Genomic DNA, 57,671 nt, shown 5'->3' with positions numbered 1-57,671 from the left:
CCATAAGAATAGCATCTAATGATAGAACATCGGCACATCGACTAGCAGCTAAAATGGCAGCAAACCATAATAAATGATGGTAGTGATCTACCTTTCCATAAAACTGGGGGATACCAAGAACGTAGAAACAGAGGATTACGGTTAGCCATGCAGAGGTACGGGTAAAAAGTCCTATCATGGCTGTAAATGAACAGATTTTTAATAGTAAACTAGCTATCTGAGCTATTGTTGCATTTATTGGAATAAAATTAATTAGCCATTCTAAGCCAGCGGGCGGAAATAGAAGCTCTTTAGGTAATTGGCTAAACCATACAACTTGTGAAATATCGGAACTAAATATTATTTCAAAATGAATAATCCGAAATATAGCTAGGTTAATGGGATATGTTGCTCCTGCAAAAAACTCCCTAATTGTTTTGAGTGCGTAATCGCGTTTTTGAACTGCCAGCACAAGGAGTTGGATGCAAATGCCGCTGAAGATGGCTCTTGAAAGCAGTATTCTAATTTTCAGTTCATTGGGTAAAAGGACGTACGTCAACCAAATGGCTATGGCCCACAGAATAGCAAGTGATGAATGAATCACTAAAAGAGTTTTATGCTGTTTATAAAATCTCTCTATTTTTAATTTTAAAGATACGTCATATATCATAAAGTTCCTACCTTAATGGTTTAACAAGCAAGAATTCAGGAGTCATATTATATCCGGCTAATTTATAATTCCCGAATCATGCAGAAAGCCCAAAAACCCTTCCCTTCCCCTCTGCCCTGTGCGGTTTTGATGCTAAGTCTTTAAGCAGAAACAATATCAGTTGCCAGAATTCGGAATTGAATTCTTGCCAAAACTAATTGATCGTAGTTTAATAACTGCCCTGTTTGCAATCGTAACTGACGATTGTCGAGATCAACTTGCTCTACTGCACCTCGACAAAACCGAATATGAGTACCTGCCAGTAACTTGAGATAGGGAGGTGCGATTTCCCACTGCTGGAGTTCTTGCGTAACAAATTCATAAAGAAAGGGTGTAAATAGAAAACGGTCGTTTTTATCAATCAGAATAATCTGAGATTTTAGCGATGTCTTCCAGGAGAATCTATCTAACTGTAAAGCAGTATATAGTCCACCAAATCCACCACCCAGAATATAAATTTGAGCAGGGGTAACATTCATGAAATTGATAAATGTAAATTACGATTTACCGCTAGATATGAAGTAGCAGTTAGCCCAAATAATTACAGATTTTGATTTTTCAGTTTTTAACTAGTTTTTCATTTTTTAAAAGTTAAACCTGTATCGGTTAACAACAGTAATATTACCATACTTACTAGAATGACACTGATAAAAGGTAAAACTTTTGTCTAGATTAGTACCGCAGGAGGGAATTCGTAATTCGTAATGGGCTGCGCTCTAAGCGGAACTATGCTGTAGGCTTTATGTAATTTGTAATTTTTATATCGCGAGGCTTTCATTGATTTGAAATGGGTGGTTCATTTCCGCCGTGCTGGACTAGTTGTAGGGGGTATAATTGCAGGTTTGGGAAGAATTGCGATTTGATTTTTGAAAATATCCTGAAGCTGAGAAGCCCGTGTGATCAGGATTTTAGATAAAATCCTGATCACAAATTAGACAGAATTACTGTATAGCGTTTCTTAATCAAATGATGTACATTATATAGCGGTTATCGATTGGATGAGAACACCAAAGTCCTTGCTGTCAAATCATTTCAGCAAACTTTTTGTATCCCACTGAATGTACACCGCTATAGTCCCCTCATTGCTTACTCTTAGCTGGGTAATTTTATACAAAAAAAGAAAAAGATATAAGTCTTGATTTCTCTTTTTGTGGCATGGCTTTTTCCCGCTCTTCAAACCTCTCGCCCACGGTGAGAGAGATTTTGAAACCCGGTTTTAGTTTCTCTCTGCCTGTATAGAATCACCCCTGCTCATCGCTTGCTCTTATGGGGTTGGGGTTCTTGTACCTTACTCAGCTGATAACCGCCATATTATATTGTTATGGCAACTCAATCTTAATTATTTTGGAAGTTTTACTATGACACATTTATTTGCTAAAACAGCTATTGGTATGGTGACGACTACTGCTTTAGCGTTAGCGATCGCCATACCTACTAACGACCTAGCTAATGCTGCTGAGTTCAACTTTAGCTGGGAAGGAGACACTGGTTATTCAGCTAAAGGTTCATTTAACTACGATACAACAACTGCTCCCAGCGTTATTTCTGAAGCAGGTTTGGGAGCTACGAAGAACTTGCAATCTCTATCAGTTTCCTTCTTTGATCCCTTGAGTAATCTCATAAATAGTTTCACTCCAGTGCTTAGTGGTGTATCCAACTACGGCTATTTGAGATTCAACTTTGATAACACGACTGAGAAAATCTTTGGCCCTTTTGATGTTGGCAAGGATGATGAGCTACCTGGCGACACATGGCTTAATAATAATCTTGCACTCATAGATGAAGGTTTTAGTGATGAGGTTCTAACTAAAGAATTTGGTTTTAACAATAGAGATGTAGCAGGCACAAAGCAAATACTAGATTTAAGCAACAATTCGGTTCGGGTATCCAAAGTCCCCGAAGGAAGCATAATTGTAGGTTTACTAGCAATGTGTAGTTTGGGATTTACTCTCAAGCAGAAATTCAATCCAAAATTTAAAATCTAAAATCTAAAATTGGTCAGTGTTACTTTACAGGGAATAAAGGTAAAAAGTCAGAGGCGATCGCTATGTTATCAGTCAGCGATGCAGAAGCAATTATTTTAAATTTGGTGCAGCCGTTAGATCATCAGCGGGATACTGAAGTTGTAGATTTATTTGCAGCCGATAGTCGGATTTTGGCAACACCTGTCACCAGTCCGTTAGATTTTCCCCATTGGGATAATTCGGCAATGGATGGCTACGCAGTTCGCTACGAAGATGTACAGCACTCTAACGCTGAACAACCAGCCGTTTTAGAAATTGTTGAAGATATTCCGGCTGGGTATCAGCCCAAGTGTACGATTCAAACAGGGCAAGCCGCGCGAATTTTTACAGGTGCGGTGATCCCAGCAGGTGCAGATACTATAGTTATCCAAGAGAAGACGCGTCGGGAGGAAAACCGCGTATTCATCCTGGATGCACCAAAACCACAAGAATTTGTCAGACACAAAGCATCTTTTTACCAAGCTGGAACACGACTATTACCAGCAGGAATTAGGTTAAATGCCCCAGAAATTGCCGTATTGGCAGCAGCACAATGTCCGCAATTAAGTGTTTACCGCCGTCCACGTGTAGCAATATTTTCCACTGGTGATGAGTTGGTGACAGTTGATCAACCGCTGCAATCAGGGCAAATTGTGGATTCTAATCAATATGCACTGGCAGCTTTGGTGAGACAAAGTGGCGCAGAACCGTTAATTTTAGGCATTGTGAAAGATGATCCAGTTGCTCTGGAGAAAGTCATTACCCACGCAGTTGCGATCGCTGATATAGTTCTCTCTTCTGGTGGCGTCTCAGTGGGAGATTATGACTATGTTGACAAAATTCTCGAATCGCTAGGAGCAAAAATTCACATTCGGGCTGTGGCAATGAGGCCAGGTAAACCCCTCACTGTCGCCACTTTCCTTAGTAGAGACACGATTAATCTTACAGACGCGATGAATCGCGTCTCTACAAACTCCCCTTCGGCTTCGCTCACGGCAAGCCCACTTTATTTTGGTTTACCAGGAAACCCTGCGGCTGTGCTGGTGACATTTTGGCGGTTTGTGCTACCAGCAATTAAGAAAATTTCGGGAATTACTGAAAATTGGAAACCAGTGTTTTTAAAAGTGCGATCGCATGATGAATTGCGATCGGATGGCAAGCGTGAAACTTACCTTTGGGGTAAATTGCATTTAATTGATGGAGTTTACGAATTTCACAAAGCTGTTGGTAGCCATAGTTCTGGCAATTTAATTAATTTAGCTCAAACCAATGCTTTAGCTGTTCTTCCGGTGGGTAAAACACTAATTTACCCACAAGAAGAGGTACAAGTTTTGCAGCTTAGTAGTGGGGAGTGAGGGAGCAAGAGAGGTAGGGAAAGAAAAACTCATTGATTATTGCCAATGCCCAATGCCCAATGCCCAATGCCCAATGCCCAATGCCCAATCTTAAAATATCTGCTCAAAAGCCTCAATCAAGCTGTTAACTTCCTCCAGGGTGTTGTAATGTACCATACTCACCCGGACTATTCCACCTTGGGATGCTAACCCCAAGTATTCGATGAGCCGTTTAGCATAAAAGTCTCCGTAGCGAATCCCGATGTAATGTTGGTCAATTTTTGCTGGAATGGTTGAGCTATGCATTCCATCTACCACAAAAGATATAGTTGGCACACGAAATTCACGATCAGCCTTCGATTGACCAATCACTCGCACATTAGACTTGCTGTTGAGGTAATTTAGGAGGCGATCGCTAATCTTTTCTTCATGTAGGCTAATTAAATCAAACGCCTGTACCATTTGATTTCTCAAATCAGGTGCAGTTTCATGACCATAGTGTAATTGTGCTAATTCAGTTAAGTAATCACATAAACCTAACATTCCATAACATAGTTCAAAATTGACATTACCTAACTGAAATTTATAAGGTATATCTGTCTGTTCAATAAAATAATGGTTAAGACCAGGCAATCTTAATAAATGTTCTTCTTTGCCATAAAGTAAGGCATGATGTGGCCCATAGACTTTATAACAACTCAAAGCATAGAAATCGACATCCAAATCTTGAACATCAACTAATCTATGGGGTGCATAAGCTACACCATCCACACAAATCATCGCGTTGCGATCGTGTACAAATGCAGCAATTTCTTTAATTGGGTTGATGGTTCCCAGAACATTAGAAGCATGAGTCAAGGCTACTAGTTTGGTACGCTGACTCATCAATGGTTCTAAATCTGCTAAATGAAGTTCCAAGGTATCTGGGCGAATTTGCCACACTTTCACCTTCATTCCTTGTTTTTCAAGAGCAACCCAAGCACCAATATTAGCCTCATGGTCACAATTAGTAACAATAATCTCATCGCCAGGTGTGAAGGTTTGACCCAAACAAATTGAGAGAACTCTCAACATCATTGTAGTAGATGGGCCCATGACCACTTCTTTAGAAGAATTGGCATTAATGAAAGTCGCCATTCCCCTAGTTGCTAGAGCCAATCGTTCTCCTGCAAGTTGAGAAACCCCATACGAAGCTCCCAACTGGACATCAGAACTTAAGAGAAATTCGCTAATTCTATCTACTACTTTTTTCAGAGTTTGTGACCCGCCAGCATTATCAAAAAAAGTCCATTCACCAGCTAGAGCAGGAAAATATTGACGGACTTTATCAAGATTCAGGAGCATAGTATTATAAGTCCTCTAGAGAATGTTCTTTACCCTAGCCTAGCTTTTGACAAGTTGCCTAGATGTGCCAGCCTTCTTGCTCTGTAACAATCTATCTAGAGAGGGTATACTTGGAACCCCAAAGAGTATATTACTTACATATCTAACTTCCAGCAAGGATTAATGTCTTGATTCTTCACAATTCTCGCCAATTTTATTTGATAAGTTTAAGGGAGAGTCAAAGCAGCTATTGTTTTGATTCTTAATTCCTTGATTGAAAACAAAGGAACGACCTATGAACACTACCGTTACATACGACATCGAGGTTATCAAGGAAGAAGCACTTCAACTTGTCAAAAAGGGACTTATTAACCGTCAGCAGCCAATTTATACCCTCTGTAAATATCTTCCTCATCGTGACTGGGTTAATTTTGAACTTGAGTTAGAAAAAAACGAATTTCTACTCAGAGATAGAATTATCGACCTCCTGAATCACGAATCGTGGGAAGACGATTATGGCTGCATTTAGAGGCTGAATCCCCATTAGCAGCATCCCAATAAAATCAAAATTACAAATCAATGTTTCAGCATTAACAACCCTCGCATTAAGTCGAGGGTTATAAATAAGAGATTATTAAAGTAAGCAATAATTGTCTATTAGGGATTACAGTGTACACAAGTCTTTTAGAGGATGTTTTAAAAGTCTTCTAGTCGGTAGCAAAACGTTTTAGATCCCCCTAAATCCCCCTTTCTAAGGGGGATTTTTAGAGATTTTTTCCCCTTTTTAAGGGCTACGGTGTACACACAAGTCTGAAATAGTGGATTAACCAAGTTTTTACCCCACCCTAACCCTCCCCTTGCAAAGGGGAGGGAACTGGATTTTCTATTTCCCCCCAATGCATCGGGGGGATTAAGGGGGGTAATTAGACTTGTATGTACACCGTAGCCTTTTTAAGGGGGGTTGGGGGATCTAAAAGTGTCTAAAATTACAGCCAACCACTTTTAAAACATCCTTTTAGAAGTAAACCCAGAATCCGGTCGCGTAGTTCTAACTGCTGGGAATACGACGGGTTATTTTATACTAGTAGTGTTAATATTTTCTCCATCCGCGCAACTTTAGTATTGGTGTAGCCTCTCCTAGAGAAGTTTGCCACAGACATCGCTTCGTTTTCTGGCGCTGGCATCTTTCTATCCCGCTTGTGGTCTATATTACATGCAATTTTGTACCGCTATATATTTAATAGCGTTACAAAATTGTACTTGACGTACCTTTTTTTGTGCTGGATATTTTTAATATTCATAAGAGTAGCTTATTTAATATTAGGGATTTTTGCTATTTGTACTTATAGTAGTATTTCTGCTTACTTCAACTAAAATATCAGCATTATTATGTGTCATATCAAACTTCAGATATGAACAATTATCCGGAATGCTGCTAGTTTAGTTAGTAGTTTGATTGAAATGTACTTAAATTAAGAGATAAATTCCCTAAAATCAATATATTTATTCAGCAGATTTTGTCATCCCTATTCCTGAGTGAACTAGATTAGTTATGCTCTTAGATTTAGAAAGATTTTATCAGGCTTGCAATCCGAGCAGACCTCTAATCATAGGAAACCCTAGCGATCGCCGATACTATATTGATTTTGCTGCGGTGCGGGGTGGTAAAATCATCGAAGCTTTGCAGCGGACGATCGCTAGAATTTCGCCGGATATACCAACCTGTCAGCTATTTACAGGACATCTCGGCTGCGGTAAATCAACGGAGTTGTTGCGCCTCAAAGCTGAATTAGAAGTGCAGCAATTTCATGTAGTTTACTTTGAGTCTACCCATGTCTTAGAAATGGCCGATGTGGATGTGACTGATATTTTATTGGCGATCGCAGGACAGGTGAGTGAAAGCCTAGAAGCCATGAGAATCAGTCTCAAACCTACCTACTTTACCAAGTTGTTTGGTGAACTCGTCGATTTTCTGCAAACACCAATTGACTTTGGGGTAGAAGCAGAGTTGTCTGTGGGGATTGCCAAAATTACCGCTAAAACGAAAGAAAGTCCCCAATTGCGGCGACGGTTAAGAGATTATCTAGAACCCCGAACAGCAAATATTTTACAGGCAATTAATCAAGAATTGCTAGAACGTGCCATCAAGGAACTGAAAGCCAGAGGGAAAAAAGGATTGGTGGTAATTGTTGATAACTTGGATAGAGTTGCAATTCGACCTTTACCATCGGGGCGATCGCTACCAGAATACCTATTTATTCAGCGCGGTGAACAGCTACGCAAATTAAATTGTCATGTAGTCTACACTATTCCCCTAGCCCTAACTTTCTCCAACGATAGCGCCGAACTTCAGCATCGTTTAGGGGGAGGAGTCGCACCAAAAGTATTACCGATGATACCCGTGCGTCTACGCTCTGGCGAGATTTTTCCGCAAGGGCTAGCAATGTTGCGGCAAATGGTTCTAGCTAGAGCTTTTCCAGACATTTTGCCTAGCGATCGGTTAGGCTTAATTACAGAAGTGTTTGATAGTCTAGAAACCTTAGATCGGTTATGCCTGATTAGTGGTGGTCATGTCCGCGACTTACTGGGGTTATTGTTTGACTGTCTGCGAGAACAAGATCCACCATTTGAACGGGAATGTGTCGATTTGGTGATTCAAAGACAGCGAGATTACCGAGCCAACGCCATCGACCCCCATGAATGGGAATTAATCTTTCAAGTGGTGCAACAGCAAAGAGTTAGAGGTGATATAGAATACCACACTCTACTGCGAAGTTTATTTGTATTTGAATACCGGGATCATCAGGGAGCTTGGTTTGCCGTCAACCCAGTTTTAGCAGAGACGGAAAAATTTAAATCATGGTTGAACGACACCCACAAGTAGATGTAAGAGCAGCTAACGAGCGTGCTTTGCGAAGTTTGGGGAGAGCAATTGCCCTTTCTAGCGGTCAATTCTCCCTGGTTTTGGTGTGCTGCAATTATCGAGTTTTGCAAGAACTTATGCTGCAACGACTCGAAGAACTTTCTTCAGGAGTACACCGAATTCAAAAGGTAGTTCTGCCGCATAATGCTAGAAGCCTTTACACAAGTATTCATTTACAACTGGTAACTGAAGCTAATCCGCCATCGGCGTTGATGATTTTGGGTTTAGAGTCAGTAGATGGAATCGATGATTTACTGAGGTCTATCAATCATATTCGGGATGAATTTCGCAAACGTCACCCATTTCCAATGATTTTGTGGGTGAATGAAGAAGTGTTGCAAAAGGTAGTCCGTTTAGCACCAGATTTTGCTAGTTGGGCGGCTACACCGATTCGGTTTGAGATGACAACTCAATCATTGCGGCAATTTCTGCAACAGGAAACTGACTCTTTATTTGCTACGGTATTACCAACCGATGCTGCACAACATCAACCTCCTCAAGTTGCAAAGCATTATTCCACTGTGGAGCAAGTCTGGAAACATAGTTATGAACTCCACTTTGCCATTAAAGAGTTGCACAATCGTGGTATTACCTTAGAGCCAGAATTATACGCTAGTTTAGAATTTGTTTTTGGTCTAGATAATTATATTAGCGATCGCATCAATACAGCTTTAAGCCATTTTCAGCAAAGCTTGCAAGTTTGGCAAAAGTTGGCGGAGATAGGGGAAATCAATTCAAAATTCAAAATTCAAAATTCAAAATTGAATAAAAAGACTGGAGAAGATGAGGGGGATGAGGAAGACTTTACTTTCTCTACTACCTCATCTCCCCCTGCTCCCTTTACTTCCCCATCTCCCCCATCGCCTCCATCTCCCCTACTTCTGCGACAGGGAATTTTGCTATTTTATATTGGGCTGTGTTATTGCCGTTTTGCAGAGCAAAATCAAACAGAAAATCGCCGCCATTGGTACACAGCAAAATCTTATTTTCAGCAATGCTTGAATATCTTGCAGATGGCTGGGCGTTTAGATATAGTTGCTGGATTTATTAATCAACTTGCAGAGGTTTTGCAATATCTGCAAGAGTGGGAAGAGTTGCAGACGGTTGCTCAAAAGTCTTTGGAGTTACATCAAACTTATGGTAGTCAAATCCAATTAGCTTGTGACTACGGTTTTCTGGCGCAAGTGGCTGTGCAGCAGTCGCGGTGGGTACAGGCAAGTATATTAGCACACGTATCACTGCTGAAATTAGGTGAAGCGCAAAAGCACAACGACCCTTATAACTGCTTATTTCCCTTACTGCTGGGGCAAATTTCTTATTTAGTATTGGCGAAAGCACAGCGAAATTTAGGTGAGCTAGAAGTCGCTCGTGAATACTTAGACAAGGCAACAAAAGAACTGTCATCAGCATTAGAAAGTAGTGCCCATCAATACGATGCCCATCGTTATATTCGCTTATTGCGGACACTGCGATCGCTATACTTTGAAGAAGGGCGCTATTTGGAAGCCTATTACATTCGACAGAAACGCCGTTCTGTTGAGCAGCAGTACGGGTTTCGGGCTTTTATCGGTGCAGGCCGCTTGCAACCCCAAAGACAGGCGACAAACCCAGCATTGATGTCACATTCTGGAAGTAGCAGCGTCGCTTTAGAAATTGCGGCTTCTGGTCGGGAGCGTGATATTAATAACTTAATTGGCAGAATTAGCCGCGCTGATCAAAAGTTGACGGTGATTCATGGTCAATCAGGGGTGGGTAAGAGTTCCACTGTAACAGCGGGTTTAGTTCCAGCACTACAAAACCGAGCCATTGGCGATCAAATAGCTGTGCCTGTGGTACTACAAGTTTATACCGATTGGGCACGGGAATTAGGCAAATCTTTGAGTGAGGCGATGTCTAGTGACGCATCCCTTGCCGTTTACGCTGATATCAAGCCAGAAGCAGCCATTGAAGCGGAGGCTTTGCCCTACTTTGAAACACCTATTGCCATTATCAGAATTTTACAGCAACTCAAAGAAAATGCTGATAACCATCTGATCACAGTTTTAATTTTTGACCAGTTTGAAGAATTTTTCTTTGGTTATAGCGATCGCAATCAGAAGCAAGAGTTTGATAAATTTATTAGCGATTGTCTCAAAATACCATTTGTCAAAGTCATTCTTTCCTTGCGAGAAGATTATTTACATCGGTTATTAGACTTTAAACATCTTTCGGCACTAGAAGCGATTAATAACAATATTCTCGATAAGCATATTCGTTACCAGTTAAATAACTTTTCGCCAGAATATGCTAAAGCAATTATCCGAAAATTGACCGAGCGATCGCAGTTTAATTTAGAACCTGCTTTAATTGATGCTTTAATTGAAGATTTATCTACAGAATTTGGTGAAGTTCGCCCCATTGAATTACAAGTTGTCGGAGCGCAAATTCAAGATGAACGCATTACTACACTAGAAGAATATCAGCCATATCGACCCAACAAACTCATCGAGCGATATCTGAAGGAGCTGATTAAAGACTGTGGCCCAGAAAATGAACGAGCCGCGTTACTCGTCTTATACTTATTAACAGATGAAAGTAACAACCGACCTTTTAAAACTCGTGCTGAATTAGCGGCACAGCTAGCAGAGTTAGAAGATGCTGGCAAATTAGAGTTAGTATTAGACATTTTAGTGCGCTCTGGTTTAGTGGTTTTATTTCCCGATGTACCAGAACGCTATCAATTGATTCATGATTATTTAGTAGACTTGATTCGTTACCTGCAACAACAAGAATCTAGCTTACAAGTACAACTAAATCAGTTGCGTTATAAAGTAGAACAAAGTAAAGCTGAGATTGAGAGACTTAAAAGCGAACTTAGCCAAAATAAGCAGCGATCCAAATTGGTAGATTCTCATCCCCAACAGGGATTAGATTTATTAACAGAATTGCGGGAATTACATAAACGGGAAGAATTGAGTCAGTTAGAAATTGAGCAATTACGAGCTGAACTCAAAGAAAAAGAATTAACAGCAAAATTAGCAGAAAGTCAAAAGAAACAAAGACTTAGCGAAGCTCAATTAAATCGTTCACTAAAAATCGCCCTAACTGCTTCCTTTCTCGCCATATTCGGATTGAGTGTTTCCATCGTAACAGCAGTAGATAGCGAAATTAAAACCCTTAGTGCATCCAGTGAAGCCCTCTTTGCATCCCAAAAAGGTATTGATGCTTTAAAGGAAGGTTTAAAAGCGGGGAGAAAATTACAACAAACAGTCTGGGTAGATTCCTATACAAGAGAGCAAGTACAGACGGCGCTTTATCAAGCAGTTTCCGGGTTGAGAGAATATAATCGTTTCGACGGGCATATCTCTGGGGTAAATAATGCTACATTTAGCAGCGTTCCCCCTTGGGGTTGGCAAAGCCATCGCTCTTTAATTGCCTCGGCTAGTGCAGACACTACAATCAATCTCTGGCGTCCCGATGGCAGCTTGGTCAAAACCTTGTCGGGGCATCAAGATGTAGTTAATAGCGTCAGTTTCAGCCCTGATAGTCAAATCATTGCTTCCGCTAGCCAAGATAAGACAGTAAAACTTTGGAGTCGAGAAGGTCAACTGCTTGCTACTCTTTTAGGGCATCAGGGTGTAGTGAATAGTGTTAGTTTCAGTAAAGATGGTCAACTCATTGCTTCAGCGAGTACAGACAAGACAGTAAAAATTTGGAGTCAGGACGGTAAATTACTCAAAACCTTGCAAGGACATAATGGTGCAGTTTTGAGTGTTGCTTGGTCAACTGATGGTCAAACTATTGCTTCTGGGAGTGCTGACAACACCATCAAGCTTTGGAGTCGGAATGGTGAGTTGCTTAAAACCTTCTCAGGGCATAATGATGCAGTCTTGAGTTTAGCTTGGTCGCCCGATGGTCAAACTATTGCTTCTGCTAGTTTAGACCAGACAATTAAACTGTGGAATCTGGAGGGAAAGCTACTGCGAACCTTATCGGGGCATAGTGCTGGAGTTACCAGCGTCAGTTTTAGCCGTTATGGTAACACGATCGCATCCGCAAGTACCGACGAGACAATCAGACTTTGGAGTTCTCAAGGTATCTTGCTGGGAACCCTGAAGGGACATAATAACTGGGTTAACAGTGTCAGTTTCAGCCCAGATGGTCGTACCTTGGCTTCTGCCAGTCGGGATAAAACAGTAAAACTTTGGCGTTGGGACGATGTGTTACTGCGAAAGCCCAAAGCTAATGATGACTGGGTGACTAGCATCAGTTTTAGCCCTGGAGGTCGCACCTTAGCCGCAGCCAGTCGAGACAAAACTGTAAAACTTTTCAATCGAGAGGGTAAACTTCTCCGTAGTTTTACGGGGCATCAAGGTCAAGTTTGGGGAGTTAGTTTTAGTCCTGATGGTAAAGCGATCGCTTCGGCTAGTAAAGATAAAACAGTAAAACTTTGGAGTCGCAACGGTAAACTGCTCAACACCTTACAGAGTCATAATGATACCGTCTTGGGTGTAGCTTGGTCGCCGAATGGTCAAGTAATTGCCTCAGCTAGTAAAGATAAAACGGTAAAACTTTGGAGTCGAGACGGTATACTACTCAACACTTTGCAAGGACATCAAGATGCAGTGAATTGGGTAAGTTTTAGCCCCGATGGGAAATTCTTAGCCTCAGCCAGTGATGATAAAACCGTGAAACTCTGGAGTGTAGAGGGTAAATTACTATACACATTAACTGGTCATAGCCGCCGAGTAAATGGGGTTGCTTGGTCGCCTGATGGTCAAAGCATTGCCTCAGTTAGTATTGATAGCACGGTGAAGATTTGGAATCGAGACGGGAAACTGTTAAATAATCTCGTGGGCGATGGCGATAGTTTCATCAGTGTCAGTTTTAGCCCCGACGGCAAGACACTAGCAGCTAGCAGTGATGATAAAGTGAGAATTTGGAACCGAGAAGGGACATTACTGATTGCTTTGAAAGGTGATAAGCAAGAGTTAACCAGCGTTAGTTTCAGTCCTGACGGTAAGACTCTGGCTGCGGGTAGTGGCAATGGTACAGTGATTTTCCAGAATTTAGCAGATATCCAACTGGAAAAATTACTAGTACGGGGTTGCGATTTGCTGCATGATTATTTGCAGACTAACCAGAAGCTAATGAAAAGCGATCGCGCCTTGTGTTCTAGTAGGTGATGGAGAAGAATGTTGAAAGGACTTATATATTAAATTAATCATCTATCCAAATAATCCTAATTCATGCAAAAAATTGTATCCGATCCAAAAATAATGATGGGTAAACCTGTCATTTCAGGAACTCGTATTACAGTTGAATTAATTCTCGAAAAGCTTGCTGCTGGTGATCGCTAAACTTTTATCACAAAAAAGTAGTATCCCTCCAATTGCTATGTAGTGGATATAGTAATCCGGGGCGAGAATTTTGGATAAACAGCAGAAACTAAATCCAAAATTTTGTCTATAAGTTCACACGTATCTGGAATAACATCTGGTTGAGGACGCGGGTATTTTCTTGGAATTCTGTGAAGACGATGGAGAGGATTACCACAAGTATCGAATACTATGTCGCGTACACCTCCCCAGTGACCGTGTAAAAAAGTAGAAGTCCAGGAGTAGAAGCGATCATAGATATCCTTAACTCCAGCTGTTTCACTCATTTGTCTCAGATTGCTTTTTTCCCAATGACCAATATTAACAGGGAGATATTCTTGCCACATATCCTCATTTGCTAGGCGTTCCAGCCCTTCAATATCAACATAACTAGATTGAGTTCCAGATTCATCAAGTTTCAAAAAAGCTAGTTTTGCTTGACCAGCTCCAAAAACTCTATATGATTTCCACAGTTCTACATCATTTGTATGAATTAAATAAGCTAAAGTTATGTAACACTCTACAATTGTACGTAGAGCAGTACGACCCATGATGGAGTGGCTATTGCCAATTCTTAATAACTCCTCAATCAAAGCAAAACAGTAAAAAGCTAATCCGAAGACTGTATCATGACGTGCATCAATAGCGCTTGTATTTGTTGTAAGGTAACAATGCTCAACTAGTAGCTCGTATACTTGCCGCACTTGCTCTACTGAAGTTCCAATTGTAAGCTTCTCATGCGTCTTGGAGAAATGAAGGGGAAAGCAAGGCGTTGCAATTAGGCATTGTTTCCAGAATTCTTGAGACCAATTCAAATGAGATTCTGTATCTAAAGAAATTGGAGGTTTACTCATATCAAGAGAAATCTCCGCCGCTCGAATCGTTGGACGAACCTTTCTCATGTCACCATAATTTGGGTAATAAGCAATCTCTTTAGCTGTTTCTTCCAAAGATGACGGAAAAAGCAATTTACCAGCAGTCATTGTACATACCAAACGAAGCCAACGACAATCTGTCGCTGCTTGCGATTGGTGATCTAATGTGTTTGCAACAGCATTCATTAAAGGTTCCCAAGTTGGCTGAGTCAATATATCGCTTAAGGATTGTGCCCAAGATTGATACCCCGGTAGCGACTGGAGTAGAAGTAAAGGATGTAATACTTCTTTGCATATTGGGTCTGAGATTGTAGAATCTAAAAAATGTTTTAATTTATCTGAAGACAAGTTCGCCAATCCAGAATGAGTAATGTCATGAAATTTCTCTTCTTCTGGTAGCTTGAAGATGTAGTCTGCAACTCTCCGAAATATTTTAAGAGCGTACTCACGAGGTAGATGTGTAATCAACAGAGCAGCCCATAACATCTCTGGGAGACGTTCAGATAACCATGAGCTAAATTCAGTATTAGGAAATTGTGCTAAGGGTGGCAGTAGATTTTTCCCCTGCATTTTGTGTTGGGCAATGGTGGAATAGTTACGATGAGTAGACTGTTTAGACTGTTGTTTACTCTTTTGTTTTTTCTTAGTCATCTTAGTAGTTAGCCTAAAATGGATTAATAACTTGTTTTGAGGTTTTGGTTTAGCAAAACAGGTATAAAGGATGAGACTTTACCTTTCCACATTGAAAATTATAGTCTTAATGTAGTATAAATATAATACATTAAGACTAGTATGCTAAGACATTGATATAGTCTAATATTATTTGTATATATTAAAACTTAGATATTGGTAATTTTTACGTAAAATCAGAAAAATTGCCTTTATGAGTCAGCCTGATACAAAAGCGATCGCTCCTGACACCAACCAAAGGTGCGATCGCCTTCCATTACCCAACCTCAAGCCGTTATTTCAGAACTACGGCAGAAAAATCAGCTAGGACTCATAGACAAAGCTGTACATCTTAGTAGCATTGAGTAAAGTACCCGTCAGCAAGAGAGCGAGGGCGATGTACGCAACCGTCACACAACCACTGACTTTTGAAGAGTTTCTTGCCTGGGACGATGCTTCAGGCAGAGAGTTTGAGCTATTGGATGGGATTCCCGTGCCATTATCAGAACCAAATGCAAATCATGAGGATTTGATCGAGCGACTGTGTGCTTACTTAGAAAATCACTGCCAAGAAAATGACCTGCCTTACGTATCGCGCCAGTCCAAGCAGGTTCGGCTCAAAACAGCACCAGGCGAAAAGGAAAAAAGCCGGAAAGCAGATATTGTCATATTTGCAAGAGTTGAATGGCAGAGGATGAAAACGATCTCTAGTTCTGCTGCTGCATATATTCCACCACCCGGAATCATTGAGGTTGTTAGCAACAACTGGAAAGACGACTATCTGACAAAACTTGCTGAATATGAAGACTTGGGCGTTTTCGAGTACATCATTGTGGACTATGCTGCTTTTGGTGGCATTCGGTTCATTGGCTCTCCCAAACAGCCAACCATTACAATCTACCAACTTGAAGGTGCAGAGTATTTACCCCCAAAGGTGTTTCGAGGGCAGGATCGAATTGATTCTAGATTGTTTCCGAACATTCCCTTAACGGCTGAACAGATTTTTGCAATGAGTCGCTGATTAGCAATGAAGAAATTTATCAAACAGAATTCAGGAGTGCTGGGTACTGGTAGGGAGTTATTAATCTCCCCCAGGCCCTCTCCTCCTTTCTACCGTCAAACAGCAAAATCACTGCGTCGGTAGTTTCGGGTGTGTAGTCGAATATTTTGCTACGATGCCAGAAATCTCAGGGTTGTAAAGCCTCAGATAATTCCAGTAGTTGCCAAATACTTGACGCACATAATTTTTGGTTTCATCAAAGGGAATTTCTTCCACAAACTCATCTGGATCTTGTGTAGTTAGAGTTTGCAGCCATTTGGAGACATTACCGGGGCCAGCATTGTAACTAGCGATCGCGAGCAAGGAATTATTGTTATATTGCTCATGGGTATGATCCAAATACCATGTACCCATCATGATGTTATCGTTGGGATTTTCTAGACTTATTGTTTTGAAATCCACTTTGATTTGTGGGGCGATCCATTTAGCTGTACTCGGCAACACCTGCATTAAGCCAGTAGCATCAGCCACAGATTTGATTTTTGGTTCAAACCGTGACTCTTGACGCATCAGAGCAGTTACTAGCAGAGGATTGAGTTGACGCTCAGTAGACCACTTTTGAATCTCTCGAAAATAAGGAAATGGATAACGGGCTTGCCAGTAGATGATTTGTTTGCTCAGAGTCTCATATTGCGTTTGTTCAGCTGGTATTTCTCGGTCTTCCAATTTAGAAATTTTGTCAATTCCGATGAGATTTTCTCCCCTTGCCAGCCGCATCAACCCTTCAGTAAATTGCTCTGCTACCGTTGGCTGAACTTTGTTTTGAAATTCTGTTTGCCATTGTAACCAGGCATCACGGTCTTGACCCAGCAGATACAATTCTTTGAAAGTTTCAGAACCAGCAGGTGGTAATGGACGCTGGGGTGTGATTACTTCTGGGTTCATGACGCGCACGTTGTCAAAGTTGCCGACATTCAACCCCAGCATCGTCGCCGATCGCCATGCATAGTAAGAGTAAGGAAACTGACTAATCACATACTCATAAGCAGTTTTAGACTCCTGCTGTTTGCCTAATGAAGCTGCCCATTTCCCTACCCAAAAGCCGGCTCTTGGAGCCAAAATACTATTGGGGTTGTTGGTGACAATTGGTTCTGCCCATTGCCAAGCCCCGACGTAATCTTTGGCTTTGGCTTTATCTGTGGCTATTTTCCAGCGGTATTCTGCGGCTTCATCAGAATTGCCGTATTTGGCTATGAGTAATTGCCACGCCGCGCTAGCTGATTTTTGGTCTTTGAGAGTTTGGAGAGTTTTAGCTTTTTGTACCAGTGCAGTACCAGCTTGTTTCGGAAATTTACTAATTACCTGGTCAAGATAAGGTAAGCCTTCTTTACCGGTTTTTGCGGTTTCTGCTAACCGCAGTAGGGCAGTTCCAGCTTCTTCGGTATTTGGAAATTGTTGGACTAATTGTTTATAAGTAGCGATCGCTTTTTCTCGATCTTTGCCTCCTACTTGTAACCCCCGTGCAGTACGGTAGAGGTTGCGCGGTGTTTTAGGTGCTTTGGCATAAGCATTACCTGCTTTGAGAAATTGACTATTTTCCCAATAGCTTGTACCAATGATTTCCCAGTCTTCGGGTTTGAGATTCGGCTGTTTTACTAGCTGATCTAAAACGCCTACTATGCCTGGTTGATCGTAGGCATATTTAGCCAAAATTAATTGTAATTGTGGCTGATTGGGATTTTCTTGTAAGCGTTTGCGGATAATTTCCCAAGTTAGAGGATTGGAAGGAAATTGAGCGATCGCCGTTTCTTGTTGCTTTGGCTGGGCAATCAGATATAGCGCTTTTACTGTAGCCGCTTCTTTGGGATACAGTCTCAGCACACTTTGCCTCAGATCCGAAGCTTTGCCATCCTCGCCCAGCATATCCTCTGCCTGGGCTTGTTTGAGCAAAATATAAGGCGCGAGAACAGGATAGTCTTTCTCTAATCCTTGGAGTAAAGCTAAGGCTTTTTGCGCTTGGGTTCTTTCAATGTAATCACTCGCCAAAAGATAACGAGCGCGATTCCGGTCTGGCGATCGCGATTCTTGGGCGATCGCTGCTAGTTTTGCCGCCCGTTCTGGCAGCGATTGTGATATCAGTGGAAAGACCGCTGATTGGGCAATGCTAGCCTCTGATGTTGACTCTGCTTGATTCTGACTCAGTTTGAGCCATTGTCCAAGGGATTTGCCAATCTCTGGTGCTGATACCATTGCCCCGGCTAAAAAGGCAAACAGTGCCGCACCCGCAATTATCGAAATCTGCTTTTTTTGTAGTTTCTTCAGCATGAATACCCGCTGAAAAGTTCCGGTGAATTTCCTGAAACTCTAACACTCCTAACCATCAGTGTGTCCAATTTTTAATTTTAGATTTTTCATTTTATGTAGAAAAATACTAATTTTCAATCCTACGGTTGGCAGTATTGAGTTACTAGCACATATTAAATACTATTACATCTATCTTGGGTTAAAAAACCCGCCTCTCCGTAATTCAGCTAGGGCGAAGAATTGTTCCAGCTAATGTTTTGTATGAAGATAAAATGGGTTCTGTACGTCACAATCTCCAGAAACTAGCACAAGTGTTATTGCGGTGGTACGGTAGAGGCCATCACGGAAAATGAAAATTAGTTAAATGACCAATGACTAATGACTAATGACCAATGACCAATGACCAATGACTAATTATGAAAACTTTTCTTGCAGATACAGAGGCGACGCTACGCTTAGGTATTACTCTTGGTGAATCCCTGACCCCTGGCACTGTAATTCTACTAGAAGGTGATTTAGGCGCTGGTAAAACTACCCTAGTTCAAGGCATTGGCAAAGGTTTGGGAATTGCTGAACCCATTGTTAGTCCAACTTTCACGCTAATTAATGAGTACACAGAAGGACGCCTCCCCCTTTACCACCTAGATTTATATCGCTTAGAACCACAAGAAGTTGCAGCCCTGAATTTAGAAATTTACTGGGAAGGTGTTGAAGTCATACCAGGAATTGTGGCAGTTGAATGGGCGGAACGATTGCCCTACAAGCCAGATAGTTATCTAAGCGTAAGTTTGACTTATGAGCATGGGGGCACTCGTCAAGTCGAACTAATACCATTCAATTGTGCCATTAGCAAAGTCATAGCCGCGATTTAATTTTTTGATCGCAACACTAAAAAATTTCTGCAAATAGTTGAGGGAGAATTCCACACTCGTCCTATCTGCCACTACCACGCTCACCACTATAAGTCACTAACATTGTTATCTCAACCCAAAAATCTCAAATCAGTTTTTCTTCAATCTAAAATTGGCAGTCAGCAAAGCCGACGCCGGTTACTATAAATTTGGGAAAGTTTGCAACGCCCTGGCTCTCTTTAAAAAGGGAGTCAATCCAGGGGGGAATCTTATCCGAATAGTATTGAACCTACAGTAATTCTTAACTAAGCGGGATATATATTCAGGATTAGCATCTAGTAGCTTTATTGCTGTAATAAGCAGTTAAAAACTGATTTAGATGGTTTGTGTACGAATCAAGCAAGTGTCAATAAACTGTTGTTGGGTTAAATGAGAGTTTTTACAGAATTTAGTCAGTTTGGTTAAACAGATTATTTCCCTACTGTCATTTGGAGAAGCAATCTGAATTATTTAGCAGCGAAAGCTAGCAGAGAAAAGTTAAACAATAATCAATTCTGTATAAGTCCTCTAACTTCCCTTACACTTAGTATTCCCAACTTAGGTTAGTAATCTATACAAAAAAGAAACTAGTTTATAAATCTGTAAAACTAATTTTAATAATTTTAACTAGCAACAAATTCTTGTATTCACATCTGTAATTAGCACTGATGTGAAGAAAATATTAACTAAAACATCTCGTATTTTTACAGAAATTATCGTAAAAATACGAGATGTTTTCTCCTAAATTAATTAACGTTAATATGCCTACGTGGATGCACTAGTTATCTCTAATGAAAGAGGCGATCGCTTTTTTGATCGGAGAACCGGAGTTGTCTCTGGTATAGTACGTAAGACCTTGATCAATAAATGCAGAGGTAGTATCTATTAACTGCTGAAGAATCTCGGAATTAGTGTTATCTATTTCTTCACTGACTTTTTCTCCTGTAAATCGATTTTTTCGATCTTCTGGAGGTAATACAATGCGAGGATCTTTATAAGTCTCTTTTGGCTTGGGTTTAAATGTCTCATTTAAGTCAAACTGAAGACGTAAATAACGTTTAGAATCGTATCCACCCATGATTTGTCGGCAAATCGTACTATCAATCTCAGATGTAGGTTCCATAAAGATGTTAGTCAGATTTTTTACCCAGTCGAAGCCTCTCCATTTGCTTATTTGGTTATATTGATATGGTTCACCAGTTTGACCTGTACCAATAGAAAGGATAGAAATATCTTCCAATCGGAGATTATCTAGCTTATATTTTTGCTTGATTGTTGGAAGGACTGAAGACTGACTAATCCTCATAACTAGACTCAAAGCTGCGAGAGCCGGGTTATTAGCAGAAATTCCTCCATCAATATGTGGGAATTCCCAATTACCAAATTTTTGTTTATCTACAGGTTCTAATTTATATGGTGGAAAAAAAGTGGGCGCTGAGGCAGAAGCGGTACATATTTCCCATAAAAAACAGTCATCGTACCATCTGTCTCCTAAATCGGGATGACAATTTGTAAAAAAGGTTGTATTTCGATATAGCGTATCGTAAGCAAGAATCAAAATAATGGGGTTTTCAATATCCTTTATTCTTGTGGATTTATAGGCATCTTTGAGGACATTAGTAATTCCATCATGAGAATATTTAGATTCGGAAAATACATCAATAATTGATTTGATAATGGACGGAAAGTTTTTGTAGCGATCTTTTCTATCCGGTGGGAATATATCTTTACCCCGATCTCTATACAGTTTAATTAGCTCATCACTCCCTTTTCCTACAGCAATCCCTCCTGCTAATATTGAACCGGTAGAAGTGCCAGCAATCAGGTCAAAGTATTCGTGTAAGAAGTTTCCTTTACCCTGATTTCTAATTTCTTGTTCTACTTGTTGAAGTATTCGTGCTGCAACGACTCCACGAATACCGCCACCGTCTAAAGCCAAAATTTTGAAGGACATAGCAATTCTCCTTGATTATTTCTATGCTTATCGAACAGAATTCAGGAGTCAGGAGTCAGAATTCAGGCGGGTATTCTGTATGACTAGCGGATAGCGCAGCGTAAAGCCTTCTCTTCTCCTGTCGCAATACGCTTGGGTTAAGCGCTACTTATACAAAATCGTGGGTTTTGAGACGCGATAAATCGCCGTCTCTACAAGTGTTTTGGTCTGGAGACGCTAACGCGTTTGTAGAGAGCGTCTTGATTCTGACCGGAGCTAACGGAAACGTCTCCGGCTTTACTCCTGAATTCTGGCTTTTGAATTCTTCTTCAATGAATGAAGATTTGACTTGAGACACTGAATAAATTCAGGGTTTCAAGTTGCAATTTTTGATACAGCAATAAGTCAATACCCTTTGGTTAAAAGAGTAAAGCAGGAAAAACAAGGATTTTCGTCTTTTAGCTTGAACCAAACCCATTGGTCTAGTCTTAACTTTGGATAGATGAAAATCTTGCCAGTTCAAGTATGGCTTTGACGTATATTTATTTGTCTACTACGTAAGCTTAAATAAATATTTACTACAAGAAAGTTAAAGCTTGACCCCGCACTTGCGTATTTACCTCGCCTTTGTCATAAACAATCTCACCGCCGACTATGGTGGTTTTAGCCCAGCCGGTAAGGTTCCAGCCTTCAAAGGGACTCCAACGGCATTTGGTTAAAAGTTCTTCACGCCGGACTGGGCGGTATGTGTTTAAATCTACAAGCACTAAATCGGCATCGTAACCAGGTGCGATCGCTCCTTTATTGGGAATACCATAAGCTACAGCCACATTCTTAGACATCCAGTTCACAACTTGAGCAACAGTACATTTTCCCTCCATTGCCGCAGTTAACATCAACGCGAGGGAAGTTTCCACCCCAGGCATTCCCGAAGGAGTATTGGGGTATTCTTGAGCTTTTTCTTCTAAGGTGTGGGGTGCATGATCTGTAGCGATGAAATCAATCACGCCATCGCGCAAAGCTTGCCAGAGAACTTCGTTATCGTGGGGCGATCGCAAAGGTGGATTCATCTGTGCTAAAGTGCCAATTGTTTTATATGCACTGGTATTCAACAACAAATGCTGTGGCGTTACCTCTGCTGTCACCCAACTCGGTTTTTCCTGACGCAGTAAATCTGCTTCCAGCGCTGTTGACAGATGCAGAATATGCAGACGACGTTGATATTTTTGAGAAAGTTTTAATGCTAGTTGAGTTGCCAGTAAAGCCGCTTGATCATCTTGAATTTGGGAGTGAACGGCTGGATCGTGAATGTTGGCAAATTCTTGGCGACGTTGGTTAATTCTAGCTTGGTCTTCGGCATGAACGGCAATCAAGCGATCGCCTTTGGCAAATATCGCAGAGAGGGCTGTTTCACCATCAACTAGCAATTGACCATGCATCGACCCCATGAAAATCTTAATTCCTGGTGTTGGTTTTGCTAACAGCAAATCTGGTAAATTCTCTGGTGTTGCCCCAATAAAAAACCCATAATTAACCAAGCACTTTTGTGAGGCACGTTCTAGCTTGTCATCTAAAGCCTGCTGTGTCGTTGTCAGGGGACGTGTATTGGGCATTTCCAAAAAGGAAGTGACTCCCCCTTTAGCACAAGCACAACTGGCGGTGAATAAATCTTCCTTGTATTCTAGTCCAGGTTCCCGGAAATGTACCTGCGGATCAATAACTCCTGGCAACAAAGTTAACCCTTCTGCGTCAACTTCAGTGGCTAGTGATATTTCGGAGATTTCTGGCGCAACTTCGACTATTTGGCGATCGCGCGTCAACACATCCCCAATCATCAGTTCACCATTGGGTAAGATTATGCGAGCGCGGCGAATCAGTATACTTTTTGGAGATGACATAGGGTTAATAAAGTTTAGACAGGGAGCTATGTATTACAGAGAACTATGCTTTTAGGTTAAACTTATTCGCGATCGGAGTAACCAAAATTTTGCCGCACGTTAAAAAAAAGTTTATTTTTAATTTATGAAGAACCCCGTCAATCAATTTTGGATTTTGGATTTTGGATTGACCGTATCCTGGAAAGGATGAGGCTTGAGTATTTTACATTGGTTTCGCCCACCAGAAGCGAGTCATGACCTAGAAAAAACACTCTAATCCCAAATCTAAAATCCACAATCTAAAATTGGTAGTCAAGATGCAAACATGAATAGGAAATTAAAATTTTCCCGTTAAGATTAACAGATAAAGTTTCACTAGGCGAGTTAATTACCTACATTTTTCGTTCAGTTCAGTAATTTCATGCAAAATCAAGTGTCTGATAACAACTCTAGTCAACAACCCGATAATTCCTGGATCGCAGAGCTAGGTAGAACAATTGTCTTGAGCATTGTTCTAGCTCTGGGAATTCGTACCTTTGTTGCGGAAGCACGCTGGATTCCTTCTGGATCGATGGAACCAACTCTGCATGGTACGCCAAACCAGTGGGAGGCAGACAAAATCATTGTCGATAAGTTGAAGTATAAATTTGCTGACCCACAACGGGGGGATATCGTAGTATTTTCACCTACGGCAGAACTCCAAAAAGAACAATATCACGATGCTTTTATTAAACGTATAATCGCCTTACCTGGAGAAAAAATCCAACTTAGGAATGGCAAAGTCTATATCAACGACAAACCCCTCTCAGAAGCAAATTACCTCAGTTCTGGCCAAAGCACAGTCATTGATGTTTGCCAATCAGGGCCGCAGCCACCTTTTTTATCAAAACCCCAAACCATACCAGCAGATTCATATTTAGTACTAGGTGATAATCGTAACAGTAGTTACGATAGCCGCTGCTGGGGTGTTGTCCCCCGCCAGAATATTATTGGACGTGCTGTAGTTCGCTTCTGGCCTCTAAATCATGTTGGAGGGATAGATAAATCGCCAGTATATCCATAATTAGCAAATGGATATAGTGGTTCTCATTCGCATAAGATACACAAAAACTCTTATCTAGTAATAGCTTTCGTTCCTGAGCAGGAAACGCTATAAGTAACAAAAAAATTTTAGATTTTAGATTGGGGACTACTAAATCACCAATCTTTAATCCAAAATCTAATTTGCGCTTACGACCCAAAATCCCAAATTGCTATGACGCCTTACCTAGCAAAGATTTTACTGTATCCAGTTAAGTCACTGGATGGTGTTGAAGTTGAGAACGCTAGAGTTCTTGCTAGTGGCGCATTACAGCATGACCGCGAGTTTGCCATTTTTGACGAACAGGGTAGATTTGTCAATGGCAAGCGTCATGCTAAAATCCATTTACTAAGGGCGCAATTTGCACTCTTAAATAGAACCATCTCGTTGCAAATCCCAGGCGGCGACTCACAACAAAATTTTCATCTGGATGAGGAACGGCAAGCATTAGAAGCAACTTTGAGTGATTTTTTTGAGTTTTCTGTCATCTTGAGACAAAACTCTCTGATGGGTTTTCCTGACGATACACACTCATTAGGCCCAACGGTAATTAGTACAGCAACTTTGGCAGAAGTAGCTTCTTGGTTTCCCGGTTTAAGTATAGATGAAATGCGCCGTCGAATGCGTGCCAATATCGAGATTGGTGGTGTACCAGCATTTTGGGAAGATCAGCTATTTGGTGAACAAGGTAATGTTGTCTCCTTTCGAGTGGGAGATGTTCACCTTCTTGGGATTAACCCATGTCAGCGTTGTATAGTCCCAACACGCGATTCTTACTTAGGAGAAGCTTACCCAAACTTTCAAAAAATCTTTGCAACCCAGCGACAAGCAACTCTGCCAAATTGGGTTGCTTCATCGCCTTTTAATCATTTTTACAGATTGAGTGTTAATACCCAATTATCCCCATCCTCAACTGGAAAAATTTTACAAATCGGCGATGAGATTGACATACTTCCATAACAAAGTTAACATTTCTTCATAATAAAAAATACAAAGTAAATTTTCTTGGATTTTTTTTGTTTATAGTGTGCGTTTGCATGAAAATTTTAAAATTGTTGTAGTTAAATATAAGTTTTTGTACTAGTCCAGAGGTTTTAAGACCGGGAAATCAAAACATCAGCAATTAAAAATTAAATTTAGGATTGAGTGCTAATGGCGACCTGAGTTTTAGAATGGCATACTGTAGCTTATCGGTTAAATTTCAGTTAATCCGAAAAAATCTGTTGACACATTGCCAGATAAAACTGAGCAAATTCAGGTGCGATGGCGTATCCGCCCAACTTAGTCGATGTCTACGATGGGCTATGCCTACGCAAAGTTTAAAAATTAAGCGTTGGAGGTACTTAGCCAGTAAAATAAGTATAGACTAGGGCTTTAGTGCTTTATTATACTATAAAATGCAAATATATGTCATCGCTAAAGCGAAGATATGGCGTAATTATGCTGAGTTGAAAATGTAGCTGATATGGCAAAAATGCCCCTAGTATATGTTGGGGAAGAATTAAACAACAATGTTATCCAAACTTCAGCCAGTCAAATCTATTAATCGCTTAGTTGGCAAAGTTTATGCCAAGATGCCTCTGAGGTATGTTCTAATTGTGCCCTTTATATTGCAAATTTTTGGGGCGGTAGGACTTGTGGGCTATCTTTCGTATCAAAACGGTCAAAAAGCGGTAAAGGAGCTTGCTACTCAATTAGAAAATGAAATCTGCGATCGCATTGAACAACATCTTGATAGTTATTTAACAACTCCGAAACAAATAAATCAAATTAACTTAGATGCGGTTGAGCTAGGTTTGCTCAACCTTTCTGATTTTGAAACCACCGGAAATTACTTTTGGAAACAAATGCAGGTTTTTAATGTTGGCTATAACAACTTTGCCAACCCCAAAGGTGAATTTATCGGTATTGAACGTTTAGATAATGGCACGCTCTTAATTAATGAAGTTACCGAAAAGCGTGGTATCGGGAAACTTTATATTTACAATTCAGACCGGAAAGGGAATCGCCGCCAGCTTCAGCAAGTCAAAAATTATGATCCTCGTGTAGAAGCGTGGTATGCAGATGCAGTCAAGAGTGGCAAACCCGTCTGGAGTAAAATTTATCAATGGGAAGATAAACCAGAAGTTTTATCAATATCTTCCAGCTATCCTATTTACGATAAAACTAACCAACTTGTTGGGGTGATTGGTGTCGATTTGATATTGTCACAAATCGGTACTTTTTTAGCTAAATTAAATGCCAATCGGTCAGGTAGGACTTTTATTTTAGAGCGTTCCGGGTATATAGTGGCTTCTTCTACTCGTGAGCCACCATATACCATTATTAATGGTGAAGTAAAACGTCGATCAGCATTAGATAGTCAAAATTCTTTAATTAGACTCACAACACAATCTTTGATCAAACGCTTTGACAGCCTTGGATTCGTTGTGGGAAAACAACAGTTAACCTTTAGCGCCGATGGAATACATTATTTTGTTCAGGTAAAAAGCTGGAAGGACGAACTGGGTTTAGATTGGCTAATCGTGGCGGTGATTCCTGAAGGCGAATTTATGGAACAAATTAACGCCAACACCCGAATCACTATTTTGCTGTGCATAATTGCTTTTGTAGTAGCTACAAGAATTGGAATTTTGACTGCTCGCTGGGTAATTAAACCGATTTTACAATTAAACACATCAGCGAAGAAAATTGCTAAAGGTGAATGGGAGCAAACCCCAGTAATTCAGCGTTCCGATGAACTTGGGGAACTAGCCAAGTCATTTGAAACTATGGCAAAGCAACTCCAAGCATCCTTTAGTGCTTTGGAAGCCAAGAATGCTCAGATGCAAGTTTTAAATGAGGCGCTATCTCACAGTCAAAGCCGGCTGACTCAATTTTTAGAAGCCATGCCGGTCGGTGTATTTATCATAGATGCTGAAGGGGAACCTTATTATACAAATCAAATTGGGCAGCAAATTCTTGGTCAAGGAGCGATCGCAGAAGTTAGCACCGGAGAATTATCAGAGGTATATCAAGCTTACCTTACCGGGACAGATCAACTTTACCCCAGCGATCAAATGCCGATTTTGAGAGCATTGCTTGGGGAAAGCACCAGGGTTGATGATATGGAAATTCGCTGTTGTGACAAGATTATTCCCATTGAAGTTTTGGGAAAACCCATCTATGATGAATCGGGAAATCTGGCTTTTGCGATGGCTACATTTTTTGATATCACCCAACGCAAACAAACAGAAAAGTTATTAGCAGAATACAATCGCACCTTAGAGGCTCAAGTAAAAAAACGTACTGAAGAGTTTCAGCAAGTTATTGAGCAACTGCAAACTACCCAAGAAGAACTGATTCAATCGCAAGAAATTGCCGCACAGGAACAACAAGCAGCCATTCGGGAAGCGGCTCGCAGCGCTGCTGCTAACCTCGCCAAAAGCGAATTTCTGGCTAACATGAGCCACGAACTGCGTACCCCACTCAACGCCATTCTTGGTTTCACCCAATTCATGAGCCGGGATTATTCGCTATCTGGTGAACATCAAGAAAACTTGGCAATTATTAATCGTGCTGGCGAACACCTACTCAACTTAATTAACGACATTCTAGAAATGTCCAAAATCGAAGCTGGCAGAATCACATTAAATTGCAGCAGCTTTGACTTAATTCATCTGTTGAAGAACTTAGAAGAGTTGTTTCACTTGCGTGCTGCGTCTAAAAATTTAGAATTACGGTTTGAATATACACAAGACATTCCTAAATATATAGAAACTGACGAAAATAAACTGTGTCAAGTTTTGATCAACCTCTTGGGAAATGCCATCAAATTTACTGATATAGGGATGGTGATACTACGGGTGAAACTGGGGGCTGGGGATTGGGGACTGGGGAATGGGAATCAAGCACAAGGGGGAATTATTGAAGAAGTCTCTTCCCAATCCCTAATCTTCGAGGTTCAAGACACTGGCTGTGGTATTACCCCACAAGAAATTGACTTGCTGTTTGAGGCTTTTGAGCAAACCGAAATCGGCAAAAAATCACAGCAAGGGACGGGACTAGGTTTAGCAATTAGCCGCAAATATGTGCAACTAATGGGAGGAGATATTACTGTCAGCAGTCTGCCTGGTATCGGTAGTACATTTGCCTTTGATATTCAGATTGCTCTAACTTGCCCTAGAGAAATTCCGACAAACCATATTAAATCGAGAATTCTAGCTTTAGCATCTACTGAAAAAGCATACCGGATCTTAGTAGTTGACGACTCCAAAGAAAGCCGTCTGTTGCTGGTTAAAATTCTCACATCTTTGGGCTTTGAAGTTAAAGAAGCTACAAATGGGAGTGAAGCGATCGCTAATTGGGAATCTTGGCAACCACACTTGATTTTTATGGATATGCGAATGCCGGTTATGGACGGTTATGAAGCGACAAGAATGATTAAAGCTAAACAAATAGGGCATCGGGGAGCCAGTAAGTTGCGGAAGTTCCCAAAATTGAAACAACTGGCGTCATCGGGCAGCCAGGGACTTGCGGCAGGATTAACCGATTCAGGCGACTGCGAGATTCTTCAAGTTGTACGCAAATCGTCTCACACAGAAGAGGCTACTGGTGTGTCCAATTTGCGATCGTGGACGCCAACGCCAACAGTCTTGGCTTCCCCTTGCGACTTCTCTGGAGCAACGCAGGGTTGCTCCAATACAGATACGATCATTATTGCCCTAACTGCTAGCGCCTTTGAGGAAGAACGCCAGAAAATTTTGTCCATTGGTTGCGATGATTTTATTCGCAAGCCATTCACACAGGAAGTATTATTGGAAAAACTGGGCCAACATCTGGGTGTAAAGTATACCAACCAAATAGAAACTACAAACACAGCAGTTGTCGATCAAGCTACACAGATGTTTGTCAGTGTTGCCGAACTTCTGAGCCATTTATCACAAATGCCACCTGAGTGGCTTCAACAGATCCATTATGCCGCAGCCAGCTGTAGCGATGAACTGATTTTAGAGTTACTCAAGCAAACTCCATCAGATAGTGGTCAAGTTTTCCAAGTTCTTAAGGATTTAGCAAATAACTACCAGTTTGAGAAAATCATGGAATTGACTAGAACAAACGTAGAATGAATTACGAGCATTTAGACCCTGATAAAAAAGATATTTTGATCATTGACGATATGGCGGATAACCTCCGGGTTTTATCCTCCATATTGACAAGGGAAGGGTATAACGTTCGTAAAGCCTTGAATTGGCAAATGGCAATGACAGCCACTCAAACACTATTACCGGATTTGATTCTACTCGATATTATGATGCCAGAAGTAGATGGCTATGAAATTTGTCAGACTTTTAAAGCTTGGGAGCAAACAGCAGATATTCCGGTAATTTTTATTAGTGCTTTAGATGATGTTTTTGATAAAGTTAAAGCATTTAAAGTGGGTGGTGTAGACTACATCACCAAACCTTTTGAGTTTCAAGAAGTTTTAGTGCGCGTGCAAAATCAACTGGCATTGAGGTCGGCGCGATTAGAAATATTGAAACTAAATGTTGAACTGGAACATCGGGTAAAACAGCGGACTGGAGAGCTAGAAAAAACTCTACAAAAACTCCAACAAGAAATCAATTCTCGCCAAAAGTTGCAAAGTCAACTGTTAGATATAGCGCTGCATGATTCGCTGACTGGATTACCCAACCGAGTTTTATTTATCAGGCGACTAGAAAATGCCCTCAATCGAGCCAAGCAAGAATCTAATTATCAATTTGCGGTACTTTTTTTGGACTGCGATCGCTTCAAAGTTGTTAACGATTCCCTTGGTCATTTGGTGGGAGACGAATTGCTGATTGCCATCGCTCGTCGCCTGCAAGCATGTCTGATACCTATTGATACTTTAGCACGATTGGGCGGGGACGAATTTGGAATTCTCCTAGAAAATATCACAGATATTAACATAGCAATCCAAGTTGCAGAACGGATTATGCAACAGCTATCACTTGCTTTTAATCTGTCAAGATATGAAGTATTTATGAATGCCAGTATTGGTATTAGTTGGGGCAATAAAGATTACGATCGCCCAGAGTATTTGCTGCGGGATGCTGATACGGCAATGTATCGGGCTAAGGCACAAGGGAGAGCAAAATATCATGTTTTTAATCCAGCAATGCATCAGGAAGCTATTCAGCTTCTAGAGTTAGAAAATGACCTGCGAAGGGCTGTCGAAAGACAAGAATTTCTTGTTTATTATCAACCAATTATTTCTCTCACTACAGGCAGAATCTCTGGATTTGAAGCTTTGGTACGCTGGCAACATCCGATTCGTGGTCTGATTTCTCCCACAGAATTTATTCCTGTGGCAGAAGAAACAGGTTTAATTAATGCCATCAATACTTGGGTATTACAGTCAGCTTGTCGTCAATTAAGCATCTGGCAACATCATCCAGTGACACCAGAACCCCTAACTATGAGTGTCAATTTGAGTGCTAGGTTATTTTTACAGCCCAATTTAGTAGAACAAATTGACCGAATAATTTATGAAAATAAAATAAATCCTGCATATTTAGAATTAGAAATTACCGAAAGTGTAATTATGGAAAATACTAATGCTATTAAAATAATTCTTAAGCAACTAAAGCAACGAAAAATCAAGTTGATTATGGATGATTTTGGTACAGGATATTCCTCTTTGAGTTATCTGCACAGCTTTCCTTTAAATGCACTAAAAATTGATAAATCTTTCGTCAAACGTATGCAGGAGAACAAAGAGAATATGGGGTTAGTACCAGCAATGATTGGCATTGCCAACTCAATGGGAATGAGTGCGATCGCTGAAGGTGTCGAAACAGAAGAACAGTTAACCCAATTGAGAAGTTTAAACTGCAATTTTGCTCAAGGATATCTGTTTTCTGAACCTATGGAACAACAATTAGTTCTTAAGTTTATTGCCTCAGCACCTCAATGGTAGTTATCAAGTACCACCTGAGAAAAATTTCATTGTTGACGCTCGGTTAGATAATCTGCGGGTGCTATCTACTATACTTCTGTAAGCAGATTATTCGGTTCACAACGCTCTCTAATTAGATCATAGATTTGATAGTCTGTAAAACTCTCCAGACACCGTGGGAGTTAAACTATAAATATAAATATTTCGGTGAAATTGGTCAACAAACTTCAGGGGATTTCAAAGAAGCATTTACTAAGCTCAATAATAATACGCCTAGCTTTTGATAATAATGCATTTTAATCAAACTAACCATAATAAAAGAAATGTTTTGGTGGTCGATGATACCCCAGATAATTTGCGGCTTTTATCGGCAATGTTGACTGCACAAGGCTTTGAAGTTCGCAAAGCCTTAAATGGTAAAATGGCACTAACTGCGTGTCAAATGGTTTTGCCTGATGTGATTTTGCTGGATATTAATATGCCAGATATGGATGGCTATCAAGTTTGTCAACAACTGAAAGCTGATGATAAAACTTGTGAAGTCCCTGTAATTTTTATTAGCGCTCTGGATGATGTTGTAGATAAGGTAAAAGCCTTTGATGTTGGTGGTGTAGATTATATTGCAAAACCTTTTCATGGGGCAGAGGTGGTATTGCGAATTGAAAATCAGATTAATTTACGTTTGCTCCAAGTTAAACTACAAGAAAAAAACTTTTTACTCCAACAGGCCCTTGACGACTTGAAAGCCTCTCAAGTTCAACAAATTCAGAACGAAAAGATGGTGGCCTTGGGACAGTTAGTGTCTGGATTGGCTCATGAGATTAATAACCCTATCAGTTTTATTTATGGGAATCTCCAATATGCTGGTCAATATGTGCAAGACCTAGTGAATATTATTGAGGTTTATCAACAGGAATATCCCAAACCCACACCAAAAATTCAGCAAATAGCCAAAGACGTAGACCTGAATTTTATGATTAAGGATCTACAAAGCCTGATAGGTGCAATGTATAGGGGTTCCGATCGCATTCGGGAAATTGTATTGGCCCTACAACACTTCTCTCGACATGATGAAGCAGAGATGAAGCGGGTAAATATCCATGAAGACATCGAAAATACTTTAGTGATGTTACAACATCGACTCAGGGAAGCAGCCGATCGTCCGGCAATTCTTGTAGTCAAAGATTATGGTAACTTGCCCCTAGTCACTTGTTATGCAAGTGAACTAAACCAAGTATTTATGCATCTGTTGAATAATGCTATTGATGCAATAGAAGAGGGAATGGTGAATGGGGAGTGGGAAATGGGGAATCAATCTTTTACTCCCTACTCACTACTCACGCCTCCCCAAATTCGGATTCATACAGAGGTGACAGACTTGAATATGGTCAAAATTGCGATCGCTGATAATGGTCTTGGTATAGAAGAGTCGTTGCGATCGCGTTTATTTGACCCATTTTTTACAACAAAACCTGTGGGTAAAGGTAGTGGACTAGGATTATCCATTAGCTATCAGATTATCGTGCAAAAACACCGAGGAAATATTACTTGTACCTCAGATGTTGGCAAAGGAGCAGAGTTTGCGATCGAAATTCCCATAGAGCAACCTGATATCTCATCGCAATTTTCAAAATCGGAAAAGGGATTGGGGATTGGGGATTAGGGAGATGGAGAGCAGGGGAGCAGGGGAGCAGGGGGAGCAGGGGGAGAATAATAATGCCCAATGCCCAATGCCCAATGCCCAATGCCCAATGCCCAATAACAAATGACAAATAAATCTAATTAATCAACAATTCTGGTGCTACCAATCCTTTTTGGATAGCTAAGACTGCGGCTTGAGTGCGATCGCGTACTTCTAGTTTCTGTAAAATGGCATGGACATGAACCCGCACTGTACCAGGGGCAATGTAGAGTATTTCAGCAATTTCTTGATTGCTTTTGCCAGCTGCTACTAGTGCCAAAATTTCTTGTTCCCGCTTCGTTAAGGGATTTTCTAAGGCTTCGTCAGTTTTTGTAGACTGCACCGCCAGAGAATTGCCCTCAAAAGCGGCTCTAATTTCTGTTGTTGCTGTTTGATCCCACCAAGAAGCGCCCGCTGCAACCGATCGCACAGCCAATATTAAAGACTCAGCAGGAATACCTTTAAGGCAGTAACCTTGGGCACCGGCGGCAATTAACCGCGAAATCAGGGGTTTTTCAGAACGAGATGTTAAAACGAGAATTGGTAAATTTGGGTGCTTCTGCTTGATTTGGCGACAAGCCTCAATTCCGCCAATACCTGGTAAACCTATATCCAGTAAGACCAAATCCAGAGGATAGCGATTTGCCAATTCTACAGCTTGTTCCCCATCTTCTGCTTCTGCGACAATCTCCAAACTGGTTTCTTGTTGCAACCGCATCCGCAGACCAAGCCGAAATAATTCATCATCTTCAACTAGTAAGATTTTTGTCATTTGTCATTGGTCATTGGTCATTGGTCATTTGTCATTTGTTATTGGGCATTGGGCATTGGGCATTGGGCATTGGGCATTGGGCATTATTATTCTCCCCCTGCTCCCCTGCTCCCTCTGCTCCTCTGCTCCCCTGCTCCCTCTGCTCCCCTGCTCCCCCTACCTCCCCTGCTCACTCCTCAACTCCCCGGTGGTGGACAAGCTGGGAGTCGAAAACCAAATAGTGCGCCTCGTGGTGAGCGATTCTCTGCCCAAATTGTACCCCCATGAGCAGTAATAATTTGTCTGGTCAAATAAAGCCCCAGCCCAGATCCGGAAACGTGGCGATCGCTATTTCCTTGATAAAATCTCTCAAATAAGTGGGGTAACTCTTTTTCGGTAATGCCGGAACCAGTATCGAGTATTTTTACCACTTGATCGCTAGAATAACCTTCAAATACTACTTCCACTTTACCGCCACGAGGGGTATGGTTAATGCCATTACTCAGGAGATTAGTAAAAACTCGCCCAAGTTGCAAAGAATCGCCATTTACCCAAAGAAAGCTCCGAAAATCTGATTCGCCATAGTGCAGAGAAATATAAACCTGGCGTGTTTTCGCTAGTTCAGTCAGGGTAGCGATGATTTCCTCCGCCACAGTCACCAAGTTAACTGGTGATATCTGTAGTTTCAGCCCTTCAGTATCATTGCGGTATACGTCTAAAAGTGTTTGGACTAATTGCAGTGTACTGCGATGACTACGAGCCATTGTTTGTAGGACTTTTGCTTGTATTGGTGTGATTTCACCAAATTGCTCATTTTGAAAATATTTCAGCGTTTCAATTGCTCCTAATAGGGGTGTTTTCAAATCATGCGTTAGGGTGGAAACAAAATCTTCACGCATGGTAGCTAGTTGTTCTTGGGAGCGTAATTGTGCTTGGGTATAAGCGATCGCTTCTTCATTGCGGTGGTTGCGGTCACTTAACCAACCTGTTACCACCAACGCCAATACTGCAATCAGGCGATTTGCCAACGCTGGGAGATAAATCGTTTCTCCTCCGGGGAGAAACAAATTCAACAATGTTAATCCTGTAGCAGCAAGAGTGATCCACAATACTGCTTTCCGATTCAATCGAGAATCTGCTAACAAAATTGTCCCTGTGTAGAGGTAGCCAAATACGTACTCAGGTGGTGTCAAATATTCCAAGACTATAACGATCGCAAAGGCGATCGCTATTAGCCCATATATCTCCCTACGTTCATTTATAGGTTCTTTCATAGTCAATAATCGACTTAACATCGTCATTTATGATTTACTAAAAAATCGTGATTATACAATCTGCATAACTATTTAATTCACCAATTATGATCTATCTGTAATCTATATCTGCAAACGCCAACTTTGAGAATTAACCCGAAAATTACGATTATCCAGATGCAGCAAAGGTGACTGGGAACTGGGGACTGGGTATTTGCCCACAAGGGGCAGGGTATATACCACAATCTTCCTAATCCCTACTCCCATTAAGAAAATCCTCTGGGATATTTATATTCTTTGAAAGTAGCAAACTTTGAAAATGTATTGTATAAACAAATAATCCTAACTAGTTGAGATAGATGAATTAAGAGTAAAAATTAAATATTCTTAACAAAAACTTTAACAAGTATCTGGAAAATAGTAATAACTGAAAATAGTAAATACTTCAATCTGTTATTTCTAAGAATTGGCTTGCTAGCACTTAAATTTAATTTAGCGCAAGATATATGGGACAAGGTTTTTTGCAAATTAGCTTAACGCTGTGTATTGTGATAGCAATCACTCCACTATTCGGAAAATACATAGCGCGTGTCTTCTTGGGAGAAAGAACACTGCTTGATTTTTTAATGAACCCCATAGAGCGAAGTATGTTCGTACTTGCGGGTGTTCGGAGGAAGGATGATATGACAGGTTCGCAGTATATCCGGGCTGTACTTGTTACTAACCTTGTCATGGGGATTTCAGTATATTTTTTGATATATTTTCAGAGACTCTTACCCTGGAATCCAAACGGCTTCGGTGCGCCCACCTGGGATGTATTGCTACACACAACGATTTCATTTGTTACCAATACCGACCAGCAACATTATGCTGGTGAGACAACCTTGAGCTATTTTAGCCAGGTAGCAGCTTTAGGTTTTTTGATGTTCACCTCCGCAGCTACCGGTTTATCTGTGGGAATTGCCTTTATTCGCGGGTTGACTGGTAGAAAGTTGGGTAACTTTTACGTCGATATCGTGCGTGGAATTACGCGAATATTGCTACCGATTTCGATTATTGGCGCGATCGCCTTGCTTGTAGCAGGTGTACCACAAACATTAGCCAAGACTATGGATGTGACAACCTTAGAAGGCGGGACGCAATATCTTGCCAGAGGCCCGGTGGCATCCTTTGAAATGATCAAACTTTTGGGCGAGAACGGCGGAGGTTTTTTTGGCGTAAACTCAGCTCACCCCTTTGAAAATCCTAATGGCGCTTCTAACTTGATAGAAATGATCGCCATGATTTCTATACCCGCCGCCTTGATTTACACCTACGGTATATTTGCTAACAACATCAAACAAGCTTGGCTGCTTTTCTGGATGGTGTTTGTAATTTTTGTAGTTCTAGTGGGAGTGACAGCCGTGGGAGAACTGCAAGGTAATCCCCTGGTTAATAACGCCTTTGGATTAGAACAGCCCAATTTAGAGGGTAAAGAAGTTCGATTTGGCTGGTTACAAACGTCATTTTGGGCAGTGATGACTACTGCTACTATGTCTGGTGCGGTGAACGGGATGCATGATTCTTTGATGCCACCAGGATTATTTTCGACCCTCTTCAACTTGTTTATCCAGGTTATCTGGGGCGGTCAGGGAACTGGAACAGCTTACCTATTTATTTACTTAATTCTCACAGTGTTCCTAACTGGACTAATGGCAGGACGCACCCCAGAGTTTTTAGGACGCAAAATTGAAAAGCGCGAAATCGTCCTTGCCAGCGTAGTGTTATTGATTCACCCAATTCTAGTTTTGATTCCCAGTGCGATCGCCTTGGCTTATCCCATCTCCCTATCTGGAATTAGCAACCCTGGCTATCACGGCATTTCCCAAGTAGTTTATGAATACGCCTCAGCAGCAGCAAATAATGGCTCCGGCTTAGAGGGGTTGCGAGATAACACCCTATGGTGGAACTTGAGTACTTTAGTTAGCTTAATAGGAGGACGCTACATTCCGATAATTGCCATTCTACTCTTAGCTGATGGCATGTCTCGCAAACAACCAGTCCCCGAAACCCCTGCTACCCTAAGAACAGATTCTCTGGTATTTACCGGTATCACGGCTGGAGTGACACTGGTTTTAGGAGTGTTAACTTTCTTTCCCGTTCTAGCTTTAGGCCCCATAGCAGAGGGTTTAAAACTAGCATCTGGCAGTTAGAAAATTTATGAGTTATTAGTTATTAGTTTGCAATTAAGAGAATACCAAAAAATAAATTATCCGGTTTCGTAGGAGAGCCAGCGCGTTGCGGTGTTAGCGATAACGTCATGCACCTTCATCAGATGGTGCATTAGGCATTCTACAGGTTGGATCTTTTTTCATTGGAAGTTCCTAATAACTCCTAACTCTAAGCATGTCAAGGTAATGTGTAGCTTGAATTTCATATTCATTCAAACAAAATTTTCACTTGTTCTTTTAGAATTTTGAAAATTCCGACTTCAGAAGCTCAACTTCCAAGTTCTGAGCTAGTAATGAATACAAGACTCACCCTGGCAGCGCTACTCCTAACCTCCCACACCTCCCACACCCTCCACACTATGAGTGAGAAATCCGGGCTAACCCCTAACCCCTAACTCCTAACTCCTAACTTCTAACTCCTAACTTTATTTATTAATCCAGTGGCAACTAACTCCAAAGCTAGACGCCCAAATTCTCGTTCTGGCGATCGCCGCCAAGGACGTAAAAAGGCCAGGGCAAGTAATAAGTGGCTGTACTTAAGGGCAATTAGAGATGCTTTTGTCAAGCTCAACCCTAAGTATGCAATTAAAAATCCAGTGATGTTTGTGGTTTGGGTAGGGACAATCATCACCCTATTGCTGACAATTGATCCCAACCTATTTGGCCCAGCCCTGCAAAAGAACCCGCAACTTTTCAACGGTTTATTGTCGGGGATTTTATTCTTTACAGTTTGGTTTGCCAATTTTGCCGAAGCATTGGCAGAAGGACGGGGTAAAGCCCAAGCCGATGCCTTGCGGTTAACGAAATCAGAAACGATCGCTAAAAAACTTGCTCCCGACGGCACAATTAGTGAAGTTTCATCCACCAGTCTCAAACAGGGCGATACCATCTACGTCGTTGCTGGCGATATCATCCCCGCTGATGGCGAAGTAGTTATGGGTGTCGCCTCAGTGGATGAATCGGCAATTACTGGGGAATCTGCACCAGTATTAAAAGAATCAGGCTCGGACGTTTCTAGTTCCATCACTGGCGGGACGCGGATTATCTCAGATGAACTAATTATCCGCATTACTACTGACCCAGGCAAAGGCTTTATTGACCGGATGATTGCCTTGGTGGAAGGGGCAGAACGGAGTAAAACACCCAATGAAATTGCCCTGACAGTATTACTAGCAGTTCTAAGCTTAGTATTTTTATTAGTCGTGGTAACTCTGCCCGCACTTGCATACTATGTCAATAGTCCAGTCAGCGTGCCAATTTTGATTGCCCTATTAGTGGCATTGATTCCTACAACCATTGGCGGCTTGCTAAGTACCATCGGCATTGCTGGTATGGATCGAGTTGCTCAATTTAACGTCATTGCTACTTCCGGACGAGCAGTTGAAGCATGTGGTGATGTCAACACTTTAATTCTCGATAAGACAGGTACAATTACCATCGGCAACCGTTTAGCGGAAGAATTTATTCCTATCAACGGTCATTCAATGTCGGAAATTGCTAATGTTGCCTGGGCGGCTAGTGTCTTTGACAATACACCAGAAGGTAAATCCATTGTACGACTGGCAGAAAAGTTAGTAGCACGGTTTGATTTCGACTCCAGTCAGGCAGAAGCAGTCGATTTTTCTGCCAAAACACGCATGAGTGGTACTAATTTACCTGGTGGGTATGAGGCGAGGAAGGGAGCAGTAGAAGCCATTAAAGGATTTGTCCGTTCCCGCAACGGACGCGATACGCCAGAATTAGATGCTGCCTATGAACGAGTTTCTCGCCTGGGAGGTACACCTTTAGCAGTTAGCCTCGATAACGAAATCTATGGAATTATTTATCTCAAAGATATAGTTAAACCTGGTATCCGCGATCGCTTTGAGCAACTGCGACGGATGGGAGTGAGTACGATCATGCTAACTGGCGATAACCGAATTACTGCTTCTGTCATTGCCAAAGAAGCAGGCGTTGATGACTTCATTGCCGAAGCCACACCAGAAGACAAAATCAGCGTTATTAAAAAGGAACAAGCAGCAGGCAAACTGGTTGCCATGACAGGAGATGGGACTAATGATGCTCCAGCATTAGCCCAAGCTAACGTCGGTGTTGCCATGAATACAGGAACGCAAGCTGCCAAAGAAGCCGCCAACATGGTCGATTTAGACTCCGATCCCACAAAGCTGATCGATATCATTAATATTGGCAAACAATTGTTGATTACTCGTGGAGCATTAACGACATTTTCTATCGCTAATGATATTGCTAAATACTTTGCAATTATCCCAGTGATATTTGTCGCTGCTAACCTGCAAAGCTTGAATATTATGAATTTGACTAGCCCTAAATCTGCTGTACTATCAGCGCTAATTTATAATGCTTTGATTATTCCTGCGTTGATTCCCTTGGCATTAAAGGGTGTGCGGTTTAGACCGCTGACAGCTAATCAGTTACTCCAACGCAATATCTTAATTTACGGCTTAGGTGGTGTGATTGCACCGTTTATCGCTATTAAGCTGATCGATATACTGATTACAGTTATAGGCTTGGCTTAAGGACAGCAAAAGTCAAGACGCTGTGAAACTAGCACATCTTGAACAAAGTAAAATAATAAACATTTTTACTTTTACCTGTTGAGAGGGAGAACAAGAAGAATATGAATAAACATCGTTTTCACTCAGCACTGCTTCGGCTATGTCCTTTGTTTGGTCGCAATGGCATAAACAACACCTATCACTCGCTATTTTTATCCTGCTGTGCTTGAATGTGGTAACTGCCCCAGTTGTTTATGCTGTTGCTAACAGCACCCTGAAACGTTCTACTGCGTGGGCAAAAGAATTAAAAAATTAAAAATTAAAAATTAAATTCTAGGAGCAATTGGAAAAGTTTTTATGGCTATTATTCGAGAAACCATCAGAGCAATTTTTATAACTCTAATGCTTTGGTTGTTGACTGCAATTATCTATCCTCTGATAATCCTTGTAGTGGGTCAAGTCTTTTTGCCTTATCAAGCTAATGGCAGCATCATGCTGAATCTAAATAATGAACCCATTGGTTCGGCTTTGATTGGTCAGCTGTTCACATCTGAGCGATATTTCCATCCTCGTCCCAGTACTATTAGATATAGCCAAGGCAAAAGAGCCAGGCCAACTGGCATATCTGGAGCCAGCAATCTCGCTGCTAGCAATCCAGAGCTACTGAAGCGGATTCTAGAACAGTCAAATCAATTGCGAGACGAAAATCTTCAACCGATCGCCGATATAATTTATACCTCTGCTTCCGGTTTAGATCCACATATTTCCTTCAGAGCAGCACGACAACAATTGACACGGGTTGCTGGTGCGCGGGGAATAAAAGAAGATGAGATTCTACCTTTAATTAATAAGTATACTGATGGCAGATTTTTATGGATTTTTGGTGAGCCAGGGGTCAATGTTCTGCGATTGAATTATGCTCTTGACTTACAAGATATTAATCGTCAGCAAAATTAATAAAAGTGAATGGGGCATTGGGTATTGGGCCGTTTTCTGATGAAATAGGATTGCCATACAAATACCAAGAATGAAATGTCAGACAATAGTAATGCTAGTTATGCTGGCACTGCACCTTTAAATTCTGGAAGTTACTCGCTTTATCCGGCACGACGACGGGGAAAGCATAAAATATTTATTGGCATGGCTCCTGGGGTAGGTAAAACTTACCGAATGCTGGAAGAGGGACATGCACTCAAACAGGAAGGAATTGATGTCGTTGTTGGGCTTTTAGAAACTCACGGACGGAAAGAGACGGCTGAAAAAGCAGAGGGACTGGAGATTTTACCCCGTAAGCAATATCCTCGCGGTGAGTTGACGCTAACGGATATGGATACAGATGCTATTTTAAAGCGATCGCCTCAATTAGTCTTAATTGATGAACTTGCTCATACCAATGTCCCTGGTTCCCCACGTGAAAAACGCTACGAAGATGTAGAAGTAGTTTTAGCAGCAGGTATTGATGTCTACTCCACAATGAATGTCCAACATTTGGAAAGTCTTAATGACTTAGTAGCCAGAATTACAAGCGTGATAGTCCGTGAACGTGTTCCTGACAGGATTCTGGATGATGCAGACGAAATAGTAGTAGTGGATGTCACACCGGAAACACTGCAAGAACGGTTGTTAGAAGGAAAGATTTATGAATCGCAAAAAATTCAACAATCCCTCGATAACTTTTTCAAACGCCGTAACCTGATTGCTTTGCGGGAGTTGGCTTTGCGGGAAGTAGCAGACAACGTGGAAGAAAATGCGATTGCCACTATCCCCAATGGGCAATTTTGTAATATCCACGAGCGGGTTTTGGTGTGTGTATCCACCTATCCCAATTCAGTGCAACTGTTGCGCCGGGGTGCGAGGCTGGCTAACTATATGAACGCCCCACTTTATACCTTATTCGTTGCCGATCCAGAACGCTTCCTTAGCAAAGAGGAAAGCTTACACATCCACACATGTGAGAAACTCTGTAAAGAATTTGAAGGTACTTTCATTCGTGTTACCAACAGTAACGTAGCCAATGCGATCGCAGAAGTCGCCGAGAAATATCGGATTACCCAAATTGTAATTGGAGAGAGTCAGCGATCGCGCTGGCAAATGCTCGTAAAAGGATCTTTGACGCAAAAATTAGTGCGCTTGCTCAAAAATATCGATTTACATATTATTGCCAGCGAAAAAATGGTTTCACCCAAATAAGGAATCAAATTTCCCCAAAAACCTCAGAAGTAAAGCTCCCATGCAGACCATAGGGGATATGATGCTTCAGATGTAGTCGTGCGATCGCTCCTTTAGAGAAATCACTAGCATCCAAAATTACCAAATCTGAGCGGTGATGGGTAGCATCATAAACCAAAGCTAATACCCAACCATCATCTTCCTTTTCGGAACCTGGGCGCGGGACAAAAATCGGTTCACCCACAAAACCACGGGGTGCAGCACTCCATATTTGTCTTTCTCCAGACTCTAAATCAATTTTCAGCAATGCTTGTAAGGGAGCATTACCAGTCTCAGCATGAGCCGCACCTATATATAGATATCGATAAAGATGTCCTACATTCGCCGGATGTATGCTAGGAAATTCACAGCAGCGGCCATCAATCAATTCCCGTCGGACTGTTCCATTCTTGAGATTCAGATAAAATCGCCAAAGTTGTCCAGGTGAAAGCGCCTCAAAATCAACTTCCCGAAAATCGCTTTTAGGTTCCACTTCTGGCAAATCTTGGTAGCAAATGGAGTCAATCAAAACTTCCTCTCCCACCTCAAAAGCATTAACATGGTGGAAGACGAAACCAGACTGAGTTTCCAGAATTTTCATCTCTTCTTGCCCTTCTTTAGGGAAGCGGGGAATAATTAGAATTTGAGTTGGCTGATTTGGCTGAAATTTAATACATTCTCCTGCTGCACGTATTCCCAAGGCGAAAGGTATGGGATTGAAGGTGACAGGATTTTGAAAGAAGATACAGTAATTGGGAGTAATTACGAAATCGTGAATAAAACAGAAACCTGGAACCTTATGAGCGTGCCGTCTGATAATTTCACCGGTTGGGTTTAGCTCAAAGATATTAATAGTGGTAGATAATCCTGGCTTAATCGAGAAATTTACTAGACAAGATGCGCCTCCATCTTGCTCGCAATTTTTTTCCAAACGGGGATGTGCAGCGAAAGCGTCACCTGGTAATAAAACACCATTAAAATATTCATTCCCCAAGGTTTCAAGAGTGTAGGGGTCGAGGCGATGTGCTTCAGAGCCTTCCCAGAGTGCTAGCAGTTTACCACCCCAATAGATAACATTTGTATTAGCAATATTTTTGAGTTTAAAGTCAAATATATTAGCTAGCCAACCACCAGGTTTTTGAGTACCAAAAGTACCGCGATAGAGAATTTTTCCCGCCTTTTGCTCTGCCAAATAGCCAGTTGTACGGACAAAGCGGTTGCGAAAATGGGCACGACCATTAGTAAAGGTAATTTTGCTAATCATCCCGTCCCCATCAAATGGGTGATGAAGAGATTGCCCATTCACATCCAGTAAACCAGGGCCATTTCTAAACAGCGTACCTTGTAATTCTGTAGGAATTTGCCCTTCTATATCATCAATCCAATAATCAAATTCTTGGGTGAGAGATTGATATCCTCCTTGCCAGTCTGCACGGGTGTAGGATTTTTCGGTAACTAAGCTCTCTTGACTTTTAAAACTCTGCATATACTTGATTTATTATTGTTACCTGACACAAAAAGATGTAGCCGCTAAAATTAGTTTATTTGCAACTTTACGCTGCCAGTTACTACAACAGTAAAGCAGCGGACTGGCTTGAATTTACATGAGATTTCTTACACTATTCCACTATTTCTGACTCTGGTTCTCTCAATACCAATTCAGACATCAAATCTGGCAAAAACGGTTTTTCTCCATCTTTGGGTGTCTCAGTTTGTTCCTCAGCAGCAGGTAGCCAGTTGATAAATGGTAAGGGCAACAGCGTGCTGAGGTTAGTAATTACCACCAATAACCAAAGTGACTCAAAGTTTGTTGCAGTGATCCCCAGCCAATAGGTGATTAATGCCCCGAATGCATGGGAAACCGTTGCTGCTGAATTAAACACCGACATTAACAAGGCAAATAATGTCGCTTCCACACCAGGGGGACAAAGCCTTGCTGCTAGAACCATCACTTGCATAAAGGCAATTTTCCCCATCACAGTGAGAATCAGGCTATCACCCAAACTAAACCAGTGGTCATCTATACCCAATAGCCTGTTTGTATGAGTCACTAACAACAGCATCGTCATCCCCAAAATTGAGGAAAGCACAGTACTCCAAGCAAAAATCACCCGAAAAGGGATGCTCTTGAGGAAACGTTGAAAAATCCAAACACCTGCCAAAGAAGCGAAACTTCCCACCAAGTTTACTCGCCCCAAAAATTCTGGTTCAAAGTGGAGTTCGTTGGTAGCGAAGTAGAAAAAGGCTGAGTCAGCATTTGGGGTAGCTTGCCAGATGAAGACAAAGGCCGTTGGTAGCCAAATTCTTTTTTGGGTAATGGCTTGGCGTAGCTGCTTCAGTTGATCTTTGATTGCTAAAGGGTTGGTGTGATTACTATCTTTAGCATCTTTGCTGACAGGGGACTCAGCAATTAACCAAGCTACCCCTGAGACAATGAGAGGGAAGAGGGCGGTAATTCCAAAGACAGTACGGGTAGTGCAGTATTGGAGCAGCAGACCACTGAAGTATGCTGTGATTAAACCTCCGATCGCAGAAGCACCCCAACACAGAGATTGTAGTGAACCAGCTTTCGCTTGGGATTCGCCTCTGGCTCGTTCTACAACCAGCGAGTCAACTATCACATCACTCATGGCGACAGACAGAGAACCAAGAGCGATCGCTAAGGTAGCTGCCCAGCTAGTATTAACTATTGTGGCCAAACTCACCCAGGAAACAGTTCCCAATATCCCCGATAAAATCAAGTAAGGACGCCGACGATAGCCAAATATAGGCAAGCCATCAGAGATAAAACCAAACACCGGCTTGATCATCCAAGGCAGGAAGACAATTCCCAATAGCGCCGACACCTCGACTGGACTCAGCAGCAGTTCATCTTTAAGGAAAAAGCTCACGGCTAGACGTGATAGCCCTAAAATTCCTTGGACAAAGTAAACGGTGAGAATTGCAATCAACTCAGCATTGGGTTCATTACCCAAAAAGATTTTTTGTGTTAGTGAGTCTTTGACCTTGGACAAGCCAGATGATTGAAGCACCATTCGATAAATATTTTTTAAGTTTTATCTACTTTTCTATCATATCGATTCTTAAGACCTGGGTTTTAGGATCATTTCTATCCCAAGTTAAGCCTGTGGACAATGCCCACACCTCTAAGCAGGAAGCAATTCGGGCATTATCTAAGTGTTGTAGAGCCGCTGATCATAAAATGAATGGGAAAAAAATTAGGGCGAGCTTAAGTAAGCTCGCCCTAATTTTTATTGAATGTTGACTTTTCACTGGAACTTTTTAAATCCAGGTTACGGCACACTACGCAAACGTAGAGCCTGGGGATAGTTAACTATGCCATCTGATGTTTTTTTGACATAGCTAGTAACATGAATTAAACTACCTCTTGCTAATCAACAAAAGAATCTTTATCAATGCATCCGACTGAAGAAGCTGCTGTCCCTACTCGCGTTATCGGTTTAATTAGTGGCACGTCCGTAGATGGCATAGACGCTGCTTTGGTAGAGATTTCCGGTACAGAATTGGATCTCAAAGTTGAGTTGCTAGCGGGCGCAACATATCCTTATCCAGCCGAACTCAGAGAAAAAATATTGGCGGTTGGTGCAGGCGTTGCCATTTCAATGGCAGAATTGGCAGAAATAGATGATGCGATCGCCATTGTCTTTGCCCAAGCCGCTCAAAATATTCAAATTGATCATCAGCCAGCAACTCTCATTGGTTCCCACGGTCAGACAGTTTATCATCGACCACCTGCGGATAGGGAAATAGAAAAGAAAACCACTCCTTATTCCCCACTCGGTTATAGTCTGCAAATAGGGCGCGGTGAATTAATTGCCCATCTTACGGGCATTACAACTGTGAGCAATTTCCGTGTTGCTGATATCGCTATTGGTGGTCATGGTGCGCCTCTCGTACCCAGAGTAGATGCCTATTTACTCAGTCATCCCCAGGAAGGGCGTTGTATTCAAAACATCGGTGGTATTGGCAATGTTGCTTATATTCCACCTCGACATGGCGACTGGCTCTCAAAAATTCGCGCTTGGGATACTGGCCCAGGAAATAGTCTGTTGGATCTGGCGGTAGAGCATTTAAGCGCTGGTGCTAAAACTTACGATGAAGATGGCAATTGGGCAGCGAGTGGTACTCCTTGCCATCCATTGGTAGAACAATGGCTCAACCAAGACTACTTTCATCTACCGCCGCCCAAATCGACTGGACGAGAGTTATTTGGTGTGACTTACCTGCATCAGTGTTTAAAAGATGCCCAAGCATACCAACTTAATCCTGCTGACATACTGGCAACCCTTACCGAACTTACAGCTGCTTCAATTGTTCACAGTTACCGCACTTTTTTGCCGGAAATGCCACAACGGGTACTATTATGTGGCGGTGGTAGTCGAAATCTCTATTTGAAACAAAGATTACAGTTATTATTGACATCAATACCAGTCTGGACTACAGATGAAGTCGGATTGAGTGCAGATTTTAAAGAAGCGATCGCCTTTGCAGTTTTAGCCTACTGGCGACATTTGGGTATCCCTGGCAACTTACCTACTGCCACTGGAGCACCTCAAGAAGTACTTTTGGGAGAAATACATCAAAGTCAGTCCTGAGTCCTAAAACAGGAACAATAAAACAGGAGTCAGAATTCAGAATTCAGAATTCAGAATTGGTGAATACTCTACCCATAAAGGGATAGAGTTTTAAGGCGAGAATATTTTAATTTTTTCGCGCCACTTGCGGGCAAGATTTTAAACCAATATTAATTACCCAGTCGGACTCCAATTCAATTCTGAATTCTGACTCCTGAGTTCTGAATTCTTCTTATAACAAGACAAAAAAATTTCTTTATCGAGGATGTTGGAGGCAGATAGCGCAGCGTTAGCGAGTCCGCGAGCGTCGGGCAGTCAAGAGTAGAGGAAAACTGCCCGACGCTCCTTTCCTGAGCTACCGCTGCGCTATCTGTAACAGCCCGCATAGGGTCTTGGGTTTAAGACAAGAACTCCAAATTTTTAATTTGGTGGCTCTTTTTCAGGAGGGGTTTGAATCCCATAAGTGAAAAAAAACCTTCTGCCTCCTGCCTCCTGACTCCTGCCTCCTGCCTCCTGCCTCCTTCAATCTTCACGGGCTAAACGCCCCGCTATCGCTAACACAACTTAGTACTGCTATAACTGTAGTCTTGGCGGTACTCGATCAAGGCAGGGAATATAAAAGGTGGCTCATACTTTTTTATTGGAACCAGGACGCTGGACAATGCAAGGAAATTGGCTAGAACGTAATGGTATGCCAATCAGTGTCAAGGGTATGACCTTGGTAGCTTGGAATCGAGATAACTGGTTTACTATGGCTACAAAACTGATATTCCCAGGTAGCGATCGCTCAGAAATCTCTCTACAATACAAGGGGCGGCTACATGATGGAGAGCGTCAGTATACTTTTTTACTACAACATAATATTTTGGGGCAGGTTGAAGGCGAAGGCTGGATTGGTCTAGATACTATCGTACAGCGTTACTGGGTACTAGGCGATCGTCAGCGTCGTAGCGGCTTTGAAACCCTACACCGGATTTCGGAAGATACATATTACCTCAGTAGTGGCATATTGGCTGGTCATTTTTTAACTAACACAATGGAAGCTAGTCTAGAGCGTCAGCCAACCTAACCCGAATTTCTCACTCATAGAGTCGGATAGTGCGGAGGAGGTGTTGTTGCACAAAGCACTCAATGTTTGCCCATTCTCAATTCCTCCTCATTCTCCCCACACTCCCCACACTCCCAACGAGCTTAAGGAATCATCATTTATTCTCACTTAACTACTGAGTTGTATACTAAAAAATAAATTATCAAATTATCGTCAGACTTTTAGTATTTTTACCGAATCTTGTAGTCTAGAGTCCAGTTTTATGAATCCTAAAGTCTCTGTCATTATCCCTGCTTACAATACTGAAGCTTATATTGCGAAGTCAATAGAATCAGCTTTAGAGCAAACACTTACTGATATTGAAGTTATTATAGTCGATGATGCTTCAAGTGATAAAACTGTCGAAGTCGCTAAAAGTTTTAAAGACCAACGTCTCAAAGTAATAGTTAATCAACAAAATCTTGGGGCTGCTGCTGCACGAAATCGTGCCCTTAGAGCAGCCCAAGGAGAATGGATTGCTGTCCTTGATTCAGATGATTGGTATGCTCCAGAAAGATTAGAAAAGCTTGTGTCGCGGGCAAATGAAATAAATGCAGACATGATTGCTGATGATGTTTACTTAATCAAGGATGGTGAAACATCCCCTTGGAGCACATTAATTGAAGAAAGTGGAGAAAGTATAGATAAAGTTCTCCAAATTGATATCGTTTATTTTGTAGAAACTGATGTCTATGGACAACCAGGGTTGCATCTTGGTTTAAGCAAGCCTCTATTCAAACGAGAATTTTTGGTTAAGCACGGCATCGAATATGATGAAGACATCAGAATGGGTCAAGACTTTTGGCTGGATATGAAATGCTTAATCAAAGGAGCTCGCTTTTTTATTGAACCAAAACCTTATTATTTCTACCGTTCGCGCCCTGGCTCTCTTGTATATCAAAGCCAATTACCACGTCTAAATCAATACTGCAAAGCTACTAATTCTTTCATGCAACAAGAGATTGTGAAAAAGAATCCAGCTTTAATGCACGCTCTGTCTTATAATCTTGCAGTCTATAAGAAAAATGTAGCTTACCTTCAAGTTGTAGAGCCAATAAAACAAGGGAAATTGATCACAGCATTGACAGAAATTAGGAACAATCCAGGCTTTATTTATGATTTTATTTCCCGATTGAACAAAATTATCGAGCGTCGATTTCAATACTATGTAATGGGTAATAAATCAAGTTTTGACATTTATCCTAATATACAAAAAAAACGAAAAACTACCAATTAGTAGCTATGACAGTTTTATTAATAAAAAGGCATCATTACATAGTTTTATAATGAGCCTAAAGGTCAAAAATATGGTCAGGCAATAAGAGGATTTTTTAAGAGTATTGGGCGACTATGATTAGCTACTACATAAGCAAAGTCTGCCTCCGTGGAAAGCATACCAATTCAAGGGTTTGATGACCTGCGGAGGTGAGTTTTGTCTGTGTAGTCAGGCCAGTGCGGTCTTCTCCGAATATAGAAAGCTCGTCTCGCACCGAAGGGGAGACGCTCTAGCGTGTAGTGCAGCCTCTCGTATAGAAGAGACTGCACTCTGCACTCATTACTCAATTTTCAGAACTCTGTGGTGAGTGTGGTACTTCCTAATTAAAGTTTTTGGCATACCCCAGAGTTATCTATTTAGTCAAAATTGGGCAAACTAAAACTACACCACAATTAAAGTGCAAAATGGTACAAAGCATCATTATAAATCTACCTTTTCTGCTTGTTTGATTTAGCATATTGCACCAGTTGTAATAACCGTCTTGGTTACAAACTGCTAGATTATGGTTTCAATCCTCTAAAAGACGACTGAAAAAGCTAGTACAGCACCGCCCAAATAGAGCAACGATTGAAAATCGCACAAAAGCCTATCCTATAAGCTTTTTGCCTTTTGACTTCCGACTTCTAGCTTGCGGTACGAGCGTAGAAAGTCATTTCTAGACGCAATAACTTTTTCCTCCCAAACACTTACAACCTGCTTTTGGATTCAAATTTTCTATGTCAGACCCCAACATTGGTCGCTTACTCAGCAAACGCTACCAACTCCAGGAGTTAATCGGTACTGGAGCAATGGGTCGGGTTTATCGTGCTAAAGATACTTTGTTGGGAGGTGTACCTGTTGCGGTTAAGTTTCTGGCTCTCTCAATCCAAAATGAAAAGATGCGATTGCAAGACCGCTTTGAGCGAGAAGCAAAAACCTGTGCTTTACTAGGGCAAAAAAGCATCCATATTGTCCGAGTTATGGATTATGGCGTAGATGACAATAACACCCCGTTCTACGTCATGGAATATCTACAAGGACAAAGCCTGAACAATATTATTCGCAAGCAACGACTGCCTTTACCAAGATTCCTGAGTATGGCGCGTCAACTCAGCCTAGGATTACAGTGCGCCCATGATGGCATCCCAGTTGATGGTACTATTTGCCCAATTATCCATCGTGATGTCAAGCCAAGTAATATGCTGGTGATTCAAGATCCCAGTTTTGGAGAATTGGTCAAGGTTCTAGATTTTGGTATTGCTAAATTATTACAGTCAGATGGTGACCATACAAAATTCTATTTAGGGACATTGGCTTATTCTTCTCCCGAACAGATGGAGGGTAAGGAATTAGACAACCGTGCTGATATTTATAGTTTGGGCGTCATGATGTTTGAGATGCTCACAGGCAAAATGCCACTGGTAGCACCAACTCACTCTTTTGGAGCATGGTATAAAACACATCACTATCAAAAACCACGTTCTTTTGCTGAGGTTGTGCCTGGATTAGAACTACCAAAAGAAATTGAAAATTTGGTGATGAGTTGTCTAGCTAAACTAGCACGCGATCGCCCCCAAAGCATCACTGAAATTCTCAGAGTTTTAGCATCTCTAGAAAAGCCTGAGCATACACGCAAAATTCAGCAAGACAGCCATGCTCTAGTTCCTTCTAGTACAGCTAGCCCTGAGCTTGAACAAAAGACTAAAGCCGATTTGCGGGTATCCTGGTCAAACGATGAAATCGCTCGTGCCATTTCCTGGCCCCAAAATAAACCAATTGCCGATATTGTCTTTCCCCAGACCATTCAAACCAATGGGGAGATTCTACCAGCCCTATGGGTGATGCTACCACAAGCAGAAATTCAAAAGCGCTTACTCTGTACCCGCTATAACCAATTTCTTTTCATCTCTATTCCTCATCCTATGTTGCTATGGATTACTGTCATCTATAACCGCAAGCATGGTGCTAAATGGTTGCCTTATTACCTTGATCTCAAAAGCAGTCTTGGTCAAGAAATTGCCAGATTACTCCAGCACACAGGTTACTACCGCTTGTTATTCTTTGCACGAGAAACACCAAATCGCTGTACCCATATCTTACTTTCCAGCGTCGCTTCTGCCCAACGCCAGCGATTACAAGAGTGGGTCGCAATGAGCAACACCTTAATGTCCTCTGCTGACCCACAAATCAGTAAAAGCTTACTCAAAAGCGAGTATGAAAAGATTAAGCCTCAAATTTTAACAAAACTAGAAAGTATTGATACAGATTCTCCATACGATCTTTCCAGCTAGTAGTCTGTCAATCCAAATTTGACGGCTTAGGACTGACACAGAGACGCGGAGAATTTTAAATAAAGCAAACTTGCCTTGAGAGACTACTAGGAATAATTTCTTAATGTTACCTGTTTTAGATGTAACTAAGGGGTCGTCACTCAAATAATGTAAACTTTTATAAACAAAATATATATAAAGATGTAACTTCTAGTTATATGTATAAAGAGTGAAATCACTAGCTGCTCAATTAGTGCTGTCTAAATTCTCTCTGAATATTCCTCTGTATACATTCCAGGAAATTGTCAATTTACGCAGGTGTGATTCTCCGACTAGACGAAACAAGAAGAAGTTTGGCTAAAGTAAACAGAAATTTTAGTCTACAAAGCTGAAATTAAGTCTAGACTCCAACAGATATGCCGTAGAAAATGTTACTCATTCTTAGTTAATTTCGTGGATTGAACTTTTGCATAGCTCTTGTGGAATTACTTATCGAAGTTGACGCCCCGACATCCCCAGCTCTTTTCCTCCTTGGAACCAAGCAAGAGAAGGAGGTCGCCCACTGCGACATCAGAACGACTCTATGCCATAGTGGAACCGGAATCTAAGCCCCACTGGTGCTTAAGAAGCTCTTGATAAGTTGCCTCGCGCACAACCATTTGTTCATAGAGCTTAACTAAAAAGTCTTTAGCTTGGTCGTGGCTCATATTTTGTACCTGAGTAGCAAATGAGCAGATGCTGAATTGCTGTTCCAAAGATAGTTTCATGGGTTGATTCATAGTTAACTCCGAAAAAACAACGCGTAAAGGTGATATCGCTCACAGAAGTCCAAATGGGATAAGATTTGGACTCATATCTGTCCAACATTTGTTCCTCCGTATTACGAAAGATAACAATTGTTTGACAGATTGCCCACATCCGAAATGTGGACTTTTTCTGCTCTGATATCTTGCACCTAATCCTACTGATATACCACCCAAGTTCTTTGAACCATATTCCGGAAAATAGGCTCTATTTAGCCTCGGATAAGTATAACTACCTCCCTGATTCCTTCCTGCTTCGCACAATTCTCCTTTGAGGAGAAGATCAGGTGCTATGCTTAAACGTCTTAGTTTTTCTGTTAAAAAAACCTAAGATGCTTTCTCCTCCAGTATGGAGGAAGCTTCGGAGGGCGGAGATTTTAAGGAGGTTGGGGAATTAATGGTAATAAGCGTGAATTATAGTCGCTCTACCTTATTGCGTGCAAGATGTCAATTAACCAATTTATGCAAATCTAGCCTCTTTAGGTCATTTTAGAGGCTAAAAATATTTGTATCAAATTGTAAAAAAGAAAAATGCTCACACTGAACAAATTACTGAGTATATTTACCGGATTTGTCCTTTGTCCTTGGAAAAAGAGCAATAACTAATGACTATTTTCTTCGAGTGAGACGATGACAACTGTAATGTTATCGTGCCCTCCGTGGTCTTTGGCAGCCTCAATTAGAGAGATGGCAGCTTTATCAAGCCAAGGACTATCTTGCAAACAGCTAGCAATCTTTTGCTCAACAAGTTCTTCTGTAAGACCATCACTACATAACAGCAAGCGATCGCCAGCTTTGACATCTAGTGGTTGTACATCAATCTGATGTAAGTCTTCACGTCCCAAACAGCGGGATAATACATGACGAAAAGGATGTAATCGTGCTTCATCTAAGGTGATGTCACCGATTTTGATTGCTCGTGCTACCCAAGTGTGGTCTTCTGTTACCTGTTCTAAGTGCGACTCCCGCAAGCGATACAGCCGCGAATCGCCAACATGAGCGCACCAAGGCGACTCTGGAGCGCGAAAAATCACTGCTACAACCGTTGTCCCCATGTCGGCGCGTTCGGGATGGTTTTGCTGATCCCGCAAAATCGCTTCATTGGCTCCCCACAAAGCTTGCTCTAGCAATTCTTGAGAAGATTTAGAAGATTCCCAATTTGCTACCAAATACGCCTGAATTTCTCCAGTAGCAATGCGACTTGCTTCCTCACCTCCGGCATGACCACCCATTCCATCGGCGACGACGAAAAACCGACCTTCTGGGTCGATATAGTAAGCATCCTGATTAGTAGAACGAATAAGTCCCGGATCGCTAAAACCCGTGAAATTGAGTTTCATAATTTTTTTTGCAACAATTAATACATACGATCGTAACGGTCTAGGCGTAAAAGTAGTCGGATCAGGATCACTGAGAGCGCCGCTACAATTAAACCAGGCACTAGTGCCCACCATACATAATTGCTAACCACTAAAATCGTAGCTGAAAGTGTGAAACCACTGATTAACAGAGCATAACTTATTGAGAGTTGAATACTGCTCTGTCGTCGTAGCAGGCGTTCGGTTTCTATAGATCGAACGCGCAAGCGCATATCTCCCTGCTCTAGCTTCTCCAGTGTATCCTCTAATCTACGTGGTAGACCAAAGGCGGTACTACTTACCTGAGCTGCTTGGCGACTTAATTCGTTCAGAAAGCTATTCCCCTCAGAACCATTCATATCGGTCATAAGTTGCATTGCATACGGTTTGGCAACTTCCATAAAGTTAAATTCTGGATCTAAACCCTTGCCTACCCCTTCTAGGGTAGAAAAGGCTCGCATCACAAAAGTGAAAGTTGCAGGAAATCTAAATGGCTGATTATAAGCTATTTCGTAAAGGTCGTCACTGATTGCCGCGACTGATTGGTTTTCAAAGGGCTTATCCATGAAATTGTCCAGCATATACTGGACGGAACGCCGGACTGGCCCCATGTCATCGGTTGGGGCGATCGCACCTAAATCGATGAGAGACTGCACAACGCGATCGCCATCTTTTTGGGCAATGCCAAACAGTGTTTGCATCAGTCCTTCGCGGATGTTGGACTTAATCCGCCCCATCATCCCGAAATCGTAGAATATGAGAGCGCCATTTGCACTGACGGCAATATTGCCTGGGTGAGGATCGGCGTGGAAAAAGCCACTATTGAGTAATTGTAGTAAGTAGGCTTGAGCGCCTTGACGAGCGATCGCTTTTCGATCCAAACCCGCTGCTTCTAAAGCTTCGTATTGGCTAATTTTAATTCCAGGAAGATATTCCAAAGTCAGCACTCTGGAAGTGGCGTAACGCCAGTATATTCTGGGGACATTCACCCAATCGTAGCCGCGAAAGTTCCGGCGAAAAGTATCGGCGTTACGACCTTCGTTAAGATAATCAATTTCTTCCCAAAGAATGCGACAACATTCTTCGTAAATACCTAACCAATCTCTCCCCCGTCCCCATTTGGGATGGTTTTGAAAGTAGCGGGTAATTCCCTTGAGAATCTGTAAATCTATTTCAAATAACTTCTTTAGTCCAGGACGTTGCACCTTGACAACAACCGATTCCCCAGTATGTAGCACAGCTTTGTGCACTTGCCCCAAGCTAGCGGCAGCTAAGGGAATCGGTTCAAAATTATGGAAGAGTTCAGGAATTTTTTTGCCTAGTTCTTTCTCAATGGTCGCTTCTACTTGCTCATAGCTAAATGCCGGTACTTTGTCTTGTAACTTGGCTAGTTCTTCTACATATTCACCAGGGAATATATCAGCACGGGTAGAAAAAAGTTGCCCAACTTTGATGAAGGTTGGGCCTAAATCAAGTAGGGTATTGCGAATCCAAACCGCTTGGGTTTTGCGTCTTGCGGCTTGCTTTGCGTCACTCACACCACCCGGATAACTCCAAGATTTGTTGTATAGCCAAAGTTTGAACAATAAGGTCAAGACAAAAGACCAAATGTCCACAAAACGCCGTCTGCTAGAGTATTTTTCCCGATTCCAACGGTATGCCTTCTCTGAATAACCTTGTTCCATATACTTTGTTTACCGTTGGTTTGCGACCGAATCACTTGGAAGAAAAGACACTCTGATTCCTAAACTGTTTTTTTCTTAAGTGTCCTTTGTCATTTGTCATTTGTACATAATTTTTGACCAATGACTAATAACCAATGACTAATGACTAAAATTTATGCAGAAGTTCGGCGATAATGCTGCAATTCTGTTCGTAACAGGGCAATTTCTGCTCTTAATTCGTCAATATCTGCTTGCAAGTCACCGGAATCAGAGCTGGTTTGTCTAGTACCTGTAGTAGATTGACCAGCATTAGCTGATTCTGCTGCCCGATTTGCCCGTTCTAGGACTTCTTCTGTAAACTGGCGCAGTTGCTCTCTAGCTTCTGCATCAAATTTGCCCAGATCGCTCAAAGCATCGGTCAAGGCGACCTCTAAACGCTCATTAACTACTTCTGCTACCGCTCTGCCTACGAAAAAGGCTTGCACAAGGGGATTACTCATAAATTTTTGTTACGTTGCACCGCAAGAGAATTATAACTTGCCTGTATGCTTTGCGGCTTCTATTGTAGAGCTAGAAATTTGGCGTTGGCGATCGCTTTATTGATGGCATTCCAGCAACTCTCGATAATATTGCTCTGGTGTACTCGGTAAATAAGTCGTCATTTGCAAAGTTTGTTCCTTCAATTTGAACCCTTGGGTAATGTTAATCCGGCTGAGGAAATCGATATCGTGGGAAATTACCCAAAGCGCTCCTTGGTAATCATTGATACCTACTACCATTTGTTCAACGGTTTCAATATCCAGGTTATTAGTTGGCTCATCGAGAATCAGTAAATCGATTTCTGAGATACTTATCATAGCGATCGCTAATCTTGCTAATTCACCCCCACTCAGTACAGAAGCGCTTTTGTGAACATCATCATATTTAAAGAGGAAGTGTCCTAGTTGTTGACGCAAAAGCTGATAGCTGAGATTAGGATTGACAGCTTGCATATTTTCCAAAAGTGTGTATTGGCGATTTACCAATTCGTAGGTTTGATCGAGATATACAGCTTTCATCGCTGGTGTGAGCAAAACCTCACCTGACTCCAAAACTGCTGCTTGGTTTTCTATCCCCAAAATTGCTTTGACCAAACTCGATTTACCAGAACCGTTTGCGCCGATAATAGCTATGCGATCGCCAGATGATATATGCAGTTGAATATTTTGAATCAATAAACGTTCTGATATCCTCAGATTTGCACCCTGGATATTGATTAGATTTCGACGTTTTTGATTTTTTTCTTCTAGCTGAATACTCGTTACTTTCGTAGTTTTGACCTTCGTCTCTGCAACCTTTTGATTAGCCTTTGCTACTGCTGCTTCATGTTTCTTTTTCGCAGTTCCGGTAGACACCTCAGCTTTGGTTTTAATCAGTCCGGCTGCCATTCTATCAATACTACCATTGAGAAACTTGGCGCGACCGCTGCGACTTGATTGGGCTGCGCGTTGCTGCTCTTGCATAGCTGTGGCTTGGGCACGTTTGAGTTCCTTTCTAGCGGCTTCGTGCGATCGCAATGCTACCTCTAACTCGATTTCTTTCTGTTCTCGATAGTGTGAGAAATTACCACCATATATTTTCAAGCCAACAGGTGTAAGTTCCCAGGTGACATCTGTCACTTGGTCTAGGAAAAAAGGCTTATGTGAGACAATTACAAAAGCACCGGGAAAATCTTGAAGAAACTGCTTTAAGCTTTCTAGCGCTTCCAAATCCATGTGATTTGTTGGCTCATCAAGTAATAGCAAGTTTGGTTCTTGAGCTAAACCGATTGCCAGAAATAGTTTAGTAAGTTCTCCACCACTCAAGTTAGTAATTGGTAGTGACAGGTCAAGATTTGTGTGAAATTGTGTTTGTAAAATCTCCTCAATATTCCACCATTCATCAGAGATAGAAATCAAAAAATTAAGCACTGTATCTGCTGTAATTTCTTTCCTGATAGTACTGATTTGTGGCAAATAATAGACAACACTATTACGCCAAACTGAGCCTGTATTGGGGCTGAGTTGACTTGCAAGTATCTTGAGTAGGGTTGATTTTCCTATTCCGTTGCGACCGACTAAAGCAATGCGATCGCCCGCCTCGATACTCACATGAACTTCTTGAAATAAAGTTCTGTCTAAGCTGAGATTATAGGCTAAATTCTCAGCTACCAATATTGATTTTTTCGGCATTCTTCTCAAACCTCAATTCGCAAATTCTCACCCGCATTTTTCCAAAATCTGCGGGTAGATTAGACACAAAAAAGTAGCCGTAGACACTTGTCAATCGGTTTATTGTAGATATGAATGATGACAATATTTTTAGTGCATGACTATGTGAAGTAACCCTGTCAAACTAGTTGCGTTTATTCTTCGTTGACATTTGTTGCTTTGGTGCAACAGGTGTTTGGTACTACTTCATTTGTGCTATCTCGTTGGAGTTGTGATGAGGTTTGATATTGACTACAGTGTAACACTAAGGAATTTCGGAAAGCGAGGATGCGATCGCTTTTTCTATTTCCACACTCCCCAGCCTTACTAAAAAGACTTACAGCAGTTTGATTCTGTCTTAAATACTCTTGTGGGGTAGGCATCTTGCCATTGGTGTCAAGTTAAAGCCTCAGCCCAGATGTCAAGAGACCTTGCGGCATTGCGTCGGTGTCGTCGGCGAATAGCTTTAACCAAGCTCATATAGGAATCCGGTTTGATTACTGAAAGCATTTGCGTAGGTAGGCAATAGGCAAAAGGCAATAGGCAATAGGATTTCAGAAGATTAAGGTAGTACCGAATTTTTTTCAAAAATCAAATACTGAGTCCTATAGAAAGC

Annotated in this window: 39 protein-coding genes (1 of these 39 running past the window's edge); 22 read left to right on the top strand and 17 right to left on the bottom strand. The window is 41.5% G+C overall.

Translation table 11 applies throughout. From position 1 onward, the window contains the following. Both RRG12_RS08125 and RRG12_RS08120 read right to left on the bottom strand, forming a co-directional pair. A protein-coding gene (locus RRG12_RS08125; RefSeq protein WP_420758931.1) for a DCC1-like thiol-disulfide oxidoreductase family protein crosses the window boundary here: on the bottom strand, positions 1–451 show its beginning. Its footprint begins 1,304 nt before the window's first position; only the first 451 of its 1,755 coding nucleotides appear in the window; the start codon lies at positions 449–451; its stop codon lies beyond the left edge, outside the window. A gap of 338 nt (positions 452–789) precedes the next feature. Continuing rightward, the gene (locus RRG12_RS08120) at positions 790–1,167 is read right to left on the bottom strand and encodes an FAD-dependent oxidoreductase (protein ID WP_420758930.1); all 378 of its coding nucleotides are present in this window, start codon (positions 1,165–1,167) and stop codon (positions 790–792) included. A gap of 879 nt (positions 1,168–2,046) precedes the next feature. Between RRG12_RS08120 and RRG12_RS08115 the strand changes: the two genes are divergently transcribed. Together RRG12_RS08115 and glp are read left to right on the top strand one after the other, a co-directional pair. After that, the gene (locus RRG12_RS08115; protein ID WP_420758929.1) at positions 2,047–2,673 is read left to right on the top strand and encodes a PEP-CTERM sorting domain-containing protein; all 627 of its coding nucleotides are present in this window, start codon (positions 2,047–2,049) and stop codon (positions 2,671–2,673) included. Positions 2,674–2,735: 62 nt separating this feature from the next. After that, the gene (gene glp, locus RRG12_RS08110; protein WP_420758928.1) at positions 2,736–4,046 is read left to right on the top strand and encodes a gephyrin-like molybdotransferase Glp; all 1,311 of its coding nucleotides are present in this window, start codon (positions 2,736–2,738) and stop codon (positions 4,044–4,046) included. A 90-nt stretch (positions 4,047–4,136) separates the two neighbouring features. Here glp and RRG12_RS08105 read toward each other — a convergent pair whose 3' ends face one another. Continuing rightward, on the bottom strand, positions 4,137–5,369 hold the full coding sequence (locus RRG12_RS08105) for a cysteine desulfurase-like protein (RefSeq protein ID WP_420758927.1): 1,233 nt from the start codon (positions 5,367–5,369) through the stop codon (positions 4,137–4,139). A 274-nt stretch (positions 5,370–5,643) separates the two neighbouring features. On the opposite strand from RRG12_RS08105, the gene RRG12_RS08100 reads away from it, so the two are divergent. The 4 genes from RRG12_RS08100 (at position 5,644) to RRG12_RS08085 (ending at position 13,610) form a co-directional block, all read left to right on the top strand. After that, on the top strand, positions 5,644–5,877 hold the full coding sequence (locus RRG12_RS08100; protein WP_420758926.1) for a DUF4327 family protein: 234 nt from the start codon (positions 5,644–5,646) through the stop codon (positions 5,875–5,877). Positions 5,878–6,900: 1,023 nt separating this feature from the next. Further along, a complete protein-coding gene (locus RRG12_RS08095; protein ID WP_420758925.1) occupies positions 6,901–8,232 on the top strand; it encodes a P-loop NTPase fold protein in 1,332 nt (443 codons plus the stop codon). Beyond that, positions 8,208–13,436, top strand: coding sequence for an eIF2A-related protein (locus RRG12_RS08090; protein WP_420758924.1), 5,229 nt, complete (start codon positions 8,208–8,210; stop codon positions 13,434–13,436). The genes RRG12_RS08095 and RRG12_RS08090 overlap by 25 nt, the downstream gene beginning before the upstream one ends. Before the next feature lie 63 nt (positions 13,437–13,499). Next, complete coding sequence (locus RRG12_RS08085; RefSeq protein ID WP_420758923.1) at positions 13,500–13,610, top strand: DUF433 domain-containing protein; 111 nt, start codon at positions 13,500–13,502, stop codon at positions 13,608–13,610. 35 nt (positions 13,611–13,645) lie between these two features. Here RRG12_RS08085 and RRG12_RS08080 read toward each other — a convergent pair whose 3' ends face one another. Continuing rightward, positions 13,646–15,154, bottom strand: coding sequence for a DUF5677 domain-containing protein (locus RRG12_RS08080; RefSeq protein ID WP_420758922.1), 1,509 nt, complete (start codon positions 15,152–15,154; stop codon positions 13,646–13,648). Positions 15,155–15,569: 415 nt separating this feature from the next. On the opposite strand from RRG12_RS08080, the gene RRG12_RS08075 reads away from it, so the two are divergent. After that, on the top strand, positions 15,570–16,193 hold the full coding sequence (locus RRG12_RS08075; RefSeq protein WP_420758921.1) for a Uma2 family endonuclease: 624 nt from the start codon (positions 15,570–15,572) through the stop codon (positions 16,191–16,193). A 108-nt stretch (positions 16,194–16,301) separates the two neighbouring features. Here RRG12_RS08075 and RRG12_RS08070 read toward each other — a convergent pair whose 3' ends face one another. Beyond that, positions 16,302–18,497: a transglycosylase SLT domain-containing protein gene (locus RRG12_RS08070; protein ID WP_420758920.1), complete on the bottom strand. Its 2,196-nt coding sequence runs from the start codon at positions 18,495–18,497 to the stop codon at positions 16,302–16,304. A 395-nt stretch (positions 18,498–18,892) separates the two neighbouring features. Here RRG12_RS08070 and tsaE point away from each other — a divergent pair, with 395 nt between their 5' ends. Beyond that, the gene (tsaE, locus tag RRG12_RS08065; RefSeq protein ID WP_069069829.1) at positions 18,893–19,348 is read left to right on the top strand and encodes a tRNA (adenosine(37)-N6)-threonylcarbamoyltransferase complex ATPase subunit type 1 TsaE; all 456 of its coding nucleotides are present in this window, start codon (positions 18,893–18,895) and stop codon (positions 19,346–19,348) included. 796 nt (positions 19,349–20,144) lie between these two features. On the opposite strand, the gene RRG12_RS08060 is transcribed toward tsaE, so the two are convergent. Beyond that, entirely contained in the window at positions 20,145–21,320 is a 1,176-nt protein-coding gene (locus tag RRG12_RS08060) for a patatin-like phospholipase family protein (RefSeq protein WP_069069828.1), read from the bottom strand. Positions 21,321–21,877: 557 nt separating this feature from the next. After that, the gene (locus RRG12_RS08055; protein ID WP_420758919.1) at positions 21,878–23,197 is read right to left on the bottom strand and encodes a dihydroorotase; all 1,320 of its coding nucleotides are present in this window, start codon (positions 23,195–23,197) and stop codon (positions 21,878–21,880) included. A 400-nt stretch (positions 23,198–23,597) separates the two neighbouring features. On the opposite strand from RRG12_RS08055, the gene lepB reads away from it, so the two are divergent. The 5 genes from lepB to RRG12_RS08030 all read left to right on the top strand — a co-directional run bounded on the left by lepB (position 23,598) and on the right by RRG12_RS08030 (position 32,839). Further along, on the top strand, positions 23,598–24,239 hold the full coding sequence (gene lepB / locus RRG12_RS08050; RefSeq protein ID WP_420758918.1) for a signal peptidase I: 642 nt from the start codon (positions 23,598–23,600) through the stop codon (positions 24,237–24,239). 192 nt (positions 24,240–24,431) lie between these two features. After that, a complete protein-coding gene (locus RRG12_RS08045) occupies positions 24,432–25,217 on the top strand; it encodes an MOSC domain-containing protein (protein ID WP_420758917.1) in 786 nt (261 codons plus the stop codon). A 551-nt stretch (positions 25,218–25,768) separates the two neighbouring features. Beyond that, complete coding sequence (locus RRG12_RS08040) at positions 25,769–29,365, top strand: ATP-binding protein (protein ID WP_420758916.1); 3,597 nt, start codon at positions 25,769–25,771, stop codon at positions 29,363–29,365. Further along, positions 29,362–31,197, top strand: coding sequence for an EAL domain-containing protein (locus RRG12_RS08035; protein WP_420758915.1), 1,836 nt, complete (start codon positions 29,362–29,364; stop codon positions 31,195–31,197). The genes RRG12_RS08040 and RRG12_RS08035 overlap by 4 nt, the downstream gene beginning before the upstream one ends. A 268-nt stretch (positions 31,198–31,465) precedes the next feature. Then, a complete protein-coding gene (locus RRG12_RS08030) occupies positions 31,466–32,839 on the top strand; it encodes a hybrid sensor histidine kinase/response regulator (protein ID WP_420758914.1) in 1,374 nt (457 codons plus the stop codon). A gap of 115 nt (positions 32,840–32,954) precedes the next feature. On the opposite strand, the gene RRG12_RS08025 is transcribed toward RRG12_RS08030, so the two are convergent. Together RRG12_RS08025 and RRG12_RS08020 are read right to left on the bottom strand one after the other, a co-directional pair. After that, on the bottom strand, positions 32,955–33,629 hold the full coding sequence (locus RRG12_RS08025) for a response regulator (RefSeq protein ID WP_420758913.1): 675 nt from the start codon (positions 33,627–33,629) through the stop codon (positions 32,955–32,957). A gap of 176 nt (positions 33,630–33,805) precedes the next feature. After that, positions 33,806–34,903: a sensor histidine kinase gene (locus RRG12_RS08020; protein ID WP_420758962.1), complete on the bottom strand. Its 1,098-nt coding sequence runs from the start codon at positions 34,901–34,903 to the stop codon at positions 33,806–33,808. A 464-nt stretch (positions 34,904–35,367) separates the two neighbouring features. On the opposite strand from RRG12_RS08020, the gene kdpA reads away from it, so the two are divergent. The 5 genes from kdpA (at position 35,368) to RRG12_RS07995 (ending at position 41,777) form a co-directional block, all read left to right on the top strand. Beyond that, the gene (gene kdpA / locus RRG12_RS08015) at positions 35,368–37,053 is read left to right on the top strand and encodes a potassium-transporting ATPase subunit KdpA (protein ID WP_420758912.1); all 1,686 of its coding nucleotides are present in this window, start codon (positions 35,368–35,370) and stop codon (positions 37,051–37,053) included. Positions 37,054–37,502: 449 nt separating this feature from the next. After that, positions 37,503–39,608, top strand: coding sequence for a potassium-transporting ATPase subunit KdpB (gene kdpB / locus RRG12_RS08010; RefSeq protein ID WP_420758961.1), 2,106 nt, complete (start codon positions 37,503–37,505; stop codon positions 39,606–39,608). Between the two features lie 139 nt (positions 39,609–39,747). After that, positions 39,748–39,903: a hypothetical protein gene (locus RRG12_RS08005; protein ID WP_420758911.1), complete on the top strand. Its 156-nt coding sequence runs from the start codon at positions 39,748–39,750 to the stop codon at positions 39,901–39,903. A 41-nt stretch (positions 39,904–39,944) separates the two neighbouring features. Beyond that, on the top strand, positions 39,945–40,544 hold the full coding sequence (gene kdpC / locus RRG12_RS08000; RefSeq protein WP_181931025.1) for a K(+)-transporting ATPase subunit C: 600 nt from the start codon (positions 39,945–39,947) through the stop codon (positions 40,542–40,544). Positions 40,545–40,619: 75 nt separating this feature from the next. Further along, positions 40,620–41,777, top strand: a complete 1,158-nt coding sequence (locus RRG12_RS07995) for a universal stress protein (RefSeq protein WP_420758910.1) — start codon at positions 40,620–40,622, stop codon at positions 41,775–41,777. A gap of 4 nt (positions 41,778–41,781) precedes the next feature. On the opposite strand, the gene RRG12_RS07990 is transcribed toward RRG12_RS07995, so the two are convergent. Further along, the gene (locus RRG12_RS07990) at positions 41,782–43,281 is read right to left on the bottom strand and encodes a carotenoid oxygenase family protein (RefSeq protein ID WP_420758909.1); all 1,500 of its coding nucleotides are present in this window, start codon (positions 43,279–43,281) and stop codon (positions 41,782–41,784) included. Between the two features lie 133 nt (positions 43,282–43,414). After that, positions 43,415–44,830: a folate/biopterin family MFS transporter gene (locus RRG12_RS07985; RefSeq protein ID WP_420758908.1), complete on the bottom strand. Its 1,416-nt coding sequence runs from the start codon at positions 44,828–44,830 to the stop codon at positions 43,415–43,417. A 381-nt stretch (positions 44,831–45,211) separates the two neighbouring features. Between RRG12_RS07985 and RRG12_RS07980 the strand changes: the two genes are divergently transcribed. From RRG12_RS07980 to RRG12_RS07965, 4 genes are all read left to right on the top strand, one after another. Beyond that, the gene (locus RRG12_RS07980) at positions 45,212–46,411 is read left to right on the top strand and encodes an anhydro-N-acetylmuramic acid kinase (RefSeq protein ID WP_069069370.1); all 1,200 of its coding nucleotides are present in this window, start codon (positions 45,212–45,214) and stop codon (positions 46,409–46,411) included. A gap of 601 nt (positions 46,412–47,012) precedes the next feature. Then, on the top strand, positions 47,013–47,459 hold the full coding sequence (locus RRG12_RS07975) for a hypothetical protein (RefSeq protein WP_069069371.1): 447 nt from the start codon (positions 47,013–47,015) through the stop codon (positions 47,457–47,459). Between the two features lie 241 nt (positions 47,460–47,700). Then, a complete protein-coding gene (locus tag RRG12_RS07970; RefSeq protein WP_420758907.1) occupies positions 47,701–48,714 on the top strand; it encodes a glycosyltransferase family 2 protein in 1,014 nt (337 codons plus the stop codon). 755 nt (positions 48,715–49,469) lie between these two features. Next, complete coding sequence (locus tag RRG12_RS07965) at positions 49,470–51,023, top strand: serine/threonine-protein kinase (protein WP_420758906.1); 1,554 nt, start codon at positions 49,470–49,472, stop codon at positions 51,021–51,023. A gap of 560 nt (positions 51,024–51,583) precedes the next feature. Here RRG12_RS07965 and RRG12_RS07960 read toward each other — a convergent pair. From RRG12_RS07960 to RRG12_RS07935, 6 genes are all read right to left on the bottom strand, one after another. Next, the gene (locus RRG12_RS07960) at positions 51,584–51,781 is read right to left on the bottom strand and encodes an NblA/ycf18 family protein (protein WP_041565841.1); all 198 of its coding nucleotides are present in this window, start codon (positions 51,779–51,781) and stop codon (positions 51,584–51,586) included. Positions 51,782–52,407: 626 nt separating this feature from the next. After that, positions 52,408–53,145 carry a Stp1/IreP family PP2C-type Ser/Thr phosphatase gene (locus RRG12_RS07955; RefSeq protein WP_069069374.1) on the bottom strand — a complete coding sequence of 246 codons (738 nt, stop codon included), beginning with the start codon at positions 53,143–53,145 and terminating at the stop codon, positions 52,408–52,410. Positions 53,146–53,162: 17 nt separating this feature from the next. After that, positions 53,163–54,848, bottom strand: coding sequence for an ABC1 kinase family protein (locus tag RRG12_RS07950; protein ID WP_069069375.1), 1,686 nt, complete (start codon positions 54,846–54,848; stop codon positions 53,163–53,165). A gap of 152 nt (positions 54,849–55,000) precedes the next feature. Beyond that, positions 55,001–55,327, bottom strand: coding sequence for a DUF6825 family protein (locus RRG12_RS07945; RefSeq protein ID WP_069069376.1), 327 nt, complete (start codon positions 55,325–55,327; stop codon positions 55,001–55,003). 96 nt (positions 55,328–55,423) lie between these two features. After that, positions 55,424–57,037, bottom strand: coding sequence for a ribosomal protection-like ABC-F family protein (gene abc-f / locus RRG12_RS07940; protein WP_420758905.1), 1,614 nt, complete (start codon positions 57,035–57,037; stop codon positions 55,424–55,426). A 173-nt stretch (positions 57,038–57,210) separates the two neighbouring features. After that, complete coding sequence (locus RRG12_RS07935) at positions 57,211–57,438, bottom strand: hypothetical protein (RefSeq protein ID WP_141699674.1); 228 nt, start codon at positions 57,436–57,438, stop codon at positions 57,211–57,213. Between the last annotated feature and the right edge of the window lie 233 nt (positions 57,439–57,671).

It is taken from the genome of Nostoc sp. CALU 546, assembly GCF_048836525.1.
The sequence above is the reverse complement of the archived record's forward strand: the minus strand, read 5'-3'. Positions and strand labels throughout refer to the sequence as shown.

Excerpts from the sequence above, each read along its gene's own strand:
- RRG12_RS08105 (WP_420758927.1), bottom strand. The coding sequence starts at position 5,369 with ATGCTCCTGAATCTTGATAAAGTCCGTCAATATTTTCCTGCTCTAGCT.
- lepB (WP_420758918.1), top strand. The coding sequence starts at position 23,598 with ATGCAAAATCAAGTGTCTGATAACAACTCTAGTCAACAACCCGATAAT.
- RRG12_RS08095 (WP_420758925.1), top strand. The coding sequence starts at position 6,901 with ATGCTCTTAGATTTAGAAAGATTTTATCAGGCTTGCAATCCGAGCAGA.
- RRG12_RS07970 (WP_420758907.1), top strand. The coding sequence starts at position 47,701 with ATGAATCCTAAAGTCTCTGTCATTATCCCTGCTTACAATACTGAAGCT.
- RRG12_RS08120 (WP_420758930.1), bottom strand. The coding sequence starts at position 1,167 with ATGAATGTTACCCCTGCTCAAATTTATATTCTGGGTGGTGGATTTGGT.
- kdpA (WP_420758912.1), top strand. The coding sequence starts at position 35,368 with ATGGGACAAGGTTTTTTGCAAATTAGCTTAACGCTGTGTATTGTGATA.
- RRG12_RS08030 (WP_420758914.1), top strand. The coding sequence starts at position 31,466 with ATGCATTTTAATCAAACTAACCATAATAAAAGAAATGTTTTGGTGGTC.
- RRG12_RS08045 (WP_420758917.1), top strand. The coding sequence starts at position 24,432 with ATGACGCCTTACCTAGCAAAGATTTTACTGTATCCAGTTAAGTCACTG.
- glp (WP_420758928.1), top strand. The coding sequence starts at position 2,736 with ATGTTATCAGTCAGCGATGCAGAAGCAATTATTTTAAATTTGGTGCAG.
- RRG12_RS08070 (WP_420758920.1), bottom strand. The coding sequence starts at position 18,497 with ATGCTGAAGAAACTACAAAAAAAGCAGATTTCGATAATTGCGGGTGCG.
- RRG12_RS08005 (WP_420758911.1), top strand. The coding sequence starts at position 39,748 with ATGTCCTTTGTTTGGTCGCAATGGCATAAACAACACCTATCACTCGCT.
- RRG12_RS08085 (WP_420758923.1), top strand. The coding sequence starts at position 13,500 with ATGCAAAAAATTGTATCCGATCCAAAAATAATGATGGGTAAACCTGTC.
- abc-f (WP_420758905.1), bottom strand. The coding sequence starts at position 57,037 with ATGCCGAAAAAATCAATATTGGTAGCTGAGAATTTAGCCTATAATCTC.
- RRG12_RS08035 (WP_420758915.1), top strand. The coding sequence starts at position 29,362 with ATGAATTACGAGCATTTAGACCCTGATAAAAAAGATATTTTGATCATT.
- RRG12_RS07945 (WP_069069376.1), bottom strand. The coding sequence starts at position 55,327 with ATGAGTAATCCCCTTGTGCAAGCCTTTTTCGTAGGCAGAGCGGTAGCA.
- RRG12_RS08115 (WP_420758929.1), top strand. The coding sequence starts at position 2,047 with ATGACACATTTATTTGCTAAAACAGCTATTGGTATGGTGACGACTACT.
- RRG12_RS08020 (WP_420758962.1), bottom strand. The coding sequence starts at position 34,903 with ATGTTAAGTCGATTATTGACTATGAAAGAACCTATAAATGAACGTAGG.
- RRG12_RS08080 (WP_420758922.1), bottom strand. The coding sequence starts at position 15,154 with ATGACTAAGAAAAAACAAAAGAGTAAACAACAGTCTAAACAGTCTACT.
- RRG12_RS07960 (WP_041565841.1), bottom strand. The coding sequence starts at position 51,781 with ATGAATCAACCCATGAAACTATCTTTGGAACAGCAATTCAGCATCTGC.
- RRG12_RS07990 (WP_420758909.1), bottom strand. The coding sequence starts at position 43,281 with ATGCAGAGTTTTAAAAGTCAAGAGAGCTTAGTTACCGAAAAATCCTAC.
- RRG12_RS08025 (WP_420758913.1), bottom strand. The coding sequence starts at position 33,629 with ATGACAAAAATCTTACTAGTTGAAGATGATGAATTATTTCGGCTTGGT.
- tsaE (WP_069069829.1), top strand. The coding sequence starts at position 18,893 with ATGAAAACTTTTCTTGCAGATACAGAGGCGACGCTACGCTTAGGTATT.
- RRG12_RS07965 (WP_420758906.1), top strand. The coding sequence starts at position 49,470 with ATGTCAGACCCCAACATTGGTCGCTTACTCAGCAAACGCTACCAACTC.
- RRG12_RS07980 (WP_069069370.1), top strand. The coding sequence starts at position 45,212 with ATGCATCCGACTGAAGAAGCTGCTGTCCCTACTCGCGTTATCGGTTTA.
- RRG12_RS08100 (WP_420758926.1), top strand. The coding sequence starts at position 5,644 with ATGAACACTACCGTTACATACGACATCGAGGTTATCAAGGAAGAAGCA.
- RRG12_RS07950 (WP_069069375.1), bottom strand. The coding sequence starts at position 54,848 with ATGGAACAAGGTTATTCAGAGAAGGCATACCGTTGGAATCGGGAAAAA.
- RRG12_RS08075 (WP_420758921.1), top strand. The coding sequence starts at position 15,570 with ATGTACGCAACCGTCACACAACCACTGACTTTTGAAGAGTTTCTTGCC.
- RRG12_RS08060 (WP_069069828.1), bottom strand. The coding sequence starts at position 21,320 with ATGTCCTTCAAAATTTTGGCTTTAGACGGTGGCGGTATTCGTGGAGTC.
- kdpC (WP_181931025.1), top strand. The coding sequence starts at position 39,945 with ATGGCTATTATTCGAGAAACCATCAGAGCAATTTTTATAACTCTAATG.
- RRG12_RS08055 (WP_420758919.1), bottom strand. The coding sequence starts at position 23,197 with ATGTCATCTCCAAAAAGTATACTGATTCGCCGCGCTCGCATAATCTTA.
- RRG12_RS07995 (WP_420758910.1), top strand. The coding sequence starts at position 40,620 with ATGTCAGACAATAGTAATGCTAGTTATGCTGGCACTGCACCTTTAAAT.
- RRG12_RS07935 (WP_141699674.1), bottom strand. The coding sequence starts at position 57,438 with ATGCCTACCCCACAAGAGTATTTAAGACAGAATCAAACTGCTGTAAGT.
- RRG12_RS08090 (WP_420758924.1), top strand. The coding sequence starts at position 8,208 with ATGGTTGAACGACACCCACAAGTAGATGTAAGAGCAGCTAACGAGCGT.
- RRG12_RS07955 (WP_069069374.1), bottom strand. The coding sequence starts at position 53,145 with ATGAAACTCAATTTCACGGGTTTTAGCGATCCGGGACTTATTCGTTCT.
- RRG12_RS08040 (WP_420758916.1), top strand. The coding sequence starts at position 25,769 with ATGTTATCCAAACTTCAGCCAGTCAAATCTATTAATCGCTTAGTTGGC.
- RRG12_RS07985 (WP_420758908.1), bottom strand. The coding sequence starts at position 44,830 with ATGGTGCTTCAATCATCTGGCTTGTCCAAGGTCAAAGACTCACTAACA.